This is a genomic window from Streptomyces sp. NPDC048185 (assembly GCF_043202495.1).
Classification (GTDB): Bacteria; Actinomycetota; Actinomycetes; order Streptomycetales; family Streptomycetaceae; genus Streptomyces.
Genome location: NZ_JBIDAN010000016.1, coordinates 150,610 through 199,581, shown reverse-complemented (window position 1 = coordinate 199,581; position 48,972 = coordinate 150,610). Strand labels below are relative to the sequence as shown.

The following is a 48,972-nucleotide window of genomic DNA, read 5'->3' as shown; positions in this document are numbered from 1 at the left end:
TTCCGCCCCCCGGGGTGGGGGGGGGGCGTCCCCCCGCGGGTTTGGCCCCCGCCCCCCCCCCCCCGCCGGGGGGGGGGGGGCCCCGGGGGCGCGGGCCCGGGCGCCCCCCCACCCCTCGGGGAGGTGCGGTACGGACGGCCGTACTACTGCGGTGTCATCCGCCCGACCATGTCCGGGTGCTCCTTCAGCCAGGCCTCCACGGCCTGCTCCTCGTGGCCCTGGCCGCGGTTCTTGATCTCGGCCTCCAGGCTGCCGAGCTCGTCCTCGCTCATGTGGAAGTTCTTGATCCACTTCGTGAGCTGCGGGTACTGCCCGGGGAACTCCTGGCTGGAGATCGTGCGGATCGTGTTGCCCTCGCCGAAGGCCTTCTTGGGGTCCTTCAGCTTGGTCAGCCCGTACTCGCTGTACGCCCAGTGCGGCGACCACAGGACGACGGCGACCGGCTCGTGCTTGGCGTAGGCCCGCTTGAGCTCGGCCAGCATCGCCGGCGTGGAGCCGTCGACGACCTTGTACTCCTTGTCCAGGCCGTAGCCCGGCATGACCTCGTCCTTGAGCAGCTGCATCTCGCCGGTACCGGGCTCGATGCCGATGATCTTCCCGTCGAAGAGGTCGGCCTTGCCCTTGAGGTCCGCGAGGGACTTGACGTCCTTCACGTACGAGGGGACGGCGATCTCCAGGGAGGTCGGCTGGTACCAGGTGCCCAGGTCGGTGAGCTTGTCCTTGTTCTTGTCCCAGTAGTTCTTCTGGGCGTGGGGCAGCCAGGCGTCGAAGTTGAGGTCGAGGTCGCCGGAGGCCAGGCCGGTGTAGACCGGGCCGACGTCCATCTGCTTGAGGTTCAGCTTGTAGCCGCGCCGCTCCAGGACGTTCTTCCACAGGTAGGTGACGGCGACGTCCTCGTCCCAGGGGAACCAGGCGACGTCCACGGCATGCTCGGCCTCGGGCGGGGTGGCGCCCGATGCGGAGGAGACCGGGGCCAGCTTGTCGACGACGCCGGGGTTGGCCTTCAGCCAGGCGCGGACGGCGTCCTGCTGCCCGCCCTTGCCGGCCTTGTTGATCTCGGCCTCGAGGCTGGTGAGCTGCTTCTCGGTCATCGAGAAGTCCTTCAGCCACTTGCCGACGACCGGGTTGTCGTCCGCGAAGCCCTTGCGGGACAGCGTGTGCACGCCGTCGCCCTTGCCCCAGGCGCCCTTCGGGTCCTTGAGCTTCTTCAGGTCGTAGTCGTTGTACGCCCAGTGCGGCGACCAGAGCGTGGTGACGATCGGCTCCTGCTTGGCGTAGGCGCGCTTGAGCTCGGCCAGCATCGCCGGCGTGGAGCTGTCGACGACCTTGTACTCCTTGTCCAGGCCGTACTCCTTGAGGACCTTGCTCTTCAGCAGGGCCATCTCACCGGCGCTGGCCTCGATGCCGGTGATCTTGCCACCGAAGACGTCCGCCTTGCCCTTGAGGTCCTCGAGGGAGTCGACGTCCTTCATGTACGCCGGGACGGCCAGCTCCAGGGAGGTCTGGTCGTACCAGGCCCCGAGGTCGTCGAGCTGCTTGCCGTACTTCTTCCAGTACTGCTCGTGCGTCGTCGGCAGCCAGGAGTCGGTCTCGAAGTCGATGCTGCCCTGGGCCAGCGAGGTGTACAGCGGTCCGGCCTCGAACTGCTTGACGTCGACCTGGAAGCCACGCTGTTCGAGGATCTCCTTCCACAGGAAGGTGGAGGCGACGCCCTCGTCCCAGGGGATGTAGCCGATGCTGACCTTCTTGCCCTGGCCGACGTTCTTGCCGGCGGCCACGGCGGGGGCGTCGTCGCCGCTGCCGCCGAAGACGCCCATGCCGCCGGCCACCAGCGCGAGGATCACGACGCCGACGGCGGCGACCTTCGGGTGGGGCCGGTAGGACCAGATCTTCAGGCCCTGCATGCTGCGGGCCTTGGCGGCGGCGCGGCGGCCCAGCGGCGAGACCTGGGTGCCCAGGGCACTGGTCATGCGGTCGAGGTAGATCGCCAGGATGACGATGGCGACGCCGGCCTCGGAGCCGAGGCCCACGTTGAGCTGGCCGATGGCCTCGTTGACGTCGCCGCCGAGGCCGCCGGTGCCGACCATGCCGGCGATCGCGGCCATGGACAGGCCGAGCATGATGACCTGGTTGACGCCCGCCATCACCGTGGGCAGGGCCAGCGGGAGCTGGACGCGCAGCAGGGTGTTGCGGGGCGTGGTGCCGAAGGCCTCGGCGGCCTCGACCAGCTCCTTGTCGACCTGCCGGATGCCCAGCTCGGTCATGCGCACGCCCGGGGCGAGCGCGAAGATCAGGGTGGCGACGATGCCCGCGGAGGCGCCGGTGCCGAAGAAGAGGATCGCCGGGATGAGGTAGATCATCGCGGGCAGCGTCTGCATGAAGTCCAGCACGGGCCGGACGATGCCGCTGACCCGGTCGGAGCGCGCCGCCCAGATGCCCACGGGCACCGAGACGACCAGGGCGATGATCGTGGCGACGAGGACCAGCGCCAGGGTGGTCATCGCGTTCTCCCACAGCTCCATGGAGACGATGAACGCGAATCCCAGGAAGGTGAGGACACCGGCGACCGTGCCGCGCAGCCAGAAGGCGATGACCGCGAAGATGCCGACGAGCAGCAGCGGTTCGGGGGCCTGGAGGACGGCGTTGATGCCGTCGTAGGTGCCGGTGAAGACCGTCTTGAAGAAGTCGAAGAGCCACGCGACGTGCTCGAGGAGCCAGTCGACGGCGCTGTTGACCCAGTCGCCGAGCGGGATCCTAGGCATGGGACATCACCTTCTTCGGACCCTCTTCGCGCGGCTGGGCGCAGGTGGCGGCCTCGGTCCGCTCCTCGCCGAGGAAGGAGACGAGGCGGCGGGCCGGGACGACCCCGACGAGCCGGTCGTCGGCGTCGAGGACCGCCACGGGGTGGGACACGCGGGCGCTGATCGCGCACAGCTCGGTGAACGGCGTGTCGGGCGTGGCCGTCTCGCAGTCGCAGTCGGCCTCGTCGCCGTTCAGGTCGGTGTCCATGACGGAACCGGCGGTGAGCACGCGGGAGCGGTCGACGTCCTGGGTGAAGGAGGCGACGTAGTCGTTGGCGGGGCGCATGAGGATGTCCTGCGCGGTGCCTGTCTGCACGATGCGGCCGTCACGCATGACGGCGATGCGGTCGCCCAGGCGCATGGCCTCGTTGAGGTCGTGGGTGATGAAGACGATGGTCTTCTTCAGGGTCTTCTGCAGCTCGATCAGCTGGTCCTGCATGTCGCGGCGGATCAGCGGGTCGAGGGCGCTGAACGACTCGTCCATCAGCAGCAGGTCGGCGTCGGTGGCGAGCGCGCGGGCCAGGCCGACGCGCTGCTGCATGCCGCCGGACAGTTCGTCCGGCCACGACTTCTCCCAGCCGGCCAGGCCGCACAGGGCGAGCGCCTCGTCGGCGCGGCGTTCGCGCTCGGCGCGGGGCACGCCCTGCACTTCAAGACCGTAGGCAGCGTTGTCACGGACGCTGCGGTGGGGGAAGAGCGCGAAGTGCTGGAAGACCATGCTGATCTTCTTGGAGCGGACCTCGCGCAGCTGTCGCTCGCTGATCTCGGTGAGATCCTGGCCGCCGAAGCGGACGTGCCCGGCGGTCGGCTCCAGCAGACCGTTGAGCATGCGCAGCAGCGTGGACTTGCCGGACCCGGACAGCCCCATGACCACGAAGATCTCGCCGGGCTCCACGGTGAAGGACGCGTCGATGACGGCGGCTGTGGTGCCGTCGGCGCGCAGTTCCTCCCGGTCGGCCGACTTGCGCAGTCGTTCGACCGCCTGATCCGGTTTTCTGCCGAACACCTTGTACAGGTGCTCGGCCTCTAGCCTCGCTGTCACGCTTACCTCTTGGCTCGGGGGCAGGGACGGGGACACGAAGACTGGCTAACAGTTGAACGTCTCAACCAGCTAGGACCCGGCTGCGCGCCTGCCCTGATCGCCCCGACTCAAACTCAGGAGTGATCCGGCTCACATCGCCTCCACTCCTCGCCCCCATGAGCTGCGGCATGATGCGAGGCGTGACCGGACGACTGATGCTCCTCGACACCGCCTCCCTCTACTTCCGCGCCTACTTCGGCGTACCGGACTCCGTGAAGGCCCCCGACGGCACGCCGGTGAACGCCGTGCGCGGACTCCTCGACTTCATCGACCGCCTCGTGAAGGACCACCGCCCCGACCACCTGGTCGCGTGCATGGACGCCGACTGGCGCCCGCACTGGCGGGTGGAGCTCATCCCCTCCTACAAGGCGCACCGCGTCGCCGAGGAACACCCGGCGGGCCCGGACACCGAGGAGGTGCCCGACACGCTGTCCCCGCAGGTTCCGGTCATCGAGGCCGTCCTCGACGCGCTCGGCATCGCCCGCGTCGGGGTGCCCGAGTACGAGGCGGACGACGTGATCGGCACCTACACCGCCCGCGCGAAGGGACCGGTGGACATCGTCACCGGTGACCGCGACCTCTACCAGCTCGTCGACGACGCCCGTGGCGTGCGCGTGCTCTACCCGATCAAGGGCGTCGGCACGCTCCAGCTCACCGACGAGGCGGTCCTGCGCGAGAAGTACGGCGTCGACGGCCGCGGGTACGCCGATCTGGCGCTGCTGCGCGGCGACCCGAGCGACGGCCTGCCGGGCGTGGCCGGCATCGGGGAGAAGACGGCCGCCAAGCTGCTCGCCGAGTTCGGGGACCTGGCCGGCATCCTCGCGGCGGTCGACGACCCGGCGGCCAAGCTCACGCCCTCGCAGCGCAAGCGGCTGACCGAGGCCCGGCCGTACCTCGCGGTCGCCCCCAAGGTCGTCCGGGTCGCCGACGACGTCCCGCTGCCGGACGTCACCACCGCGCTGCCGCACACCCCGCGCGACGGGGCCGCGCTGGACGGCCTCGCGGCCCGCTGGGGTCTGGGCGGATCCCTGGAACGACTGCTGACCACGCTCACCGCCTGAGCCGTACCGTCGGAGCAAGCAATGTCTGCGCCCGGAAACCGGCAGTCGGAACGAGGGAAGCCGTACCGTGCGCCGGGGGTACTCGTGGGGCTGTGGGCCACGGGGCCCCGACTGGGACGGGGATGCTAACTTAGGTAAACCTAACTCAGGGACTGGGAGGCCGTCATGGCAGAGCGTCCGGGCCGCAGGCCGCGCAAGCCGCACACCGCACAGGTCGTCCGCACCGAGCGGCTGACCCCGCACATGCAGCGCGTGGTCCTCGGCGGTGAGGAACTCGCCGCGCTCTCGGCGGACACCTGCACCGACCACTATGTGAAGCTGCTCTTCCCCGCCGAGGGAGTGACCTATCCGGAGCCCTTCGACATGGAGCGGATCCGCGAGGAGTTCCCGCGCGAGCAGTGGCCGGTGACCCGGACGTACACGGTGCGCCAGTGGGACGCCGAGCACCGCGAGCTGGTGCTGGACTTCGTGATCCACGGTGACGAGGGGCTGGCCGGTCCCTGGGCGCAGCGCGTCCAGCCGGGCGAGACCGTCCGGTTCATGGGTCCCGGCGGCGCCTACGCCCCCGATCCGGCCGCCGACTGGCACCTGCTCGCGGGCGACGAGAGCGCCCTGCCCGCGATCGCCCGGTCCCTGGAGGCGCTGCCCGACGGGGCCCGCGCGTTCGCCTTCGTCGAGGTCGAGGGGCCCGAGGAGGAGCAGAAGATCGACTCCGACGTGGAGGTCGTCTGGCTGCACCGCGGCGACCGTCCGGTGGGCCGGGCCCTGGTCGAGGCCGTGCGCGGCCTGGACTTCCCCGAGGGCCGGGTGCACGCGTTCGTGCACGGCGAGGCGGGCTGCGTGAAGGAGCTGCGCAGGCTGCTGCGGGTGGAGCGCGAGATCCCCCGCGAGGACCTGTCCATCTCCGGCTACTGGCGGCTCGGCCACAACGAGGACGGCTGGCAGGCGTCCAAGCGGGAGTGGAACGCCCGCGTCGAGGCCGAGCAGGAGGGCACGCCGGCCGCCTGACCGACGGCCCCGGACGCCGGCACCCGGACCCGGGCACCCGGCCGACGCCGCCCAGCCGTCCGCGGCGCGTCCGGCCGACGGCCGCGCTCGGCGGCGGACGGCGCAGGGCGGCACACGGGGCACCGCCGGGCACACGCCCGGCCCCGGCCCCGCTCGGCGGCCTCCGAGGCGGCCACCGCACCGGCCCGGGCGCCGCGCGGCGGCCTCACGAGCGCGCGGCCACCGCACCGGTCCGTGCCCCCGCCTCAGTCGCCGCGTACGCGGGCGTGCAGGTGCATGTCGTGCCAGCCGTCGGGGTGCAGGACGGCCTGTCGCTTGGTGCCCTCCAGGACGAATCCGGTCTTCTCCGCGACGCGGCAGGACGCCTCGTTGGCCACGGAGTGCAGCAGCTCCAGCCGCTGGAAGCCGATCTCGTCCAGGGCCCAGCGGGCGAGCGCGTTCGTGGCGCGCGCCGCGACGCCCCGGCCGCGGGCCGCCGCCGTGGTCCAGTAGGCCACCTCGGCGACCCCGTCGAGGAGCACCACCTCGCGGAACGCCACCCGGCCGAGCAGCCGGTCCGTCGACGCGTCGGCGACCGCCCACTGCGGCGACCGCTCCTCCTCCCAGGCCCGCTGCCAGTCCGCGATCCAGCCGCGCACCTCTTCCTCGGAGTCGGCGGCACGAGCGTGCCACTGGTGCATCATCGGGTCCTGGAAGGCCGCGTGGACGGCGGGCGCGTCCTCGGTGCGCCACGGGCGCAGGACCAGCCCGTCACCGGCGGGGATCACGGGCTGCGGGGCGGAGGAGAGGGCACCGGGCGCCAGGACGGGGTTCGTCAGGAAGGGCATGCCCGGCATCCTCCCCAAGGCCCCGGTGCGCGGACCACCCGTTTTCCGCGGCACCCCGCCTCGTACGCTGGCACCCGATGAGACGCCGTACGCCTCCCCCGCCCTCGCCCCTCCCCCAGCGCCACGGGGTGGACCCGGTGCGGGTGCGGCTGCCGCCCGCCGGGCCGTGGGCCACGGTGCGCGAACACCTGGTGGAACGGCTGTCCGGCGCGGGCGCCGGCACGGTCGAGGCCATGTTCGACGCGGGCCGGATCGTCGGGTCCGACGGACGGGCCGTCCGCCCCGACGCGCCGTACGAGCCCGGGATGTACGTCTGGTTCCACCGCGACCTGCCGCCGGAGACGCCGGTGCCGTTCCCCGTCGAGGTGGTCCACCGCGACGAGCACATCGTCGTCGCCGACAAGCCGCACTTCCTGGCCACCACCCCGCGCGGCGGACACGTCACCGAGACCGCGCTCGCCCGGCTCCGCCGCGAGCTGGACCTCCCGGCGCTCGGCGCCGCGCACCGTCTGGACCGGCTCACCGCCGGACTGGTGCTGTTCACGGTCCGACCCGAGGAGCGCGGCGCCTACCAGTCCCTGTTCCGCGACCGGCAGGTGCGCAAGGAGTACGAGGCGATCGCACCGTACGACCCCGCGCTCGCCCTGCCCCGGACCGTGCGCAGCCGGATCGTGAAGGAACGCGGGGTGCTGGCCGCTCGTCAGGTCGAGGGCGAGGCGAACGCCGTGAGCCGCGTCGAGCTGACCGGGCACCGTCGCCCCGGCCCGGGGAACGCCCCGGCGCTGGGGCGGTACCGGCTGGTGCCCGCGACCGGGCAGACCCACCAACTGCGCGTGCACATGAGCGCCCTCGGCGTGCCGATCCTCGGTGATCCCCTCTACCCCGAGGTGACCCCGCCCGTCGCGACCGGAGACTTCCGGCGCCCGCTGCAACTGCTGGCGCGGGAGCTGGCGTTCACCGACCCGGTGACGGGGCGCGAGCACCGGTTCGTGAGCGGGCGGTCCCTCGGGGCGTGGACGGCGTACGAGGAGTGGGCCGGCCGTCAGTAGCCACGCCACCAGAGCAGGAAGCGCTGCCAGACCCCCTTGGGGCGAGCCGGCTCGGACGGCGCGGCCGGCACGGTCGGCTCGATGGGCGCGGGCGACGGAGCGGGCGTGGTGGGCGCGGGCTCCGGCGGCAGGGTGCCGATGTGCCAGGTGGCGCGCTGCTGAGGGACGTCGGTGTGGCTCGGCCGCTGTGTCACCTCCTGCTGCGGCCGCGGTTCGAAGCGCACCGGCAGTTCCACCAGGTGGCGCGAGGCGATCGACGACCGCCAGCTGAGTTCGTCCTCCTCGCAGTCGAGCCGTACGTCGGGCAGCCGCATCAGCAGCGCGTCGATGCCGGCGTCCGCGATGGCTCGCCCGATGTCCTGGCCGGGGCACTCGTGCGGGCCGCCGCCGAAGGCCAGGTGGGAGCGGTTGCCCTGCATGCTCGCGTCCAGGTCGGGGCGGATGCGCGGGTCGACGTTGCCCGGTGCGATGCCGAGCAGCAGTCCGTCGCCCGCGCGGATGCGCTGACCGCCCAGCTCCGTGTCCTGCTTGGCGAAGTAGGCGAAGACCGTGCTGAACGGCGGCTCGTCCCACAGCGACTGCTCGACCGCCTCGGGCACCGTCATCTGACCGCCGCTGAGCTGGGCGCGGAAGCCCGGGTCGGTGAGCACCACGCGCAGCACGTTGCCGATGAGGTTGACGGTCGCTTCGTAGGCGGCGAGCAGGACCAGCCTCAGGTGTTCCCTGACCTCGTCGTCGGTGAGCCCGGCCGGGTGGGTGACGAGGTGACTGGCGATGTCGTTCTGCGGCCGCGTCCTGCGGGCCGCGGTGAGCCGCTCCAGGGCGTCCATGACGTAGGCGTGGCTGGCGATGGCCGTGTCGGTGCCCTTGAGCGTGTCGCGGGCGGCCTCCACCATCCGGTCGTTGTACTCGTCCGGCATGCCGAGGACCTCGCACATCACGCCCATCGGCAGGTGCTCGGCGAACATGCCGACGAGGTCGGCGCGGCCCTCCTCGCAGAACCGGTTGACGAGGCGCTGGGTGTGCCGCGTGATGTGCCGGCGCAGTCCCCGGTAGTCGATCGTGGACATGGCCCCGGTGACCGCGCCGCGCAGCCGCTTGTGCTCGTCGCCCTCGGCGTGCGAGCAGATCGGCTGCCAGGCGATGTGCGGCATGAGCGGGTGGTCCGGCTTGACCATGCCCTCGTTGAGCGGCGTCCAGATCCGGCTGTCCCGGGAGAACTGGGCCGGGGCGCTCACCATGTGCAGGTTCTCGGCGTGCCCGAGGACCACCCACATCGGCACGTCGTCGTGGAGCAGCACGGGCGCCACCGGCCCGTACCGGCTCCTCAGGCGCTCGTAGAGCTCGCCCAGGTCCTCCGTCTCGTTCAGCCGGTGCAGTCCGCCCGGTCCGAGGCCATGCGCGGGGCAGCCGGGCGGTGGTCCGAGCAGGGAGTCGCCCGTTCCGGTCGGGGAATGGCGTTCAGGCGTCACAGTGTCGCTCCGCAGCAGAGGTGAGGGTCGGCAGGGGGGCCGCTCGGGTCAGGTGAGCGCGCCCTTCAGGGCGAGGGAGTGCAGGAAGCGCATCAGCGTCATCAGGACGTCCCGGCTGGAGGCCCGGCGCCGCACGTCGCAGTCGAGGATGGGGATCTCCTCGGGCAGGTCGAGCGCGGTGCGCAGCTCCGCGACGGGGTAACGGGGCGCGTCCGGGAAGGAGTTGACGGCGACGACGAAGGGCACGCCGCGCTCCTCCAGCCGCCCCATGACGTCGAAGCTGACCTCGAGGCGGCGGGTGTCCACCAGCACCACCGCACCGAGCGCGCCCTCGAACAGGCCGTTCCACAGGAACCAGAAGCGCTCCTGGCCCGGTGTCCCGAACAGGTACAGCACCAACTGGTCGGTGATGCTGATGCGGCCGAAGTCCATGGCCACGGTGGTGGCGGTCTTGGAGGCGGAGCCGTAGTTGTCGTCCACGCCGATGCCCGCCTGGGTCATCGTCTCCTCCGTGGTCAGTGGTCTGATCTCGCTGACCGAGCCGACCATGGTGGTCTTGCCGACGCCGAAACCGCCCACGATGACGATCTTCACGGCGGCTTCGGCCGTGTGCGGCAGCCGGTCCTCCGTCCGTGGGCCCGGGACCGTGTCAGAGCTTTTGAAGTCCATGCATCACCGCTTCGAGAAGGGATCGGTCGGCGACCTTCTGGCGGACGACCGGGGCGCGGAACTGGACCAGTTCCGCCGTCAGCAGGTCGGTGAGCAGCGCGGTCACCACACTGAACGGCAGGCTCAGGTAGGCCGACAGCTCGGCTGCGGACAGGGGCGCGGCGCACAGCCGCAGCAGGGCCGCCTGTTCCGGTGTGGCGGACACCGGCGGGTCGGCGCGGGCCACGATCAGGGTGACCAGGTCGATGTCGGCGCGCTCGCCGCCGCCCTCCCCGCCGATGACGAAGAGCCGCTCCGGGTTGGGGAGTTCACCTTCCTCGGGCGGCGGGCCCGCCGCGGACGGATCCTGGCCGGGAGACCGCCTCCGGCGTTGCGGAGGAGTCATACGGTCTGCCCGTTGCGCCGCGCGGGACTGGTCAGATGGGGTCCGATGCGGGCGACCAGGTCGGCCATGCTGAGGCTCATCCGGCCGGGCTCGCAGCGGACGTCGGAGAGCACGGCGAGGAAGGCGTTGGGGCCGGCGGCCATCAGGTAGAAGTAGCCGCCGTTCATCTCGATGATGACCATCTTCATCTCACCGTCGCTGGTGGGGATCTCCTGGGCGACGGCCCCCGCCAGGCTCTGCAGGCCCGCGCAGGCAGCGGCGACCCGGTCGGCGGCGTCCGGGTCACCGGAGTAGCGGGCGATGCGCAGGCCGTCGGCGGAGAGCACCACGATCATCTCGATGCCCGGGACGCCGTCGTAGAGGTCCCTGAGCATCCAGTCGAACTTGCCTTGCTGCTCGATCACTTGAGGTTCCCCTCGTCGTCGGCCGGGGCGCTGGCCGGCTGGTTGCTGGACTGCTGGTGGGCCTGGGTCAGACCCGGGTGCTGCTTGAGGCCCTCCCAGAAGGCCTCGACCCACTGCCCCGGCGGCGTCGCGTCGACCGGCTCGGGCTCGGGAGCCGGCGGGACGCCCCTCCGGGCCCGCTCGGCGGCCTCACGGGCCTCGCGTTCGGCCTCTTCGCGCTCCCAGACCGCCTGCTCGGCGAGCCGCTGGCTGAGCGGCATCTTGACCCGGCTGCGGCGCTGCGGGAGGCCGCCCGCCGTCCACTCGGTGACCTCGGGGACGTCGTCCTCGAGCGACACCGTGGCCGGGATGCGCGGGCTGGTGGGACGGCGCTTCTTGGGCTTGCGCTGGGGACCGGGCAGCGCGTCGGGGCCCGGGGTGGGGATCGAGGTCGCGCCGATGCCGTGGGCGAGGCCGACGCCGGGCTCGGTGGTCATCATCTTGCTGGGCACGATGAGGATGGCGCGGACCCCGCCGTACGCGGAGGCCCGCAGGGAGACGTCCATCCCGTACTGGGTGCACAGCCGGCCGACGACGGACAGGCCCAGGCGGGGGTGGTGGCTGAGGTCCTGCACGTCCGTGCCGCGCTTGGCGTCCTCGAGCAGGCCCTCGATACGGGCGCGGGACTCCTCGCTGAGGCTGACGCCGGCGTCCTCGATCTCGATGCAGACGCCGCTCTGCACCTCGGTCGCGGTGACGTGCACCTTGGACTCGGGCGGCGAGTAGCGGGTCGCGTTGTCGAGGAGTTCCGCGGCGGCGTGGATGACCGGCTCGACCGCGGTGCCCTTGATGTTGACCTTGGCGATGGAGGCCAGGTTGATCCGGCGGTACTGCAGGATGCGGGACATGGCTCCGCGCAGCACGCTGTAGAGGGCGACCGGGGCGGGCCACTGGCGGCCGGGCCGGCCGCCGCCGATGACGGAGATGGAGTCGGCGAGGCGGCCGATCAGTGCGGTGCCGTGGTCGATGCGCAGGAGGTCGTCGAAGACCTCGGGGTTGCGGCCGTGGTCCTCCTCCATCTCGCGCAGCTCCTTGTTCTGCTGGTGGACGATCGCCTGGACGCGGCGGGCGATGTCGACGAAGGAGCGCTCGGCGGACTCGCGCATGGAGTCCTGGTGGTCGATGATCGCGCACACCGTGCGGATGAGGTGGCGCTGCGGCTCGCCGAGGCCGGCGTAGGAGGGGTCGAGTTCGGGCAGGTGCCGGACCACCTCGTCGGGGGTGTTGCCCCGGCGCATGTAGTGCACGGCCGCGGGCAGGACCTCGCCGCCGAGACGGGCCATCTCCTCCTGGTGTCCCGCCACCCGCCGTTCCAGGTACGCGCTGTGACGGGCGTGCTCGGCGCGAAGGGACCGCAGGGTGCGGCCCCGGCGTACCGCTTCGGCCGCCGCCACGACGACGAGCAGCGTGGCGACGGCGCCGCACAGGGCGACGGCGAGCCGGGCCGGTTCCGTCACGAGGGCGACGGCGGCCCCGCTCGCCGCGGCCATCAGTACGACGGGGAGCAACAGCGTGCGCGCGTACGGAAGTTCACGGCGCCCTGGAGGGGAATCAACACTCACCATGTAGGCCCTCTGAAAACGAATCGGCGGGGATGGGGAAGCGTGCAGGGGGTATGTCTGGGAGTTGCCGGGACCTTCGGCGCATTGGGAACAAGCGCGCGAATTCACCTCAACTCGGTGCGCTGCGGGCGAGCTTAGTCCGAGCGGATCATCGCCGTGTCATATTCGGCAAGCACCTGAAACGGGCATGAGGGCTGGAGTACCCTCGGGCCCATTTGCACGCTGGGGAGTCGTTCGAACACCAGGAGTGAGCGCGTACGGGTGTGCGGAGATCACTCACCGTGACGGGGGATCGTGGCGCCGGGACGCTGACGCACGAAGGCCCGGCACGGCGCGGGCCCGCCCCCTGTGCGGGGAGCCGGACCACGCCCTGCCGGGCCGGTGAGCTGCCGGTCAGCCCACGGACGAGTAGGCGACCACTCCGCGCAGCAGCCCCTCGACCGCCTTGCGCGCGTTCTTCGGCACCGTCGAGCCCTCGCGGGGTGCGGCCGCCGCGATCTGGCCGAGGACGTCGATGACCTGCTTGCACCAGCGCACGAAGTCGCCGGCCGGCATCTCCGCCTCGCGCAGCACCTCGTCGAGGCCCTTGCCGGACGCCCACTCGTGGGCGGCCCAGGCGAAGCCCAGGTCCGGCTCGCGCTGGCCGACACCCTCGGTCTGGCTGATCCGGAACTCCTCCTCCAGGGCGTCCAGCCGGCCCCAGATGCGCACCGTCTCGCCGAGCGCCGCCTTGGCCCTGCCGGAGGGCACCTTCGGCGCCATCGCGTCGTCGGCGACCCGCGACTCGTAGACCAACGCCGAGACGCAGGCGGCGAGTTCGGCCGGGGAGAGCCCCTCCCAGACGCCCTCGCGCAGGCACTCGCTGGCGAGCAGGTCGAGTTCCCCGTACAGCCGGGCGAGCCGCTTGCCGTGCTCGGTGACCTCGTCACCGCGCAGGTAGTCCATCTCGGTCAGCAGGGCGACGATCCGGTCGAAGGTACGGGCGATGGTGTTCGTCCGTCCCTCGATCCGGCGCTCCAGCTGGGAGGTGTCACGCAGCAGCCGGTGGTAGCGCTCGGCCCAGCGGGCGTGGTCCTCCCGCTCGTCGCAGCCGTGACAGGGGTGGGCGCGGATGGCCTTGCGCAGCCGCGCGATCTCCCGGTCGTCGGCCGCCTGGGACTTCTTCTTGCGCACCCGCTCCTGCGGAATGTGCCCGGCCTTGGTGCGCAGCGCGGAGGCGAGGTCCCGGCGGGACTGCGGCGAGCGGGGGTTGAAGGACTTCGGGATCCGCATCCGCTCCAGCGGCTCGACGGGCACCGGGAAGTCGATCGACGCCAGCCGCTTCACCTGCCTTTCGGCGGTCAGCACCAGCGGGCGGGGTCCGTCGTGGTGCTCGAAGCCGCGGTGGCCGTTGGAACGCCCGGCGGGCAGGCCCGGGTCCAGCACCAGGGCGAGACCGGCGAACTTACCCGTCGGCACGTGGATGACGTCGCCCGGCTTCAGCTTCTCCAGCGCCGCGGCGGCCTCGGCGCGCCGCTGGCCGGCACTCTGCCGGGCCAGCTCCAGCTCGCGGTCCTTCAGTTCGCGGCGCAGCCGCGCGTACTCGTCGAAGTCGCCGAGGTGGCAGGTCATGGAGGCCTTGTAGCCCTCCAGCCCCTCCTCGTTGCGCTGGACCTGCCGGGAGATCCCGACGACGGACTTGTCGGCCTGGAACTGCGCGAAGGAGGTCTCCAGCAGCTCCCGCGAGCGGTGCCGGCCGAACTGCTCGACCAGGTTGACCGCCATGTTGTACGACGGCCTGAAGCTGGAGCGCAGCGGGTACGTGCGGGTGCCGGCGAGCCCGGCGAGGTGCTCCGGGCTCATGCCGCGCTGCCACAGCACGACGGCGTGCCCCTCGACGTCGATGCCGCGCCGGCCGGCCCGGCCGGTGAGCTGCGTGTACTCGCCGGGAGTGATGTCGGCGTGCTGCTCGCCGTTCCACTTGACCAGCTTCTCCAGCACCACGGAGCGGGCGGGCATGTTGATGCCGAGGGCGAGGGTCTCGGTGGCGAAGACGGCCTTGACCAGGCCGCGCACGAAGAGCTCCTCGACGACCTCCTTGAAGGTCGGCAGCATGCCCGCGTGGTGGGCGGCGATGCCCCGCTCCAGACCCTCCAGCCACTCGTAGTAGCCCAGGACGTGCAGGTCCTCGGTGGGGATGGAGGCGGTGCGCTCCTCGACCAGGGCGCGTACCTTCGCGCGCGCCTCGTCGTCGTTGAGCCGCAGACCGGCGTGCAGGCACTGCTGGACGGCGGACTCGCAGGCGGCGCGGCTGAAGATGAACGTGATCGCGGGCAGCAGGCCCTCGGCGTCGAGCCGCTCGATGACCTCGGGCCGGCCCGGCGTCCAGATGCGGGAGCGCTGCCTGCGTTCGCGCTCGCGGTCGGCCTCACGCATGTGCCGGCCGCGGCGGCGGTCCTGGTAGGAGGGGCGGGTCGCCTCCATGCGGGCCATGCGCATGAGGTCGGGGTTGACGGCCTTCTTGTGGCCCTCGCCCTCCTCGAACAGGTCGTACATGCGGCGTCCGGCCAGCACGTGCTGGAACAGCGGCACCGGGCGGTGTTCGGAGACGATCACCTGGGTGTCGCCGCGCACCGTGTCCAGCCAGTCGCCGAACTCCTCCGCGTTCGACACGGTCGCCGACAGCGACACCAGGGTCACCGACTCGGGGAGGTGGATGATCACTTCCTCCCACACGGCGCCGCGGAAGCGGTCGGAGAGGTAGTGCACCTCGTCCATCACCACGTACCCGAGGCCGAGGAGGGTCTGCGAGCCCGCGTACAGCATGTTCCGCAGGACCTCGGTGGTCATCACGACCACCGGGGCGTCCGAGTTCACGCTGTTGTCGCCGGTGAGCAGGCCCACCTTGTCGGCGCCGTAGCGGCGGCAGAGGTCGGCGTACTTCTGGTTCGACAGGGCCTTGATGGGGGTCGTGTAGAAGCACTTCTTGCCCTGCCGGAGGGCGAGGTGGACGGCGAACTCGCCGACGATCGTCTTGCCGGAGCCGGTGGGGGCGGCGACCAGCACGCCCTTGCCGGCCTCGAGGGCCTGGCAGGCCTCGATCTGGAAGGGGTCGAGGCCGAAGTCGTACATCTCGCGGAAGGACGCGAGTGCGGTGGCCTGCTCGGCAGCGCGCTGACGGGCTGCCGCGTACCGCTCGGCCGGTGAGAGATCCTCTGTCATCGTACTTTCGAGCGTACCGGGCCCCACTGACAACAGGACGATCTTTATCCGACCCGGGCCCGGATGCTGCCGCCTCGCCCGGGATGTGACCTTCGTCCCGCAGGCCCCACGCGTGAGGGGCCGGACGGCGTCCGCCCCGGCCCCTCACGTCTGCCGCTGTCCCGGCCGGGTCAGGTCACGTCGTCGTAGCCGTTGTACCTGGCCGACGGAGTGCCGTCGACGGCCCCGCTCGCCTGCTGGGGCAGGGCCCGCGACGTCGTCACGGGTTCGACGGCGTCGACCGGTTCCGGCGTGAGATCGAGCTGCGACGCCTCGTCGTCGTCGAGCTCCGCGTCGGGGTCGGCGCGGTGCCGGCGCTTGTCGTTGAGCACGGCGAACCCGACCGCCAGGAAGTACAGGACGACGATCGGCCCGGCGAGCGCGATCATGCCGACGGGGTCGGTGGTGGGCGTCGCCACCGCGCCGAAGACGAAGACGCCCATCACGATGCCGCGCCACCAGCCGGCCATCCTGCGTCCGGTGACGACACCGGCGACATTGAGCATCACGAGCACCAGGGGCAGCTCGAAGGCGCCGCCGAAGATCAGGATCATCCGGACGATGAAGTCAAGGATCTTGTCCATCGGCAGGATGTTCGCCGAACCGTCCGGCGTGATCCCCAGCAGCACGCGCATGCTGACCGGCATGATCGTGTACGCGAGCCAGCCACCGCCCAGGAAGAGGGGTACGGCCGCCGCCACGAACCAGTACGTGTACTTCCGCTCGTGCTTGTGCAGACCCGGCGCCACGAACGCCCAGAGCTGGAAGAGCCAGACCGGGCTGGAGAGAACGATGCCCGCCATGAGGCACACCTTCACCGTGGTGGTGAAGGGCGACAGCAGGTCGGTGTAGGCGATGACGGCGCAGGCGCCGCCGGTCGACTCACCCAGTCCGTCGGTGCAGCGCGGCACGGGGTCCATGAGGAAGGTCATCAGCTGCTGGCTGTAGAAGACCGCCACCACGGTGACGACCGTGATCGCCAGCATGCCTTTCGCGAGCCGGTTGCGCAGCTCGCGCAGGTGCTCCACGAGGGGCATCCGCCCCTCGGGATCCTTCTCTCTCTTGCGGGCAGGCTTGAGCAACCCACATCCTCATCTCGTGCGGCGGGCCGGTCGCCACCGGCCCTGCGTCAGCGCTTGGTCGTGTCCGTCGGCTCGGTGACCGGGCGCGAGCTGGTCACGTCACCGGGGGCGGCCTGGATGGTGCGCTGCGTCGCGGCCTGCTCGGGGTTCGGCGGGTCGGCGGGGGCGGCGGACTTGTTCTCGTCCTTCATCGCCTTCGCCTCGGACTTGAGGATGCGCGCGGACTTGCCGAGCGAACGTGCCATGTCCGGGAGCTTCTTCGCGCCGAACAACAGGATGATGACGACGAGAATAAGAATGATCTCGGTAGGTCCGAGCCTTCCCATAAGTCTTTACCTTCTCACCGAGGCGGCTGGGTGGGGTGCTGTCCGACCCGTCGGACAGGTGTCCGACCGATCGTGTTGTGCAGCGATCGTAACGCTCAGGGGTAAACGTGAGGCAATCCCCGTGCGTACTCCCGTCCGCGTCCGGGCCTCGTTTTCCGGACCGCGATCAGCAGCGTACCTTCCGGAACCTGCGCGGTGACAGGGCGAAGCCCTCCCGGAATGCGACGGAGGGCACCCGTCGGGTCACTCCCGGAATGCGGCCGGGCTCACAGGGCGTCCACGGAGCGGGCGGCGCTCTCCGCGGCGCGCTCCAGGTCCGCGGCGGCCCGGTTGATGCGGGACGCCGAGTCCGCCACCTGCCGGCCCAGCCGCTGCGCCTCCACGAACACCCTTACAGCGAACACCGCGAGGACGGCGAGACCCAGAAAACCCACGGCAACCGCGAACATCGGCCAGAACATGACGCCGAGCCTAGACCGTCCCCTGGGCCGGCCGTGCACCCCGGCCGGTCACACGGTGGAGTGCAGCCGCAGGGTCCTGACCCCACCGCCCGTGAGCAGCTCCACGATCCGCTCCCCCGCGGGCTTGCGGACGGCGGACCCGCACTCCGGGCACGTGAAGGAGTAGAACGTGGTGCGGCTCGTGGCGCCGATGGCCAGGCGCAGGGCGCCGGCGGCGAGTTCGAAGCGGCCCCGGCAGTCCGGGCAGCCGGCCCTGAAGACGACCGGGGAGACGCGTCTCATGCCGGCGAACGCCGACGCCGCCGTCACACCCTGCAGACCCGGCCCTGTCGTCTCGCTCACAGTCCCCGCTCCTGCCTGTCGCACCCGGTGCCCGGCCCGTCGGGCACCGTCTGCCCCGCCTCGGTCTCCGGTGCCGGCCGCGCGCCGTGCGCCGCGACGGCCTCGATCCCGTCGTACGCCGCGAGCGCCTCACGGGCGGCCTGCCGGGCGCTGCCGGCGAGTTCGGGCGGGGACACGATCCGGCCGTCGCGCCCGAGCCGGAGCGCCAGCCGCCGCAGGGACGCCGGGTCGGGCGTGCGCAGGGTGATGCGCAGGCCGCCGTCGGGCAGCTCCTGTGCGCTGTCGTGCGGGTAGTACTCGGCGACCCAGCGTCCGCCCGGGCCGACCTCCACGACGACCTCGGGGTCCTCGGCGGCGGGCTGCACCAGCGCCTCGGACAGGTCCCGCAGCTCCACCTCCGGCGGCGCGGCGGGCTCGTCGAGGATGCGGATCTCGGCGACCCGGTCGAGCCGGAAGGTGCGCCGGGCCTCGGAGCGGCGGCACCAGGCCTCCACGTACGTGTGCCCCACGCTGACGAGGCGGATGGGGTCGATCTCGCGCTCGGTGAGCTCGTCGCGGGCCGGCGAGTAGTAGCGGATCCACAGGCGCCGGCGCTCGGAGATCGCCCGGTCGACGTCGGCGAAGACACCGCCCTCGGACTCGAAGGTGACGGACAGGCGCGAACTGGCGCCCGCGGCCTCGCCGGCCGCCGTCTCCACCTTGGCGGTCGCCCGCAGCAGCGCCTGCCGGTCGCTCTCCCGCAGACCGGGCAGGGTCGCCACCGCGCGGGCGGCGACGAGCAGTGCGGTGGCCTCGTCGGCGGCGAGCCGCAGCGGCTCGGCGGCGTCCGCGCCGAGGGCCGCGGGGTTGTGCCACCAGATGCGCTCGCCGTCGGTGTCGATGTCGAGGAGATCGCCGCCGCGGAAGCTGGTGCCGCACATGGGCAGCACGTCGAGGTCGGAGACCAGCTCGTCCTCGGTGATGCCGAAGGCACGCGCGACGTCCTCCACACGGGCGCCGGGGCGCTCGCGCAGATACGTCACCAGGGACAGCATCCGTCGGGTCTGGTCGATGGCGTTCACGGGCCTGACCGGTTTGCCTGCCACTGTGTTGTCCGCTCCCCCTCAGCCCTTGGCCACGGCACGCAGCCGGTCCACCACGTCCGCGCGCAGCTCCGCGGGCTCCAGAACCACCACGTCCGGCCCGAACTCCACCAGCCAGGCGTCCAGGCCGTGCCCGTACGGAACCTGCAACTCGTCCCAGCCGTCGCCGAGTTCCCGCACGGCGGTGGCCTTCGCCCGAAGGGGGTAGCCCGCGCCGGCGCGCAGCCGGATCAGCGCGGAACGGTCGGCGGTCTCCCCCGCCCAGCTCGCGACCGTCTCACGGACGGTGACGACGTCGGGCACGGGGGCGGTGAACCGCGCCCCGCGCGAGCGCACCTTGCCGGTGATCCGCGACAGCCGGAACACCCGCTCGGCGCCGCGGTCGCGGTCGAAGCCCGCCAGGTACCAGTGGCCGCGCCAGCACTCCAGGGCCCACGGCTCGACGTGCCGGGGCTCGGGCTGTGCGGCGTTGGCCTTGCGGTACTCGAAGAGCACGGGCCGGCGGTCGCGGCAGGCGAGCATCAGCGGCTCGAAGGCGGCCTCGTGCACCGGGATGCGCGGCTCGAGAGCGCTGTGCGCCTCGTACGGGTCGACGTCCTCGGGCAGCCCGGCCGCCCGCAGCTTCTGCAGCGCGCCGCTGGCCGCCCCGGCGAGCCTGGCCTGCTGCCAGACCTTGGCGGCGAGCCCGAGGGCGGCGGCCTCCTCGGCGTCGAGGGTGATGGGCGGCAGTCGGTTGCTGTCGCGGCGCGCCAGGTAGCCGATCTCGCCGTCGAGGCCCTCGACGGTCTCGATGACCAGGCCGAGCTCCCGCAGGTCGTCCTTGTCCCGCTCGAACATGCGGTTGAAGGAGTCGTCGGATCCCGCCTCGAGGTAGGCCTCGATGGAGTCACGCAGCTCGCGCTTGCTGAGTGGCCGCCGCGTCCCGAGCAGACACAGCGCCAGGTTCATCAGCCGCTCGGCCTTGGCAATGGCCATCGACGCCCTTCTCCCTATGGTGCTTACGACGGATGACCGTACCGCCCCGCGGTGGCGCGGCAAAAGCCGAGGGCCCATGCCCGACCAGGCATGGGCCCCGAATGACCGGCTCCGATCGGACGTCGGTCAGACTCCGAGCAGATCCACCACGAAGATCAGCGTCTCACCGGGCTGGATCGCCGGGGTCGGGCTCTGGTTGCCGTAGGCGAGGTGGGCGGGAATGGTCAGCTGCCGGCGGCCGCCGACCTTCATGCCCTGCACGCCCTGGTCCCAGCCCTGGATGACACGGCCGCCGCCGAGCGGGAAGCGGAAGGGGGCACCGCGGTTCCAGCTGGCGTCGAACTCCTCGCCCGTGCTGAAGGCCACGCCCACGTAGTGGACGGTCACGGTCTGACCGGCCTCGGCGACCGGGCCGTCACCCTCCCAGATGTCCTTGATCTCGAGGTCCGCCGGGGGCTCGCCGCCGGGGAAGTCGATCTCGGGCTTGTCGATGCTCACGTCTCTGGCTCCTGCTTGTCTGTCTTGTCTGTCGGAAGGCAACGCCCAAGTCTTACATCCCCGCGGATCACATCGCCGCGAGGATGTCGACCGAGAAGACCAGCGTCGAGCCCTTCTCGATGCCGCTGCCCTCCGGCGGGTTGTCGCCGTAGCCCAGGTCCGGCGGGATGACGATCAGGACGCGGCTGCCGACCTTCTTGCCGGTCAGGCCCTGCGACCAGCCCTTGACGACCTGCTGGAGCGAGAAGGACGTCAGCTGCTTCCGGCTGTACGTGGAGTCGAACTCCTTGCCGCCGTCCCACACGACGCCCTTGTACTGCACGAGCACGGTGTTCTGCGCGCCGACCTCGGGCCCGTCGCCCTCGATGACGTAGTTCGCCACGAGCTTCTTCGGCGCGGCGGTGTCGGGCACCTCGATGGAGGGTGCCGTGCCGTCGGTGTTGGTGCCGACCTGGGGCAGCGCCTCGTCGTCCTGCGGGACCTTCTCGCCCTTGGCGGAGCTCTTGGCGTTGAAGGTGTCCTTGATGTCGACCACGAACACCAGGGTGTCGGTGCCCTTGATGCCCGCCTGCTCGCTGCCCTGATCGCCGTACCCGTAGGCCGGCGGGACGGAGAACTCCACGCGGCTGCCGGTCTTCTTGCCGGCGAGCGCGTACCGCCAGCCGTCGATGATGGTGCCCTGCGCCAGCTGGATGACGATCGGCGTCTTGCGGTCGTAGGAGTTGTCGAAGACCTTGGCGCTGTCCCAGATCTGGCCCAGGTAGTCGGCCACCAGGAAGTCGTTCTCCGCGACGGCCTTGCCGCCGCCGGCGATCACCGTCTTCACCGCGAGGTCCTTGGACGGCTCGCCGCTGCCCTTGGCGACCGTCGGCTTCTGACCGAACTCCTTGCCCGCCGTGATCGCCGGCAGCGGGCCGTCGACGATCTTCGGGCGCGGCGGCGCGGACGTGTCCGACGCCTTGGGCGACGCGCTGTCGCTGGCCTTGCTCGAGCCGGCGTCCTCGTCGCCGCATGCGGCGAGCGTGACCAGTCCGGCGGGAACGGCGATGAGGAGGGAGCGTCGGCGCACGGTGGGGGCCTCGTAATCGGTATCGGTCGATCTTGTCTGCTGGCGTGCGCGCAACTCTACGGCGTGAGAAGGGCACCGTACGGATAACGTACGGTGCCCGTGTGGCGTTCCGGGTGCTTCGGGCGCGGACGCCTTCTCGGTTCCTTCCGGTCACATTCCGGCGATCAGCTTCTCCACCCGGTCGTCCACCGAACGGAACGGGTCCTTGCACAACACGGTGCGCTGCGCCTGGTCGTTGAGCTTGAGGTGGACCCAGTCGACGGTGAAGTCCCGGCGCTGTTCCTGGGCCCGCCGGATGAAGTCGCCGCGCAGCCGGGCCCGAGTGGTCTGCGGCGGTACGGACTTGCCCTCGAAGATCTTCAAGTCGTTGGCGACCCGGGCTGCCTGGCCCTTCTTCTCGAGCAGGTAGTACAGGCCACGACGACGGTGGATGTCGTGGTAGGCGAGGTCTATCTGGGCGACCCGCGGGTGGGACATGGTCATGTTGTGCTTGGCCCGGTACCGCTCGAGGAGCTTGTACTTCATGACCCAGTCGATCTCGGTGCCGATCCGGTCGAGGTCCTCGGCCTCGATCGCGTCCAGCGTGCGGCCCCACAGCTCGAGCACCCGCTCGACGGTGCCGGTGCGGATGCCGCGGCGCTCGCAGAAGTCCACGGCCTTCTCGTAGTACTCCCGCTGCACCTCCAGCGCGGACGCCTCCCGGCCGCTGGCCAGGCGCACCTTGCGCCGCCCGGTGATGTCGTGGCTGACCTCGCGGATGGCCCGGATCGGGTTCTCCAGGGTGAGGTCGCGCATCACCGTGCCCGCCTCGATCATGCGCAGCACCAGGTCGGTGGCGCCGACCTTGAGCAGCATGGTCGTCTCGGACATGTTGGAGTCGCCCACGATGACGTGCAGGCGCCGGTAGCGCTCGGCGTCGGCGTGCGGCTCGTCGCGGGTGTTGATGATCGGCCGGGACCGGGTCGTCGCCGAGGAGACGCCCTCCCAGATGTGCTCGGCCCGCTGGCTCACGCAGTACACGGCGCCGCGCGGCGTCTGCAGCACCTTGCCGGCCCCGCAGAGCAGCTGCCTCGTCACCAGGAACGGAATGAGGATGTCCGCGAGCCGGGAGAACTCCCCGTGCCGGGCGACCAGATAGTTCTCGTGGCAGCCGTAGGAGTTTCCCGCGGAGTCGGTGTTGTTCTTGAAGAGGTAGACGTCGCCCGCGATTCCCTCCTCGTGCAGGCGTCGTTCGGCGTCCACCAGGAGTCCTTCGAGAATGCGCTCGCCCGCCTTGTCGTGGGTGACGAGTTCGGTCACGTTGTCACATTCGGGTGTCGCGTATTCCGGATGTGATCCCACGTCGAGATAGAGGCGGGCGCCGTTGCGCAGAAAGACATTGCTGCTGCGGCCCCATGACACGACACGGCGGAAGAGGTACCGCGCCACCTCGTCAGGCGACAGGCGGCGCTGTCCCCTGAACGTGCACGTGACGCCGTACTCGTTCTCCAGCCCGAAAATGCGGCGGTCCATGACTGAACATTACGCCTGATGACCCGAACTGAAACGGGGTTCGACGGCACGGTTTGGATCATTTTCCGGTGAAGCCGCAACCACCGCTGTCCGGGCGGGAGCTGCGAGGACCCGTCCCGTGCAGGCCAGGACGAGCAGCGACACGGCGCCGGCCGCCCCGGGCACGGCGAAGCCCCACAGCGCCCCGCCCGCCTCGACGACCGGCCCGGCGAGGCCCGTGCCCACCGAGGCACCCACGGTGAACGTCGTCACCAGCCACGAGAACGCCTCCGTCACCGTGCCCCGCGGCGCGTGCAGGTCCACCAGGACGAACGCGCAGGCGATGCACGGCGCGAGGAAGACCCCCGCGACCGCGGTCAGCAGCACCATGGCGAACGCGCCCGGCATCAGCATCAGCGGCAGGTAACACACCGCCAGGAGGGCCACCAGGTACCTCAGTCGCCGCGCCGGGTCACCGGCCCACTGCCGGGCCCCGTAGACGGTCCCGCCGACCAGCGCACCGAGCCCCAGCGCGGCCATCAGCCAGCCGTAGACGGCGTCACCGCCGTGCTCGTCCGCGTAGGGCACCGAGGCCACGGTGATGGACCCGAGCGCCATCCCGATGAACAGGAAGGCCCCCAGCAGTGCCAGCAGTCCGGACGAACGCAGCGCACCCAGCCAGTGCGCCTCGCGCGGAGCCGACCGCCACGCGCGCGAGGGGGGCGACACGACCACGGACAGGGCACCGAGCACGCCCACCGCGTTCAGCACGAGCAGCGCCACCAGCGGCGACCACAGCGACACGCACACCGTCACCAGCAGCGGCCCGACGGTGAACATGACCTCCTGGGCCACGGCGTCCATGGCGTACGCCGAGTGCACCTGGCCCTCCTCGCGGAGCACACTCGGCCACAGAGCGCGCAGCCCGCCCTCCAGCGGGGGCGTGAACAGTCCCGAGGCGCCCACGGCCACGTACGCGAGGGCCGCCTGCCCGGTACCGGCGAAGGCGAAGACGGCCATGGCCAGCCCCGACAGCACCGCGGCCGGCAGCTGCACCCGGGGCTGTCCGTGCAGATCGACGAGCCGTCCCAGCACGGGCTGTCCGACGGCGTTGGCGACCCCGTAGACGGCGGCCAGGGCCCCCGCGAGGCTGTACGAGCCGCCCTCGGCCCGCACGAACAGCACGATCGCGATCGCCGCGGTGGCGTTGGGCAGCCGCCCCACGAGCGTGCCGACGAGCAGCCGTACGGCGTGCCGCGCCCGGAGGATGTCCAGGTATCCGGCGACCACGCCCCACCCCCTTCGCATGAGACCTCGACGAGGTTTTACGTATAACGTCCAGGGCCATACGTACCATGTCGGCTGTTCACGAGTCCAGACGAAAGCGCAGGCGAACGGTGGCACGAGGCAGCACCCGCCCCACGAGCCGGGACGTCGCCCAGGCCGCCGGTGTCTCCCAGGCGGCGGTCTCCCTGGTCCTCGGCGACAAGTGGCGCGGCCGGGTGTCGGAGCCCACGGCGCAGCGCGTCCGCGACGCCGCCCACGCGCTCGGCTACCGCCCGAACCTCGCCGCCCGCAACCTCCGCCTGGGCAGCACCCGCACGGTCCTTCTGGTCGTCCCCGCGCTGACCACCGAGTTCTTCGCCGGCGTCTACACCGGTGCCGCGCGCGTCGCCGCCGAGCACGGCTTCGGAGTGGTCCTCTATCCCTCCCCCGAGGGCGTCGGGCCCGCCCGGGACCCCTTCGCCTCGGCGCAGGCCGCCCTGGACGGCGTCATCGCCTCCTCCATGGCCGCCGACGCGCTCTCCGCCATCCGCGGCGATCAGCTTCCGCTGGTCATGCTGGACAGCGACCCGGAGGGCAGCCTGGGGGCGGCGACGGTCAACCTGGACATCGCGGACGCCATCCGCCAGATCGCGGAGCACCTGCTGCGGCTGGGCCACCGCCGCTTCCTGCACCTCGCGGCGGACGTCCCGTCCTGGACGTTCGAGGTCCGCGCGCGGGAGCTCGCGGCGCGGCTGGACGCCGTCCCCGGCACCACGCTGCGTACCGCCAGGGCCCCGATCTCGATCGAGGACGCCCTGACGGCCACCGAGGCCGCGCTCGCGGGGCCCGGCCCCCGTCCGACGGCGCTGGTCTGCGACGACGACAAGCTGGCGGCCGGGGCTTACAAGGCGGCCCGCCGGGCGGGGCTCCGCGTCCCCGACGACCTGTCGGTCACCGGCCTGGACGACCTCGGCCTGGCCACCGCCATCGATCCCGAGCTGACGACGGTCCGCCTGGACGCGGAGCTCTTCGGCGAACGCGGGATGCGTGCCCTGCTGGCCGTCCTGGAGGGCCAGGTCCCCGAGGCCGGGGACATCCCGGTGAACCTGGTCGTACGGGGCTCCACGGCACCACCGCGATGAGCGGTGGGTGGACATGCGGAGGCCGCCGCGGGCGTCCCGCGGCGGCCGACGGCGAGGGGGCGGCGGACTACTCCTCCGCCCCGTCCTCCTCCTCGGGCGTGGCCTTGGACCCGGCCCCGCCCGCGCTCGCTCCCCCGTCCAGGAGCCGCGACAGCTGGCCCCCCACGATCCGCTTGAACTTCCGCTGCTGCGGCCGCGTACGGTCCAGCACGGCGACCTCCAGCCGCTCCGCCGGGATCTCCCGCTCGCTGCCGTTCGTGTCGCGGGACAGCGCCTGCACCGCCAGCTTCAGCGCCTCGGCCAGCGTCATGCCGTCGCGGTGCCGCTGGTCCAGGTAGCCGCTGATCTGCTCCGCGTTGCCCCCGACCGCGACCGAGCCGTGCTCGTCCACGATCGAGCCGTCGTGCGGCAGCCGGTAGATCTGGTCGCCCTCGGGGCTGTCCCCGACCTCGGCGACGACCAGCTCCACCTCGTACGGCTTCTCGGCCGAGCTGGAGAAGATCGTGCCCAGCGTCTGGGCGTACACGTTGGCGAGTCCCCGGGCCGTCACGTCGTCCCGGTCGTAGGTGTAACCCCGCAGGTCGGCGTAGCGCACACCGCCGATGCGCAGGTTCTCGTACTCGTTGTACTTGCCGGCGGCCGCGAAGCCGATCCGGTCGTAGATCTCGCTGAACTTGTGCAGCGCACGGGACGGGTTCTCGCCGACGAACACGATGCCGTCGGCGTACTGCAGCACGACCAGGCTGCGGCCACGGGCGATGCCCTTGCGGGCGTACTCCGCCCGGTCGGCCATCGCCTGCTGGGGTGAGACATAGAACGGCGTCGACACCGGTTATCCGTCCCTTTCTGTCGAAGTCACTGGACCACCTGTCATCAGCACGGCGCGGCCCGGCCGCTACAGCAGGGCGGCCCGCGGGCCGTCGGGCTGCTCCAGCCTCCGGTCGAGGACCGAGCGGGCGAGCCGCGAGCTCTCGTCCTCGGTCAGCCGGCGGAAGCCGTCCTCGGTGATCACAGTGATGATCGGATAGATCCGGCGCGCGACGTCGGGACCGCCGGTCGCCGAGTCGTCGTCCGCCGCGTCGTACAGCGCCTGGACCACGAGCGTCGTGGCCTCTTCCTCGCTCAGGTCCTCACGGAAGAGCTTCTTCATCGCCCCGCGCGCGAAGATCGAGCCGGACCCCGTCGTCGCGTAGTGGTGCTCCTCGGAGCGCCCGCCCGTCACGTCGTACGAGAAGATGCGGCCCTTGCCGCGGTCCACGTCGTACCCCGCGAACAGCGGCACCACGGCCAGCCCCTGCATCGCCATGCCCAGGTTGGAGCGGATCATCGTCGACAGACGGTTCGCCTTGCCCTCCAGGGACAGCTGCGCGCCCTCGACCTTCTCGAAGTGCTCGAGCTCCAGCTGGAAGAGCTTCACCATCTCCACGGCCAGGCCCGCCGTGCCGGCGATGCCCACCGCCGAGTACTCGTCGGCCGGGAACACCTTCTCGATGTCCCGCTGCGCGATCATGTTGCCCATGGTCGCGCGCCGGTCACCGGCGAGCACGACGCCGCCGGGGAAGGTCACGGCCACGATCGTGGTGCCGTGCGGCGCCTCGACGACGCCCTGGACCGGCGGCAGCTGCCGGTTGCCCGGGAGCAGCTCCGGCTGGTGCTCCCCCAGGAAGTCCATGAACGAAGAGGACCCAGGCGTCAGGAAGGCAGCTGGCAGACGCCCGGTGCTACGAGTGTTGGCTTCCACGCGATTCCTTCCACGTATGCGTCAGCTAGTCAGCTATGCCACGGACCCTACCCGCCCTGCGGCGGTGATCCACATACTCGGCGGGAACCACGGAACGAACGCCTTGGCCCCCCGTTGCGGGCCGCGCGCGGCACGGGCGTGACCCGCACCGCGCGCGACATCTCACGTACTGCTCGTCCGTCCCCGGGCCTGGGCCACGAGGGGGAACAGGCCTACTGGCCGCCCTTCTGCACGAAGGAGCGCACGAAGTCCTCTGCGTTCTCCTCGAGGACGTCGTCGATCTCGTCCAGGACGGAGTCCACGTCGTCGCTGAGCTTCTCCTGGCGCTCCTTGAGGTCCTCGGAGGCCTGCGCGTCCTGCGCCTGCTCCTCGACCTCCTCGGTGGAACGCGTGGCCTTCTGCTGCCCGCCGCCGGTGTCCTTGGTCGCCATAACCCTCACCCCGCTCGGTTCGCCCGACACAGTTGCTCGGTCAAGATCAGACCCTACAAGCCGGGTCCGACATCGGCCCCGCAGTTTCTCCAACGTACGGGGGCCATCTCGATGGTTCCCGGACCCGGTGACTTTCACCCTGTCCGGCGGTCTTCTCCCGTGTACCCGCTCGGCGCCGTCACCCGCCTGACAGGACCCTGACCAGGTCGTCCGCGGTGCGGCAGCGGTCCAGGAGCTCCTTGACGTGATTACGCGTTCCGCGAAGCGGTTCCAGGGTCGGGACCCGCTGGAGGGAGTCCCGTCCCGGCAGATCGAAGATCACCGAGTCCCAGGAGGCCGCCGCGACGTCGTCCGCGTACTGCTCCAGACAGCGCCCGCGGAAGTACGCCCGGGTGTCCTCCGGGGGCTTCGTACGGGCCCGCTCGACCTCCGTCTCGTCCAGCAGCCGCTTGATGCGGCCACGGTCCACCAGCCGGTTGTACAGGCCCTTGTCGGGCCGCACGTCGGCGTACTGGAGGTCGACGAGGTGGAGGCGGGCGGCGTCCCAGTCGAGGTCGTCCCGGCGCCGGTAGCCCTCCATGAGCTCCCGCTTGGCGACCCAGTCCAGCTCGCCGGCGAGGCTCATCGGATCGTTCTCGAGCCGGTTGAGGGTGTCCTCCCAGCGGCCCAGGACGTCCTTGGTCTGTTCGTCGGCGTCCGCTCCGTACCGCTCCTCGACGTACTTGCGCGCCAGCTCGAAGTACTCCATCTGGAGCTGCACCGCCGTGAGGGTGCGCCCGCTGCGGAGGGTGATCAGGTGCTGGAGGGACGGGTCGTGCGAGACCTGGTGCAGGGTGCGTACGGGCTGGTCCACGGCCAGGTCGACGGCGATGAAGCCGTCCTCGATCATGGACAGGACCAGGGCCGTCGTGCCCAGCTTCAGGTAGGTCGAGATCTCGGACAGGTTCGCGTCGCCGATGATCACGTGCAGGCGGCGCCACTTCTCCGCGTCCGCGTGCGGTTCGTCGCGCGTGTTGATGATGGGCCGCTTGAGCGTCGTCTCCAGGCCGACCTCGACCTCGAAGTAGTCGGCGCGCTGGCTGAGCTGGAAGCCGTGCTCGTGCCCGTCCTGGCCGATGCCGACGCGGCCGGCGCCGGTGACGACCTGGCGGGAGACGAAGAAGGGCGTCAGGTGGCGCACGATGTCCGAGAAGGCGGTCTCCCGCTTCATCAGGTAGTTCTCGTGCGTGCCGTAGGAGGCGCCCTTGTTGTCGGTGTTGTTCTTGTACAGGTGGATCGGCTGGGCGCCGGGGAGCTGGGCCGCCCGCTCGGCCGCCTCGGCCATGATGCGCTCGCCGGCCTTGTCCCACAGCACGGCGTCCCGCGGGTTGGTGACCTCCGGAGCGCTGTACTCGGGGTGGGCGTGGTCGACGTAGAGCCGTGCTCCGTTGGTGAGGATCACGTTGGCCAGGCCGATGTCCTCGTCCGTGAGCTGGCTGTTGTCGGCGGCCTCCCGGGCGAGGTCGAAGCCTCGCGCGTCCCGCAGCGGATTCTCCTCCTCGAAGTCCCAGCGAGCCCGGCGGGCCCGGTGCATCGCCGCCGCGTAGGCGTTGACGATCTGGGACGAGGTGAGCATGGCATTGGCGTTGGGGTGACCGGGGACGGAGATCCCGTACTCCGTCTCGATGCCCATTACTCGCCGTACGGTCATGCGGCCCTCCTTGCCCGGCGGCGCCCTCGGTCGTGGGCGCCGCTCACGTGGCGCTCCGGTGCGTGTGCGGTGCCCGTCCCCGCACTGCGCGACTCGGCGGTACGGAAGAGCCTAGAACGCCTTTGCGCTGGTGGGGAGATCATTTGCGTCATTGCCTTGCTCCAGCCGTGGCCCCCGAAAAACAGTCGGCTGCGGGTACCCACCGAGGGCACCCGCAGCCGCCCTGCCTTTTACAGGTACTGACCGGTGTTCGCCACCGTGTCGATGGAGCGTCCGGTGTCCGCACCCTGCTTTCCGGTGACGAGCGTACGGATGTACACGATCCGCTCGCCCTTCTTTCCGGAGATGCGGGCCCAGTCGTCCGGATTGGTGGTGTTGGGCAGGTCCTCGTTCTCCTTGAACTCGTCCACGCACGCCTGGAGGAGGTGGGAGACGCGAAGGCCCTTCTGGTTCTTCTCCAGGAAGTCCTTGATCGCCATCTTCTTGGCGCGGCCGACGATGTTCTCGATCATGGCGCCGGAATTGAAGTCCTTGAAGTAGAGGACTTCCTTGTCTCCGTTGGCGTAGGTGACTTCCAGGAAGCGGTTCTCCTCGGACTCGGCGTACATCTGTTCCACCGCCGTCTGGATCATGCTCTGGACGGTGGCCGCCTTGTCCTTCTCGTGCTCCATGAGGTCGTCCTCGTGGAGCGGGAGGCGCTCGGTGAGGTACTTGCCGAAGATGTCCTTGGCCGCTTCGGCGTCCGGACGCTCGATCTTGATCTTCACGTCGAGCCGGCCGGGCCGCAGGATGGCGGGGTCGATCATGTCCTCACGGTTGGAGGCGCCGATCACGACCACGTTCTGCAGGCCCTCCACACCGTCGATCTCGGCGAGCAGCTGCGGGACGATGGTGTTCTCCACGTCCGAGCTGACACCGGAGCCGCGGGTGCGGAAGAGGGACTCCATCTCGTCGAAGAAGACGATGACGGGGGTGCCCTCGCTGGCCTTCTCCCGTGCACGCTGGAAGACGAGGCGGATCTGCCGCTCGGTCTCGCCGACGTACTTGTTGAGGAGCTCGGGTCCCTTGATGTTGAGGAAGAAGCTCTTGCCGGCGGCCTGGCCGGTCACCTCGGCGACCTTCTTGGCCAGCGAGTTGGCCACGGCCTTGGCGATGAGCGTCTTGCCGCATCCGGGGGGCCCGTAGAGCAGGACGCCCTTGGGCGGACGCAGCTCGTGCTCCCGGAACAGGTCGGGGTAGAGATAGGGGAGCTCGACCGCGTCCCGGATGGCCTCGATCTGTCCGCCGAGGCCACCGATCTGCTCGTAGCCGATGTCGGGGACCTCTTCGAGGACGAGTTCCTCGACCTCGCTCTTGGGAACGACCTCGTAGACGTATCCGGAGCGGGGTTCGAGCAGGAGGGCGTCGCCGGGGCGGATGGTGATGCCCCGCAGCGGCTCGGCGAGCCGGACCACGCGCTCCTCGTCGGTGTGCCCGAGTACGAGGGCGCGCTCGCCGTCCTCCAGGATCTCCTTGAGGGTGACGATGTCGCCGACGCTCTCGTACTCCATGGCCTCGACCACGTTGAGGGCTTCGTTGAGCATCACTTCCTGGCCGCGCCGGAGCTCGTCGAGCTCGACGCTCGGGCTGACGTTCACCCGGAGTTTGCGGCCGCCGGTGAAGATGTCGGCGGTGCCGTCCTCGTTGGCCTGCAGGAACACACCGAAGCCTGCCGGTGGCTGGGCCAGCCGGTCGACCTCCTCCTTGAGGGCCACGATCTGGTCGCGGGCCTCGCGGAGTGTGCCGGCGAGTCGCTCGTTCTGAGCGGACACGCCGGCCAGGTTGGTCTGCAGCTCGACGATCCGCTCTTCGAGAATTCTCGTGTGCCGCGGAGAGTCGGCGAGCTTGCGTCGCAGGACGGCGATCTCCTGCTCAAGGTAGGCCACCTGCCCGGCCGGGTCCTCGGACCCGCGTCCCGGGCGGATGCCGCGGTTCATGTCGTCGTCGTGGGCTGCCACGGTCCTCACCTCCTCCAAGGGGAGCTGGACGCTTCCAGACCCTACCTGGGTGGGTGTCGATTGAAACCCCTAGATCACAAAGACTGTCGGGGTGTGTCCGATCTTCACCCTTGCGCTCTCCCTCACGCCAGGGGAATACCCACGGAACGTGACGGGAACCCAGGCGGGGGTAGGGTCGAAGCGTTCAACACCCGTCAGAGCTGGCCGGATTCCCGACCGGCTCGACGCAGGAAACGGCAGGAAGCAATGAGTGTGCAGCAGGAGGCCGGAGTCGACGGCGAGGCCCTCGAGGTCTGGATCGACCAGGACCTGTGTACCGGCGACGGCATCTGCGCGCAGTACGCGCCCGAGGTGTTCGAGCTGGACATCGACGGTCTGGCCTACGTGAAGGGCGCGGACGACGAGCTCCTGCAGGCCAAGGGCGCGACAACGCCCGTGCCGTTGCCGCTCCTGACGGACGTGGTCGACTCGGCGAAGGAGTGTCCGGGCGAGTGCATCCATGTACGTCGCGTTTCGGACAGGACAGAGATCTACGGCCCGGACGCAGAGTGACCGAACTGTGACGTAATCGGCACGCACAGTGACCGCTGTGCGTCGGGTCACACCCCCAGGCGCCTCCTCAGGAGAGCTCTGTCGTTCAGACGGCCCGCGCCTGGGACGGCGTCTCGCGGACGAACGCGCCGTTCTTCCACTGCCACTTCACGTGGTCGGTGACGTCCGGGCAGCAACTGGGCACGTCGGCCGACGAGTAGCCGAGGAGCGTCGCGAGGACGGCACCGCCGCGCACCGAGAAGTCCGTGACCGTCCGGCGCTCCTCGGGATCCACCAGGGTGGCGACCACACGGGACTTGCCACCGTCGGCGCCGCGGGTGACGACGTAGACGCCGTCGGGCGGGGTGCCCATGGGCGCGTCGCAGTGCACGACGGCCACCGTCTCGGGCCGGCCGTCGCCGTCGAGGTCGCCGGACGCCTTCTTCTGCACCAGGGCCCTGACCGGACCGCAGTCCAGGGGAAAGGCGACGGCCGCCGCGTCGGGCGCCGTGCCGTGCGCCGGGGCGGTCTTCGATTCCGGCCCGGCGGCCTGGGCCGCCGTCGCGGCGTCGGGCTGCAGGACCGAGGACAGGGCCACGACTCCGGCGAGGGCCGTGGCGGTGGCGACCCAGTGGATCGGCCGGGTGTGCGTGTGCGACAGGTCCGGAACGGCGGGGTGCTGCACGAGGAGTGTCTCCTGTGAGGGCTGTACCGGTGGGGGTGGCCAGCATCGTGCCACACGTCACAGTGCGGGGGAACGGCGGGGTGGGTACTCGCTCGCGTTTCGCCCGGTGCCGGGCCCGGGATGCGGGGCACGGCGCCGCACGGTGGCCGCGGCCGGCGGCACCTCCGGCGGTCCGGCCGGCCGCCAACGCGGCGGCGCCGTGGTGGAGTTCCCGGACACCCCCGGAAACTCCACCACGGCGCATGGACGTTGTGTGCGGCAGGGGCCGCCTCAGCGGCCGGAGCCTCCGCCGGCGTTGGGGCCGTCGTAGTCCTCGCCGTAGGCGCCCTTGGCGGGGCGGCGGCGGCGCATGGGCGGCTCGACGCCGTCGGCGAGACGGCGGGCGGTGAGCAGGAAGCCGGTGTGGCCGATCATCCGGTGGTCCGGGCGTACGGCCAGGCCCTCGACGTGCCAGTTGCGGATCATCGTCTCCCAGGAGGTCGGCTCGTTGAAGCAGCCGATCTCGCGGATGGACTCGACGGTCCGCGCGAGCTGGGTGGTGGTCGCGACGTAGCAGCACAGGATGCCGCCGGGGACGAGCGCCTTGGAGACGGCGTCCAGGCACTCCCACGGGGCGAGCATGTCGAGGATGACCCGGTCGACGTCGGTGTCGGACAGGTTGTCCTGGAGGTCGCCCACGGTGAGCTGCCAGGCGGGGTGCGGGCCGCCGAAGTAGCGCTCCACGTTCTGCCGGGCGATCTCGGCGAAGTCCTCGCGGCGCTCGTAGGAGTGCAGCATTCCCTGGTCGCCGATGGCGCGGAGGAGGAAGCTGCTGAGCGAGCCGGAGCCCACACCGGCCTCCACCACGCGCGCGCCGGGGAAGATGTCGGCGAAGGCGAGGATCTGCCCCGCGTCCTTCGGGTAGACGACGGCTGCCCCGCGGGGCATGGACAGGACGTAGTCGGGGAGCAGGGGGCGCAGCGCGAGATAGGCGACGTTACCGGTGGTGCGGACAACGCTGCCCTCGGGAGCACCGATCAGTTCGTCGTGGGGGAAGGAACCCTTGTGGGTGTGGAAGTTCTTCCCGGCCTCGAGCGTGAACGTGTAGTGGCGGCCCTTGGGGTCGGTCAGCTGAACCTGGTCCCCGACCTTGAAGGGCCCGCGCCTGCGGGCGGCACCGGTCGGTTCGGACATGTGACCAGCCTACCGGTTCCCCGCGGGGCGCTTGACCGGCGGAGGGGACGGGGCGACGGCGCGTTCAGCTGGGGCGGGCCATGGCCTTGACGAAGGCGCGCTCGACGTCGGCCGCGGACAGGACGCCGTAGATCTCCCCGGTGTCCTCGACCACCAGGTACTCGGTGGCCGGGGCGGCCCGCAGCGCGTCGAGGAGTTCCTCGCCCGTCAGCTCGGCCGAGACGCGCATGCCGTCGGTGATGTCCTGCGCGAGCGTGCTCACCATGACCCAGGGGCGGCGGTGCTCGGGTACGCCGACGATGGCGGCCTCGCGGACCAGGGAGAGCGGCCTGCCCTCGGCGTCGACGACGACCAGGGCGCGGGCTCCTGAGGCGTTGGCGCGGCGCAGCGCCTCGGAGAGCGAGGTGTCGGCGGGGACGGGGACCGCGCGCCTGGTGAGGGCGCGGGCGCGCAGCTCGGGCAGGTGCTCGCGCAGGCGGGCCATGCGGAGGCTGTTGCCGGCGCCGGTCCAGATGATCGCGGCCAGGATGGCGGCGAGCAGGGCGTCCATCAGCGTGTCCATGCCGACGTTGTCCACGGCTCCGGAGCCGAGCGCTCCGGACTGGGTGAGCAGCGGCAGCCCGATCAGGACGGAGACGGCGAGTGCCCGGCCGACCCAGGCGGCGGCGACCGTGCCGCTCATCGGCTTGCCGGTGATCTTCCAGACGACGGCGCGGAGCATCCGGCCGCCGTCGAGGGGGAGCCCCGGGAGCAGGTTGAAGACGGCCACGATGAGGTTGGAGACCATCAGGCCGGCGAGCAGGACGCCGGGGACGGTGCCCGGCTCGACGGCCAGCAGTGCGAGGTAGAAGACGCCGGCGAGGACGAGGGAGAGCAGGGGGCCGACGAAGGCCAGCACGAACTCGCGGCCGGGGGTCTCGGCCTCCTTCTCGATCTCCGAGACGCCGCCGAAGAACTGGAGCTGGATGCGACGCACGGGGAGCTTGAAGCGGAGGGCGGCGACGGTGTGGGCCAGTTCGTGGACGAGGACGGAGGCGTAGAAGGCCACCGCGAAGAAGAGGGAGACCAGGTAGCGTGCGGCGCCGAGCTCGGGCAGGACCCGGTCGAGCTGGCCGCCGAACACCCAGGTGATCAGGGCGGCCACCAGGAACCAGCTCGGCGCGACGTAGACAGGCACGCCGAAGGGCCGCCCCATCAGCAGTCCGCCTCCGGGCTCGGGGCGGCGCTGCGGGGGCCGCCCCGGGCCGCCGCCGGTGCGGGCCTCGGCACGTGCCTGGTGGCCGGGGTCCGGTCCGGCCGGCGGGACACCGGCGCCCGCGGCCCGGCCGGCCCCGTCGTCCCGCGCTGCCGGGGGCTGCGGGGTGGGCTCGTGCGGGGCGGGTCCGCCCGTTCTGTTCGACGCGGGGGCGTCCCCGGCGGGGGGTGGGGGCTCCAGCGGTTCGGCCGCCGGGGAGTCCGCCCGTCCCCCGGTGCCCTCGCCTACTGTCGGTGACCGGCCCGAGGGATCCCCTGCGGTGCCGCGGGGCTGTGGCGCGGGGTGTTCCCCGGGCGTGTCGGCAGCCGTGGGCTCCGGGTGTGCGGGGCCCGGGGCCGTCGACCCCGCGTGGGGGTCGGTCGGCTCGTCGCTGCCGGACCGCGGGTGCCCGTTCCCGCCGCTCACGTCCACGGTGTCCCCTCGTTCGAAGCGTTTCCCGCGCCTGCCGTGCGGGAGGGTCTGGTGTCGATGGTATGCGGCCCTCGCGGCCCGTTCCGCCTCGGCACCCGGTGCCCGTCCGTCCGTCGCACGGGTGACGGGCGCGGCTGGGTCACTGTCAGTGTCGGGCCGTAAGGTCTGTGGGCATGGAGACGAGCATCGAGGATGTCGCGGAGGACGCCGGCGGCTCCGCCCCGGCGGCAGCGGCACAGGCAGCGGAAGCGGCCGGGGGCGCGCCGGTCGCCGCCGGCCCACGGCCACCGGCACCCGTGCCCGTCGCCCAGGCTCCCGCCTCGCTCTCGCCGTCGCGGGCCGGCGACTTCATGCAGTGCCCCCTGCTGTACCGGTTCCGGGTGATCGACCGGCTGCCGGAGAAGCCCAGCGAGGCCGCGACCCGAGGCACCCTCGTGCACGCGGTGCTCGAACGGCTCTTCGACGCGCCGGCGGCCGAGCGCACGCCGCCGCGGGCCAAGGCGCTGATCCCCGGGCAGTGGGACCGGCTGCGCGAGACCAGGCCCGAGGTGGGAGAGCTGTTCGCGGACGACCCGGAGGGCGAGCGGATGGCACGCTGGCTCGCCGAGGCGGAGGGACTCGTCGAGCGCTGGTTCACCCTGGAGGACCCGAGCCGGCTGGAGCCCGCCGAGCGGGAGCTCTTCGTCGAGGCCGAGCTGGACTCCGGGCTGCGGCTGCGCGGCATCATCGACCGGGTCGACGTGGCCCCCACCGGCGAGGTGCGGATCGTCGACTACAAGACGGGCAAGGCACCCCGGCCGCAGTACGCCGAGGGCGCGCTGTTCCAGATGAAGTTCTACGCGCTGGTGGTGTGGCGGCTGAAGGGGGTCGTGCCGCGACGGCTGCAGCTCGTCTATCTCGGCAGCGGCGACGTGCTCACCTACGACCCGGTCCTCGCCGACCTGGAGCGTGTCGAGCGCAAGCTGCTGGCCCTGTGGGAGGCCATCCGGCTGGCGACCGAGACCGGTGACTGGCGGCCGCGCCCCACCAAGCTGTGCGGCTGGTGCGACCACCAGGCGCACTGCCCCGAGTTCGGCGGCACTCCCCCGCCCTATCCGCTGCCGGTGAGGGCGGCCGAGTCGGGCGCCGCCGAACAGGGCAGAATGGGGCCGGACTAGGGCCTGGCGAGAAGGAGACTCACGTGGCCATCCGCGTCCTATTGGTCGACGACCAGCCGCTGCTGCGCACGGGCTTCCGGATGATTCTGGAGGCGGAGCAGGACCTCGCGGTCGTCGGCGAGGCCGGCGACGGCCTCCAGGCCCTCGACCAGGTGCGGGCGTTGCAGCCCGATGTGGTCCTCATGGACATCCGCATGCCGCGGATGGACGGTGTGGAGGCGACCCGGCAGATCACCGGTCCGGAGCGGGACGGCCCGGCCAAGGTACTGGTGCTGACCACCTTCGACCTCGACGAGTACGTGGTGGAGGCGCTGAAGGCGGGTGCCAGCGGGTTCCTGCTGAAGGACGCCCCGGCCAACGAACTGGTGCAGGCGATCCGCGTGGTGGCGAACGGCGAGGCGATGCTCGCGCCGAGCATCACCAGGCGGCTGCTCGACAAGTACGCCACGCACCTGCCCTCCGGTGACGAGCCGGTGCCGGACACCCTGCACACGCTGACCGACCGTGAGGTGGAGGTCCTGAAGCTGGTGGCACGCGGTCTGTCCAACGCGGAGATCGCCGCCGACCTGTTCGTCAGCGAGACCACCGTCAAGACGCACGTCGGGCACGTGCTGACCAAGCTCGGGCTGCGCGACCGGGTGCAGGCCGCGGTGTACGCGTACGAGAGCGGGCTGGTGCGTCCCGGCGCGCAGTAGCCGGGAAGCCCGAAGGGCGCCCTCTTCCGTCCGGGAGGAGGGCGCCCTTCGGCTTGTCGGGGTGCGTCAGCCGCTCACACCACGGGACAGCTCCCACAGCTGCAGCGAGGAGGCGGAGTTGAGCGCGTAGGCGGTGCCGGTGACGTCGTCCCGGGCGGCGACGTACTGCTTGCCCTGCCACAGCGGGATCATCGGGACGTCGGTGGCTACGGCGTCCTGGATGGCGGTCAGGCTGTCCACGGCGGACAGCCGGTCGGCCTCGCGCCGGGACGCCGGGATCAGCTCGTTGTTGATCTCGGAGTTCACGTACGGCGAGTTGAGGAAGTTCTCCTTGTCGAGGAACGGCGCCAGGAAGTTGTCGGCGTCCGGGAAGTCCGGGAACCAGCCCATGCCGAAGACGTCGTACTGGCCCTTCAGCTCGGCCGGGCGGAACTTGTCCCAGGGCGTGCCCTGGATGTCGACCTGGAACAGACCGCTGTCGTTGAGCTGCTTCTGGAGCTGCTCGAACTCCTGCTTGGTGGCCGCGCCGTAGTGGTCGGTGGTGTAGTTCAGGGTCAGCTTCACCGGCGTGGAGACGTCGGCGGACTCCAGCAGGGACTTGGCCTTGGCGACGCTCGGGTCGCCGTACTGGTTGAAGAACGAGTTCGAGTGGCCGGTGATGGTGGCGGGCACCAGCGAGTACAGCGGTTCGGCCTGCGAGCCGTAGACATTCGAGATCAGTTCGCTGCGGTTGATGAGCTGGGCCATCGCCTGCCGGACCGCCCTCGTCTTCACCGTCTGCGCCTTGGTGTTGAAGGCCAGGTAGCGGATCTCGAGACCGGCCATCTCGATCAGGTCGACGTCGCCGCCCGTGTCGTTGGAGAGCTTCCGGATCTGGTCCGGCGTCATCGCACGGGACATGAGGTCGATGTCGCCCTTCTCGAGCGCCGCGCCCATGGCATCGGCGTCGGCGAAGGAGACGACCTCGGCCTTGTCGTTGTTCACCTCGAGGGCCCCCTTGTAGTTGGGGTTCTTGGTGAACACCGCCTTGGCCAGCGCGCCGTCCTTCACCTCGGCCTTCATGGTGTACGGACCGGAGCCGTCCATCTCGAAGCCCTCGCGCAGCTTGCCCTTGTCGTAGTCGTCGGAGTCGACGATGCCGGCGACCGGGGTCGACAGCTTGAACGGGAAGGTCGCGTCGGCGGTGTTGAGGTGGAAGATGACCTCGCGGTCGCCCTGGGTCTCCACGGTGTCGACGGTGGACAGCAGGCCGGACACACCGCTGTCGGCCTTGAGGGACAGGGCGCGTTCGATGGAGAACTTCACGTCGGCCGCCGTGACGGCGTCGCCGTTGGCGAACTTCAGTCCGTCGCGCAGGGTGCAGGCGTAGCGCTCGTTGCCGGTGTCGGTGAAGCCGCACTTCTCGGCCGCCTCGGGCACCGGTTCGCCGTCGCCGCGGGGCTGGATCATCAGCGTCTGCACGGTCTGGCGCAGCAGGTTCCAGGAGCCGACGTCATAGGCGTACGCCGGGTCGAGGGGCGCGGGAGCCTCCTTCGAGGCGGTGAACCGGTCCGTGGTGCCGACGACGATCGCGTCCCCGCCGCCGCTGCCGCCGTCGGACCCGCCGCAGGCGGCGAGTACCGGGGCGAGCAGGCCGACGACGGCCGGCAGCACCAAAGTCTTGCGGTTCATGCTCGAAAATCTCCAGAGCTGTCGGTCCGTGTATGCGGCATGCAGGGGTGTCGCTGGCCGATCACGGGGGTAGTGGCTGAGGTTCTCGCGACGAGATTAGTCCGCGCCCGCACGAGGGCCCGCAGCCCCCGGAGTTGAGGGCTCATCACAGAGCGAAACCGGGCGTGGACACACCGAAAACCCGACAGCGGAAGGATTAGTGCAGCGCTTCACCAATCGGGACACATGGGCGCTCCGACAACGTTCTCCCGGGTCGTTTCGGCACAGCCGCACCGGCCTGTCGACCCCTGCCGGGGTGGCGAACCTCACATATGGACGCCACCGAGGCCCGCGGGGGAGGCGTTCGCTCCGGGTGCCGGGTACGGCCGTGCCGCACGCTGTGTGAACGCTCAGCCCACGTGGGTGATGAGACCGCGCAGGAAGGCGAGGTCGACCTCTTCCAGCGACCCGACCACGGTGCGCCGGGCGGCCGGGGTGATGGGGGCGACCGAGGGGACGGCCACGACGTGGCAGCCCGCGGCCTCCGCGGCGGCGACTCCGGTCGCGGTGTCCTCGACGACGGCGCAGCGGGCCGGGTCCACGGCGAGTCCGGCGGCGGCGGCCAGATAGGGGTCGGGGTGGGGCTTGGTGCGCGGCACCTCGTCGCCCGCGACGGTGAGCGCGAAGTGGTCGCGGCCGAGCGAGGCCAGGACACGGTCGATGATGCGCCGGTGCGAGGCGGAGACCAGGGCGGTCGGGATCTCGTGCCGGGACAGCTCCGCGAGCAGCCGGGCCGCGCCCGGCATGAGGGGCAGGTCGCGTCCGATGCGCTCCTCGAAGCCGTCGTTGAGCAGCACGCTGAGTTCGGCGAGCGAGATGTCGGCGCCGGTGGCCTCGATAAGGAAGCCCGCGCTGCGGGTCATGGGGCCGCCCACCACCACGTGGCGCCAGGAGTCGTCGAGGGTGTGGCCGAGGGAGGCGAAGACCTCCTTCTCGACGTCCCACCAGAAGCCCTCGGTGTCCACCAAAGTGCCGTCCATGTCGAGGAGCACGGCTTGCAGGGCTGAGCCTTCGGCCGTACGGATTCCGAGCGCGGGGACCGTACTGGTCATCCACGTACCTCCTTGAGGGACGATCAGGCCGGTTCCCACGAGGGGAACCGGCCTGCAGTGGACCGACCAGTGTACGTCGTGCGGGACCAGAACGCCTGGTGTGGCGCCTGGAGCGGTGCGGAGCGGGTCCGTACGGGCCTCAGCGGGCGTTGAAGTACTTGGCCTCCGGGTGGTGGATCACGATGGCGTCGGTGGACTGCTCGGGGTGGAGCTGGAACTCCTCGGACAGGTGGACGCCGATGCGCTCCGGCTGGAGCAGGTCGGCGATCTTTGCGCGGTCCTCCAGGTCGGGGCAGGCGCCGTAGCCGAGGGAGAAGCGGGCGCCCCGGTACTTCAGGGCGAACATGTCCTCCATCTCGGCCGGGTCCTCCCCGGCGAAGCCGAGCTCGGAGCGCACGCGTGCGTGCCAGTACTCGGCGAGGGCCTCGGCGAGCTGGACGGACAGCCCGTGCAGCTCCAGGTAGTCGCGGTAGGCGTTGGCCTGGAACATCCGGGCCGTCTCCTCGCCGATCCGGGAGCCGACGGTGACGACCTGGAAGCCGACGACGTCGGTCTCACCGGACTCCTCCGGGCGGAAGAAGTCGGCCAGGCACAGCCGCCGGCCGCGCCGCTGCCGGGGGAAGGTGAAGCGGGTGCGCTCGTTGCCGGCGTCGTCCAGGACGATCAGGTCGTCGTCCTTGGAGACGCAGGGGAAGTAGCCGTAGACCACGGCCGCCTCCAGCAGGTTCTCCGTCTGGAGCCGGTCCAGCAGCCCGCGCAGCCGGGGCCGGCCCTCGCTCTCGACGAGCTCCTCGTACGAGGGTCCCTCGCCGGTGCGGGCCTGCTTCAGACCCCACTGGCCCTTGAAGAGGGCGCCCTCGTCGAGCCAGGAGGCGTACTCCTTGAGCTGGATGCCCTTGACGACGCGGGTGCCCTGGAAGGGCGGGGTGGGGACGGGGTTGTCGGTGGCGACGTCGGAGCGGACGTGGCCCTCCTCGGGGCGCTCCTCGACCTCGACTGTGGCCGCCCGCACCCGGCGCTGGCGCAGCTCGGGCAGCTTGGCCCCGGGCACGCCCCGCTTGATGCCGATCAGGGCGTCCATCAGGCGCAGGCCCTCGAAGGCGTCGCGGGCGTAGCGGACCTCGCCGTCGTAGATCTCGTGGAGGTCCTGTTCGACGTACGCCCTGGTGAGGGCGGCGCCGCCGAGGATGACGGGGTAGTCGGCGGACAGGCCCCGCTGGTTGAGCTCCTCCAGGTTCTCCTTCATGATCACCGTGGACTTGACCAGGAGCCCGGACATGCCGATGACGTCGGCCTTGTGCTCGTCGGCGGCCTCCAGGATGGCGGAGACCGGCTGCTTGATGCCGAGGTTGACGACGGTGTAGCCGTTGTTGGACAGGATGATGTCGACGAGGTTCTTGCCGATGTCGTGCACGTCCCCGCGCACGGTGGCCAGCACGATCGTGCCCTTGCCCTCGTCGTCGGTCTTCTCCATGTGCGGCTCGAGGTGGGCCACCGCGGTCTTCATGACCTCGGCGGACTGGAGCACGAACGGCAGCTGCATCTGGCCGGAGCCGAAGAGCTCGCCGACGACCTTCATGCCGTCCAGGAGGGTCTCGTTGACGATGTCGAGGGCCGGGCGCTCCCGGAGGGCGTCGTCCAGGTCCTGTTCGAGGCCGTTCTTCTCGCCGTCGATGATGCGGCGCTTGAGGCGCTCCTCCAGCGGGAGGGCGGCCAGTTCCTCGGCCTTGGACGCCTTCAGCGACTTGGCGGTGGCGCCCTCGAAGAGCTGCATCAGCTTCTGCAGCGGGTCGTAGCCCTCGCGGCGGCGGTCGTAGATCAGGTCGAGGGCGGTGGTGACCTGCTCCTCGTCGAAGCGGGCGATCGGCAGGATCTTGGAGGCGTGCACGATCGCCGAGTCCAGGCCCGCCTTGACGCACTCGTCCAGAAAGACGGAGTTGAGCAGGATGCGGGCGGCGGGGTTGAGGCCGAAGGAGATGTTGGACAGGCCGAGCGTGGTCTGCACGTCCGGGTGGCGCCTCTTGAGCTCGCGGATGCCCTCGATGGTCGCCAGGCCGTCCTTGCGGGACTCCTCCTGGCCGGTGCAGATGGTGAAGGTCAGACAGTCGACGAGGATGTCCGACTCGTGGATGCCCCAGTTGCCGGTGAGGTCCTCGATCAGCCGCTCGGCGATCTCGACCTTCTTCTCGGCGGTGCGGGCCTGGCCCTCCTCGTCGATGGTCAGCGCGATCAGCGCGGCGCCGTGCTCCCGCGCCAGCTTCGTGACGCGCGCGAACCGGGACTCGGGGCCGGCGCCGTCCTCGTAGTTGACCGAGTTGATCACCGCGCGGCCGCCGAGCTTCTCCAGGCCGGCCTGGATGACGTCGACCTCGGTGGAGTCCAGCACGATCGGCAGCGTCGAGGCGGTCGCGAACCGTCCGGCCAGCTCCGCCATGTCGGCGACGCCGTCCCGGCCGACGTAGTCCACGCACAGGTCCAGCATGTGGGCGCCCTCGCGGATCTGGTCGCGGGCCATCTCCACGCAGTCGTCCCAGCGGCCGTCCAGCATGGCCTCGCGGAACTTCTTCGAGCCGTTGGCGTTGGTGCGCTCGCCGATCGCCAGGTAGGAGGTGTCCTGGCGGAAGGGCACGGTCTGGTAGAGGGAGGCGGCGCCCGGCTCGGGTCGCGGGTCCCGGGTGCCGGGCGTGATGTCGCGGACGCGCTCCACGACCTGCCGCAGGTGCTCGGGGGTGGTGCCGCAGCACCCGCCGACCAGGGACAGGCCGTACTCGCGGACGAAGGTCTCCTGGGCGTCGGCCAGCTCGGGCGCGCCCAGCGGGTAGTGGGCGCCGTCCTTGCCGAGGACGGGCAGGCCGGCGTTGGGCATGCAGGACAGCGGGATGCGGGAGTGCCGGGCCAGGTAGCGCAGGTGCTCGCTCATCTCGGCCGGGCCGGTGGCGCAGTTCAGGCCGATCATGTCGATGCCGAGCGGCTCGAGCGCGGTGAGCGCGGCGCCGATCTCCGAGCCGAGCAGCATGGTGCCGGTGGTCTCGACGGTCACCGACACGATCACGGGCAGGTCGAGGCCGAGGGCGTCCAGCGCGCGCCGGGCGCCGAGCACGGAGGCCTTGGTCTGCAGCAAGTCCTGGGTGGTCTCCACCAGGAGGGCGTCGGCGCCACCGGCGACCAGGCCCTCGGCGTTGCGCTGGTAGGCGTCGCGCAGGGTGGTGTACGGGGCGTGGCCGAGCGTGGGGAGCTTGGTGCCGGGGCCCATGGAGCCGAGCACCCAGCGCTGCCTGCCGTCCCGGGCGGCGAACTCGTCGGCGACCTCGCGGGCGACCCGTGCGCCGGCCTCGGACAGCTCGTGGACGCGCTCGGGGATGTCGTACTCGCCGAGCGCGGAGTGGTTGGCGCCGAAGGTGTTGGTCTCCACGCAGTCGACGCCGGCGGCGAAGTACTCCTCGTGCACCGAGCGGACGATGTCGGGCCGGGTCAGGTTCAGAACCTCGTTGCACCCTTCCAGCTGCTGGAAGTCGTCGAGCGTGGGGTTCTGCGCCTGGAGCATGGTGCCCATCGCCCCGTCGGCGACCACCACACGGGTGGCGAGCGCCTCGCGGAGGGCGGACACACGGGTCCGGGTGTCGGCGGACGGGGTGGACGGCGACGAGGCCATGAAGGGGCTCCCTAGGATGCGACGGCTGTCGGCTTTGCGTTCCCCGGGTCCCGTCCGTCCGGGACGTCCCGGGGAAGAACGCACGTCGCCAGGGTAGCCGGGAGCCGGGGCCGGTGGCCGGGGCGTCCACGTGACGGACGAGGATGGAGGCCCGGAGCCCTCCCCCAAGGGGTGACGCGAGCGCCCGAAAGGGCGAATCCCGCGGCCCGTCCGCGACCGGGAGACGGCCGGGCGGCGGGCGCCCGGACCCCTGCGGAACGCGGTCCGAGTGCAACAGTTGCCCGCCGACCGTTAGCGGGAGGTCGGCATGGACCGGTAGTGTTCGGCATTGCCGAACGACGTCAGCGACGCCGAGGTCGGCAGTCGAAGGGGACGGAGGCAGTACGTCGATGGCACGGAACATCCAGTCGCTCGAGCGGGCGGCCGCGATGCTGCGCCTGCTCGCGGGCGGCGAGCGGCGGCTCGGCCTGTCGGACATCGCCTCGTCGCTGGGTCTGGCCAAGGGCACCGCCCACGGCATCCTGCGCACCCTCCAGCAGGAGGGCTTCGTGGAGCAGGACGAGGCCTCGGGGCGCTACCAGCTGGGCGCCGAACTGCTGCGCCTGGGCACCACCTACCTCGACGTGCACGAACTGCGGGCGCGGGCCCTGGTGTGGACCGACGACCTCGCCCGGTCGAGCGGCGAGAGCGTCCACCTCGGCGTCCTGCACCAGCAGGGCGTGCTGATCGTCCACCATGTGTTCCGGCCCGACGACAGCCGGCAGGTCCTGGAGATCGGGGCCATGCAGCCGCTGCACTCCACCGCCCTGGGCAAGGTGCTGTCGGCGTACGACCCGGTGGCGCACAGCGAGGCGCTGGAGGTCGAGCGCAAGGCGTTCACCGACCGGACCGTCTGCGAGCCGGACGGGTTCGAGCACATCCTCGACATCACGCGCGCGCGTGGCTACGCGGCCGACGTGGAGGAGACCTGGGAGGGCGTGGCGTCCATCGCCGCCCCCATCCACGACCGGCGCCGGATGCCGGTCGGCGCGGTCGGCATCACCGGCGCCGTGGAGCGGCTGTGCCGGTCCGACGAAGAGGGAGCGCTGCGGCCCGAGCTGATCGCGGCGGTACGGGACTGCGCCCGCGCGGTGTCGCGGGACCTGGGCGCCGGGCGGTTCTGAGGCGCGGACACGCGGACGGGCCGGGACGCCGGGGGGCGTTCCGGCCCGTCCGCGTACCCGGGCGCGGACACCCGGCGGCAAGGCGCCGGGAGCCGGTCCACGCCACCGATAACCCGCGGCGATCAATAACGATCGTGCTTTCGATAACAGAACCCTTGACGCACATGTGAAGGCGAAGCAAGACTCCCGTCCATCGGTCGGCATTGTCGAACACCTACCGGCAATACGCGTTAGAGTGTGACAACGCCAAGGGCCGCCATCGCTCTCACACCGAGGGCGCCGGAACACCCGGAGGGACCCGGGGTTCGGCTTCCCCTGGACGAAGGACAAAGGAGTCGCGGGTGTCCAGCTCCGACATCTTCATCGGCGAGACCATCGGTACCGCCATACTCATCCTGCTCGGCGGCGGCGTCTGCGCCGCCGTGACGCTCAAGGCCTCCAAGGCCCGCAACGCCGGCTGGCTCGCCATCACCTTCGGGTGGGGCTTCGCCGTCATGACGGCGGCGTACATCTCCGGCCCGCTCTCCGGTGCGCACCTCAACCCGGCCGTGACGGTCGGCATCGCGATCAAGGACGGCGACTGGAGCAACGTCCCGACCTACCTCGCGGGCCAGCTGCTCGGCGCCATGATCGGCGCGGTCCTGGTCTGGGTCGCCTACTACGGCCAGTTCCAGGCCCACCTCACCGACCGCGAGATCGTCGGCGGCCCGGGTGCGCAGGACACGACGGCCAAGGCCGTCGAGGCCCAGGAGACCGGAGCCGGACCCGTGCTGGGCGTCTTCTCGACCGGCCCCGAGATCCGCAACGCGGTGCAGAACCTCGCCACGGAGATCATCGGCACCTTCGTCCTGCTGCTCGCCATCCTCACCCAGGGCCTCAACGACGAGGGCAACGGCCTCGGCACCCTGGGCGCCCTGATCACCGCGTTCGTGGTGGTGTCCATCGGTCTGTCCCTCGGCGGCCCGACGGGCTACGCGATCAACCCGGTCCGTGACCTCGGCCCGCGCATCGTGCACGCACTGCTGCCCCTTCCCAACAAGGGCGGTTCCGACTGGGGCTACGCCTGGATCCCGGTCGTCGGCCCGCTGATCGGCGGAGCGATCGCGGGAGGTGTCTACAACGTCGCGTTCGCCTGAGCGGGCATCCGCTCGGCCATCATCGAGCCGCAGCACACGCGCCGCAGCACCGGCCGTCCCACCACGGAAACCCAGGAGCACACAGTGACCGACGCCCACACCGCAGGCCCCTTCATCGCCGCCATCGACCAGGGCACCACCTCCTCCCGCTGCATCGTCTTCGACCGCGACGGACGCATCGTCGCCGTCGACCAGAAGGAGCACGAGCAGATCTTCCCCAAGCCGGGCTGGGTCGAGCACAACGCCACCGAGATCTGGACCAACGTCCAGGAGGTCGTCGCCGGGGCGGTCGAGAAGGCCGGCATCACCCGCGACGACATCAAGGCCATCGGCATCACCAACCAGCGCGAGACCACGCTGGTGTGGGACAGGAACACCGGTGAGCCCGTCCACAACGCCATCGTCTGGCAGGACACCCGCACCGACGCCCTCTGCCGCGAGCTCGGCCGCAACGTGGGCCAGGACCGCTTCCGCCGCGAGACCGGCCTGCCCCTCGCCTCCTACTTCGCCGGCCCCAAGGCCCGCTGGCTGCTCGACAACGTCGACGGCCTGCTCGAGCGCGCCGAGGCGGGCGACCTGCTCTTCGGCACCATGGACACCTGGGTCATCTGGAACCTGACCGGCGGTGTGAACGGCGGCCGGCACGTCACCGACGTCACCAACGCCTCCCGCACGATGCTGATGAACCTGCACACCATGGAGTGGGACCCGCGCATCTGCGAGTCCATCGGCGTGCCGATGCAGATGCTCCCCGAGATCCGCTCCTCCGCCGAGGTCTACGGCGAGATCACGGGCGGCAGGCTGGGCGACCTGCTCGGCGGCATCCCCGTCGCCTCCGCGCTCGGCGACCAGCAGGCGGCCCTGTTCGGCCAGACCTGCTTCTCCGAGGGCGAGACGAAGTCGACGTACGGCACCGGCACCTTCATGGTGATGAACACCGGTGACAAGATCATCAACTCGTACTCGGGCCTGCTGACCACGGTCGGCTACAAGATCGGCGACCAGGACACGGTCTACGCCCTGGAGGGCTCGATCGCCGTCACCGGTTCGCTGGTGCAGTGGATGCGCGACCAGATGGGCCTGATCTCCACCGCCGCCGAGATCGAGACCCTGGCCCTGTCGGTCGAGGACAACGGCGGCGCCTACTTCGTGCCGGCCTTCTCCGGCCTGTTCGCCCCGTACTGGCGCTCCGACGCCCGCGGTGTCATCGCCGGCCTGACCCGGTACGTCACCAAGGCGCACCTCGCGCGCGCCGTCCTGGAGGCCACCGCCTGGCAGACCCGCGAGATCGCCGACGCCATGACGAAGGACTCGGGCGTCGAGCTCTCGGCCCTCAAGGTCGACGGCGGCATGACCTCCAACAACCTGCTGATGCAGACCCTCGCCGACTTCGTGGACGCCCCCGTGGTGCGCCCGATGGTCGCCGAGACCACCTGCCTCGGCGCCGCCTACGCCGCCGGCCTCGCCGTCGGCTTCTGGAACAGCACCGACGACCTGCGCGCCAACTGGCGGCGGGCCGCCGAGTGGACCCCCCGCATGGACGCGGAGACCCGCGACCGTGAGTACAAGAGCTGGCTCAAGGCCGTCGAGCGGACCATGGGCTGGCTCGAGGACGAGGAGTAAGAAGCGCAATGACCACTCAGTCCACCCTGCAGTCCGTGCCTGCCCTGGGGACGCACCCGGCCTCCGGCTCCAACCCGAGCCGGGCCGAGACCCGGGAGCAGCTCTCCAAGGCGTCGTACGACCTTCTCGTGATCGGCGGCGGCATCCTGGGCATCTCGACCGCCTGGCACGCCGCGCAGTCCGGCCTCAGGGTGGCCGTGGTCGACGCCGGCGACTTCGCCGGCGCCACCTCCTCCGCCTCCTCCAAGCTGCTCCACGGCGGACTGCGCTACCTGCAGACCGGCGCGGTGAAGCTCGTGGCGGAGAACCACTTCGAGCGCCGTGCGGTCTCCCGCCAGGTGGCTCCCCACCTGGCGAACCCGCTCACGTTCTACCTCCCCGTGTACAAGGGCGGGCCGCACGGCGCGGCGAAGCTGGGTGCCGGTGTCTTCGCGTACTCGGCGCTGTCCGCCTTCGGCGACGGCGTCGGCCACCTGCTCTCCCCGGCCAAGGCCGCGCAGGACGTGCCGGAGCTGCGCACCGACAACCTCAAGGCCGTCGCCGTGTACGGCGACGGCCAGATGAACGACGCCCGCATGGCGCTGATGACCGTCCGCGCGGCGGTCGACTCGGGCGCGGTCGTCCTCAACCACGCCGAGGTCACCGGCCTGCGCTTCACCAAGGGCCGGGTGACCGGCGCCGAGCTGAAGGACCGGCTCTCCGGCGACGAGTTCGGCGTGAACGCGCGCCTGGTGCTCAACGCCACCGGCCCCTGGGTCGACCACCTGCGTCGCATGGAGGACCCGAACGCGGCGCCGTCGATCCGCCTGTCCAAGGGCGCGCACCTGGTGCTCAAGCGCACCGCGCCCTGGAAGGCCGCGCTCGCCACCCCGATCGACAAGTACCGGATCACCTTCGCCCTCCCCTGGGAGGACATGCTGCTGCTCGGCACCACCGACGAGGAGTACGAGGGCGACCCGGGCGACGTGGCGGTCAACGACAGGGACATAGCCCAGATCCTGGACGAGGCCGCGTTCTCCATCCGCGACCAGCAGCTCGACCGGGACCTGATCACGTACTCGTTCGCGGGTCTGCGCGTACTGCCGGGCGGACCCGGTGACACGGCGAAGGCCAAGCGCGAGACGGTCGTCACCGAGGGCCGGGGCGGCATGCTGTCCGTCGCGGGCGGCAAGTGGACCACCTTCCGCCACATCGGCCGCACGGTGATGAAGAAGCTGGAGGCGCTGCCGGACCACCCGCTCGGCGACGACTTCGAGCCGATCGCCTCGCTGCCGAAGAAGCTGCCGCTGCCCGGCGTCGCCAACCCGCGCGCGGTCGCCCACCGGCTGCTGGTGGACCGCCCGGCACCCGGCCCGCGCATGGCGGCCGACACCGCCCGGCACCTGGCCACCCACTACGGTTCGCTGGCCTTCGACATCGCCCGGATCGCCAACGAGAACCCGGAGCTGGCCGAGCGCGTCCACCCCGACGCGCCGGAGATCTGGGCGCAGGTCGTGTGGGCCCGCGACCACGAGTGGGCCGAGACGCCGGACGACGTG

41 protein-coding genes and 1 pseudogene (1 of these 42 only partly in view) are annotated in these 48,972 nt (G+C 71.0%); 11 read left to right on the top strand and 31 right to left on the bottom strand.

Features of this window, described 5'->3' with window-relative positions; translation table 11 throughout:
• Positions 1–143: 143 nt before the first annotated feature.
• Together ACGF3H_RS34095 and ACGF3H_RS34090 are read right to left on the bottom strand one after the other, a co-directional pair.
• Positions 144–2,762 (bottom strand): ABC transporter permease/substrate binding protein, encoded by a 2,619-nt coding sequence (locus ACGF3H_RS34095; protein WP_362499985.1) that lies wholly within the window; start codon positions 2,760–2,762, stop codon positions 144–146.
• Positions 2,755–3,843 carry a glycine betaine/L-proline ABC transporter ATP-binding protein gene (locus ACGF3H_RS34090; RefSeq protein WP_362499984.1) on the bottom strand — a complete coding sequence of 363 codons (1,089 nt, stop codon included), beginning with the start codon at positions 3,841–3,843 and terminating at the stop codon, positions 2,755–2,757. Before ACGF3H_RS34090 ends, ACGF3H_RS34095 begins: the two co-directional genes overlap by 8 nt.
• A 194-nt stretch (positions 3,844–4,037) precedes the next feature.
• Between ACGF3H_RS34090 and ACGF3H_RS34085 the strand changes: the two genes are divergently transcribed.
• Together ACGF3H_RS34085 and ACGF3H_RS34080 are read left to right on the top strand one after the other, a co-directional pair.
• The gene (locus ACGF3H_RS34085; RefSeq protein ID WP_362500015.1) at positions 4,038–4,943 is read left to right on the top strand and encodes a 5'-3' exonuclease; all 906 of its coding nucleotides are present in this window, start codon (positions 4,038–4,040) and stop codon (positions 4,941–4,943) included.
• Positions 4,944–5,108: 165 nt separating this feature from the next.
• Positions 5,109–5,951 carry a siderophore-interacting protein gene (locus ACGF3H_RS34080; protein ID WP_362499983.1) on the top strand — a complete coding sequence of 281 codons (843 nt, stop codon included), beginning with the start codon at positions 5,109–5,111 and terminating at the stop codon, positions 5,949–5,951.
• Between the two features lie 245 nt (positions 5,952–6,196).
• On the opposite strand, the gene ACGF3H_RS34075 is transcribed toward ACGF3H_RS34080, so the two are convergent.
• A complete protein-coding gene (locus ACGF3H_RS34075; protein ID WP_362499982.1) occupies positions 6,197–6,778 on the bottom strand; it encodes a GNAT family N-acetyltransferase in 582 nt (193 codons plus the stop codon).
• A gap of 77 nt (positions 6,779–6,855) precedes the next feature.
• Between ACGF3H_RS34075 and ACGF3H_RS34070 the strand changes: the two genes are divergently transcribed.
• Positions 6,856–7,827, top strand: coding sequence for an RluA family pseudouridine synthase (locus ACGF3H_RS34070; protein ID WP_362499981.1), 972 nt, complete (start codon positions 6,856–6,858; stop codon positions 7,825–7,827).
• Here ACGF3H_RS34070 and ACGF3H_RS34065 read toward each other — a convergent pair.
• From ACGF3H_RS34065 to ACGF3H_RS33990, 16 genes are all read right to left on the bottom strand, one after another.
• Positions 7,821–9,299, bottom strand: a complete 1,479-nt coding sequence (locus ACGF3H_RS34065) for a cytochrome P450 (protein WP_362499980.1) — start codon at positions 9,297–9,299, stop codon at positions 7,821–7,823. The genes ACGF3H_RS34070 and ACGF3H_RS34065 overlap by 7 nt on opposite strands.
• A gap of 48 nt (positions 9,300–9,347) precedes the next feature.
• Positions 9,348–9,968, bottom strand: coding sequence for an ATP/GTP-binding protein (locus ACGF3H_RS34060; protein WP_362499979.1), 621 nt, complete (start codon positions 9,966–9,968; stop codon positions 9,348–9,350).
• Positions 9,949–10,353 (bottom strand): DUF742 domain-containing protein, encoded by a 405-nt coding sequence (locus tag ACGF3H_RS34055; RefSeq protein ID WP_362499978.1) that lies wholly within the window; start codon positions 10,351–10,353, stop codon positions 9,949–9,951. The genes ACGF3H_RS34060 and ACGF3H_RS34055 overlap by 20 nt, the downstream gene beginning before the upstream one ends.
• Positions 10,350–10,727, bottom strand: a complete 378-nt coding sequence (locus ACGF3H_RS34050) for a roadblock/LC7 domain-containing protein (RefSeq protein ID WP_202436838.1) — start codon at positions 10,725–10,727, stop codon at positions 10,350–10,352. The genes ACGF3H_RS34055 and ACGF3H_RS34050 overlap by 4 nt, the downstream gene beginning before the upstream one ends.
• Positions 10,728–10,753: 26 nt before the next feature.
• Positions 10,754–12,361: an ATP-binding protein gene (locus ACGF3H_RS34045; RefSeq protein ID WP_362499977.1), complete on the bottom strand. Its 1,608-nt coding sequence runs from the start codon at positions 12,359–12,361 to the stop codon at positions 10,754–10,756.
• A 390-nt stretch (positions 12,362–12,751) separates the two neighbouring features.
• Positions 12,752–15,559 carry a DEAD/DEAH box helicase gene (locus ACGF3H_RS34040; protein WP_362499976.1) on the bottom strand — a complete coding sequence of 936 codons (2,808 nt, stop codon included), beginning with the start codon at positions 15,557–15,559 and terminating at the stop codon, positions 12,752–12,754.
• Positions 15,560–15,729: 170 nt separating this feature from the next.
• A complete protein-coding gene (gene tatC, locus ACGF3H_RS34035) occupies positions 15,730–16,635 on the bottom strand; it encodes a twin-arginine translocase subunit TatC (protein ID WP_362499975.1) in 906 nt (301 codons plus the stop codon).
• Between the two features lie 92 nt (positions 16,636–16,727).
• Entirely contained in the window at positions 16,728–17,006 is a 279-nt protein-coding gene (gene tatA / locus ACGF3H_RS34030; RefSeq protein ID WP_225636670.1) for a Sec-independent protein translocase subunit TatA, read from the bottom strand.
• A 266-nt stretch (positions 17,007–17,272) separates the two neighbouring features.
• Complete coding sequence (locus ACGF3H_RS34025) at positions 17,273–17,467, bottom strand: hypothetical protein (RefSeq protein WP_362499974.1); 195 nt, start codon at positions 17,465–17,467, stop codon at positions 17,273–17,275.
• A gap of 48 nt (positions 17,468–17,515) precedes the next feature.
• A complete protein-coding gene (locus ACGF3H_RS34020; RefSeq protein WP_228754024.1) occupies positions 17,516–17,749 on the bottom strand; it encodes a phage terminase large subunit family protein in 234 nt (77 codons plus the stop codon).
• Between the two features lie 56 nt (positions 17,750–17,805).
• Complete coding sequence (locus ACGF3H_RS34015) at positions 17,806–18,894, bottom strand: WYL domain-containing protein (RefSeq protein WP_362499972.1); 1,089 nt, start codon at positions 18,892–18,894, stop codon at positions 17,806–17,808.
• A gap of 18 nt (positions 18,895–18,912) precedes the next feature.
• Entirely contained in the window at positions 18,913–19,866 is a 954-nt protein-coding gene (locus ACGF3H_RS34010; protein ID WP_362499971.1) for a WYL domain-containing protein, read from the bottom strand.
• A gap of 126 nt (positions 19,867–19,992) precedes the next feature.
• Entirely contained in the window at positions 19,993–20,364 is a 372-nt protein-coding gene (locus ACGF3H_RS34005) for an FKBP-type peptidyl-prolyl cis-trans isomerase (protein WP_362499970.1), read from the bottom strand.
• Positions 20,365–20,431: 67 nt separating this feature from the next.
• Positions 20,432–21,433, bottom strand: coding sequence for an FKBP-type peptidyl-prolyl cis-trans isomerase (locus ACGF3H_RS34000; protein WP_362499969.1), 1,002 nt, complete (start codon positions 21,431–21,433; stop codon positions 20,432–20,434).
• Between the two features lie 150 nt (positions 21,434–21,583).
• Complete coding sequence (gene pafA / locus ACGF3H_RS33995; RefSeq protein ID WP_003977186.1) at positions 21,584–22,945, bottom strand: Pup--protein ligase; 1,362 nt, start codon at positions 22,943–22,945, stop codon at positions 21,584–21,586.
• 9 nt (positions 22,946–22,954) lie between these two features.
• Positions 22,955–24,214, bottom strand: coding sequence for an MFS transporter (locus tag ACGF3H_RS33990; protein WP_362499968.1), 1,260 nt, complete (start codon positions 24,212–24,214; stop codon positions 22,955–22,957).
• Between the two features lie 107 nt (positions 24,215–24,321).
• Between ACGF3H_RS33990 and ACGF3H_RS33985 the strand changes: the two genes are divergently transcribed.
• Complete coding sequence (locus ACGF3H_RS33985; protein WP_362499967.1) at positions 24,322–25,332, top strand: LacI family DNA-binding transcriptional regulator; 1,011 nt, start codon at positions 24,322–24,324, stop codon at positions 25,330–25,332.
• 67 nt (positions 25,333–25,399) lie between these two features.
• On the opposite strand, the gene prcA is transcribed toward ACGF3H_RS33985, so the two are convergent.
• From prcA to arc, 6 genes and pseudogenes are all read right to left on the bottom strand, one after another.
• Positions 25,400–26,161, bottom strand: coding sequence for a proteasome subunit alpha (prcA, locus tag ACGF3H_RS33980; RefSeq protein WP_362494337.1), 762 nt, complete (start codon positions 26,159–26,161; stop codon positions 25,400–25,402).
• A gap of 66 nt (positions 26,162–26,227) precedes the next feature.
• Positions 26,228–27,073, bottom strand: a complete 846-nt coding sequence (gene prcB / locus ACGF3H_RS33975) for a proteasome subunit beta (RefSeq protein ID WP_362494334.1) — start codon at positions 27,071–27,073, stop codon at positions 26,228–26,230.
• A pseudogene (locus ACGF3H_RS33970) lies at positions 27,025–27,158 on the bottom strand (recombination endonuclease VII); the annotation flags it as partial. The gene prcB and the pseudogene ACGF3H_RS33970, both read right to left, overlap by 49 nt.
• 127 nt (positions 27,159–27,285) lie before the next feature.
• Positions 27,286–27,504, bottom strand: a complete 219-nt coding sequence (locus ACGF3H_RS33965; RefSeq protein ID WP_016325855.1) for a ubiquitin-like protein Pup — start codon at positions 27,502–27,504, stop codon at positions 27,286–27,288.
• Between the two features lie 178 nt (positions 27,505–27,682).
• Positions 27,683–29,194 carry a depupylase/deamidase Dop gene (gene dop, locus ACGF3H_RS33960; protein ID WP_362494332.1) on the bottom strand — a complete coding sequence of 504 codons (1,512 nt, stop codon included), beginning with the start codon at positions 29,192–29,194 and terminating at the stop codon, positions 27,683–27,685.
• Positions 29,195–29,424: 230 nt separating this feature from the next.
• The gene (gene arc, locus ACGF3H_RS33955) at positions 29,425–31,191 is read right to left on the bottom strand and encodes a proteasome ATPase (RefSeq protein WP_362494330.1); all 1,767 of its coding nucleotides are present in this window, start codon (positions 31,189–31,191) and stop codon (positions 29,425–29,427) included.
• A 246-nt stretch (positions 31,192–31,437) separates the two neighbouring features.
• On the opposite strand from arc, the gene ACGF3H_RS33950 reads away from it, so the two are divergent.
• Positions 31,438–31,743, top strand: coding sequence for a ferredoxin (locus tag ACGF3H_RS33950; protein WP_362494328.1), 306 nt, complete (start codon positions 31,438–31,440; stop codon positions 31,741–31,743).
• An 85-nt stretch (positions 31,744–31,828) separates the two neighbouring features.
• Here ACGF3H_RS33950 and ACGF3H_RS33945 read toward each other — a convergent pair whose 3' ends face one another.
• From ACGF3H_RS33945 to ACGF3H_RS33935, 3 genes are all read right to left on the bottom strand, one after another.
• Entirely contained in the window at positions 31,829–32,407 is a 579-nt protein-coding gene (locus ACGF3H_RS33945) for a hypothetical protein (RefSeq protein ID WP_362494326.1), read from the bottom strand.
• A gap of 270 nt (positions 32,408–32,677) precedes the next feature.
• Positions 32,678–33,580, bottom strand: coding sequence for a tRNA (adenine-N1)-methyltransferase (locus ACGF3H_RS33940; RefSeq protein ID WP_362494323.1), 903 nt, complete (start codon positions 33,578–33,580; stop codon positions 32,678–32,680).
• 64 nt (positions 33,581–33,644) lie between these two features.
• A complete protein-coding gene (locus tag ACGF3H_RS33935; RefSeq protein ID WP_362494320.1) occupies positions 33,645–35,246 on the bottom strand; it encodes a site-2 protease family protein in 1,602 nt (533 codons plus the stop codon).
• Between the two features lie 173 nt (positions 35,247–35,419).
• Here ACGF3H_RS33935 and ACGF3H_RS33930 point away from each other — a divergent pair, with 173 nt between their 5' ends.
• Together ACGF3H_RS33930 and ACGF3H_RS33925 are read left to right on the top strand one after the other, a co-directional pair.
• The gene (locus ACGF3H_RS33930; RefSeq protein WP_362494317.1) at positions 35,420–36,403 is read left to right on the top strand and encodes a RecB family exonuclease; all 984 of its coding nucleotides are present in this window, start codon (positions 35,420–35,422) and stop codon (positions 36,401–36,403) included.
• A 23-nt stretch (positions 36,404–36,426) separates the two neighbouring features.
• Positions 36,427–37,098, top strand: a complete 672-nt coding sequence (locus tag ACGF3H_RS33925; protein ID WP_003977171.1) for a response regulator transcription factor — start codon at positions 36,427–36,429, stop codon at positions 37,096–37,098.
• Between the two features lie 66 nt (positions 37,099–37,164).
• Here the strand turns inward: ACGF3H_RS33925 and ACGF3H_RS33920 are convergent, their stop codons facing one another.
• The 3 genes from ACGF3H_RS33920 to metH all read right to left on the bottom strand — a co-directional run bounded on the left by ACGF3H_RS33920 (position 37,165) and on the right by metH (position 43,512).
• Complete coding sequence (locus tag ACGF3H_RS33920; protein WP_362494315.1) at positions 37,165–38,769, bottom strand: ABC transporter substrate-binding protein; 1,605 nt, start codon at positions 38,767–38,769, stop codon at positions 37,165–37,167.
• A gap of 389 nt (positions 38,770–39,158) precedes the next feature.
• Positions 39,159–39,860, bottom strand: a complete 702-nt coding sequence (locus ACGF3H_RS33915; protein WP_362494312.1) for an HAD family phosphatase — start codon at positions 39,858–39,860, stop codon at positions 39,159–39,161.
• A gap of 139 nt (positions 39,861–39,999) precedes the next feature.
• On the bottom strand, positions 40,000–43,512 hold the full coding sequence (gene metH, locus ACGF3H_RS33910; protein WP_362494309.1) for a methionine synthase: 3,513 nt from the start codon (positions 43,510–43,512) through the stop codon (positions 40,000–40,002).
• Positions 43,513–43,901: 389 nt separating this feature from the next.
• On the opposite strand from metH, the gene ACGF3H_RS33905 reads away from it, so the two are divergent.
• The 4 genes from ACGF3H_RS33905 to ACGF3H_RS33890 all read left to right on the top strand — a co-directional run.
• A complete protein-coding gene (locus ACGF3H_RS33905) occupies positions 43,902–44,675 on the top strand; it encodes an IclR family transcriptional regulator (protein WP_362494306.1) in 774 nt (257 codons plus the stop codon).
• A 341-nt stretch (positions 44,676–45,016) separates the two neighbouring features.
• Positions 45,017–45,811 carry an MIP/aquaporin family protein gene (locus tag ACGF3H_RS33900; RefSeq protein WP_362494303.1) on the top strand — a complete coding sequence of 265 codons (795 nt, stop codon included), beginning with the start codon at positions 45,017–45,019 and terminating at the stop codon, positions 45,809–45,811.
• Positions 45,812–45,895: 84 nt separating this feature from the next.
• Positions 45,896–47,434, top strand: a complete 1,539-nt coding sequence (gene glpK / locus ACGF3H_RS33895) for a glycerol kinase GlpK (protein ID WP_362494300.1) — start codon at positions 45,896–45,898, stop codon at positions 47,432–47,434.
• Positions 47,435–47,442: 8 nt separating this feature from the next.
• Positions 47,443–48,972 carry the 5' portion of a glycerol-3-phosphate dehydrogenase/oxidase gene (locus tag ACGF3H_RS33890; protein WP_362494298.1) on the top strand. Its footprint extends 87 nt past the window's final position, so only the first 1,530 of its 1,617 coding nucleotides appear in the window; it begins with the start codon at positions 47,443–47,445; its stop codon lies beyond the right edge, outside the window.

What these genes read in the sequence shown, in the direction of transcription:
- ACGF3H_RS34095 (WP_362499985.1), bottom strand. Translation starts at nt 2,762, where the DNA reads ATGCCTAGGATCCCGCTCGGCGACTGGGTCAACAGCGCCGTCGACTGG.
- ACGF3H_RS34085 (WP_362500015.1), top strand. Translation starts at nt 4,038, where the DNA reads ATGCTCCTCGACACCGCCTCCCTCTACTTCCGCGCCTACTTCGGCGTA.
- ACGF3H_RS34080 (WP_362499983.1), top strand. Translation starts at nt 5,109, where the DNA reads ATGGCAGAGCGTCCGGGCCGCAGGCCGCGCAAGCCGCACACCGCACAG.
- ACGF3H_RS34075 (WP_362499982.1), bottom strand. Translation starts at nt 6,778, where the DNA reads ATGCCCTTCCTGACGAACCCCGTCCTGGCGCCCGGTGCCCTCTCCTCC.
- ACGF3H_RS34070 (WP_362499981.1), top strand. Translation starts at nt 6,856, where the DNA reads ATGAGACGCCGTACGCCTCCCCCGCCCTCGCCCCTCCCCCAGCGCCAC.
- ACGF3H_RS34060 (WP_362499979.1), bottom strand. Translation starts at nt 9,968, where the DNA reads ATGGACTTCAAAAGCTCTGACACGGTCCCGGGCCCACGGACGGAGGAC.
- ACGF3H_RS34055 (WP_362499978.1), bottom strand. Translation starts at nt 10,353, where the DNA reads ATGACTCCTCCGCAACGCCGGAGGCGGTCTCCCGGCCAGGATCCGTCC.
- ACGF3H_RS34050 (WP_202436838.1), bottom strand. Translation starts at nt 10,727, where the DNA reads ATGCTCAGGGACCTCTACGACGGCGTCCCGGGCATCGAGATGATCGTG.
- ACGF3H_RS34045 (WP_362499977.1), bottom strand. Translation starts at nt 12,361, where the DNA reads ATGGTGAGTGTTGATTCCCCTCCAGGGCGCCGTGAACTTCCGTACGCG.
- ACGF3H_RS34040 (WP_362499976.1), bottom strand. Translation starts at nt 15,559, where the DNA reads ATGACAGAGGATCTCTCACCGGCCGAGCGGTACGCGGCAGCCCGTCAG.
- tatC (WP_362499975.1), bottom strand. Translation starts at nt 16,635, where the DNA reads ATGCCCCTCGTGGAGCACCTGCGCGAGCTGCGCAACCGGCTCGCGAAA.
- tatA (WP_225636670.1), bottom strand. Translation starts at nt 17,006, where the DNA reads ATGGGAAGGCTCGGACCTACCGAGATCATTCTTATTCTCGTCGTCATC.
- ACGF3H_RS34025 (WP_362499974.1), bottom strand. Translation starts at nt 17,467, where the DNA reads ATGTTCTGGCCGATGTTCGCGGTTGCCGTGGGTTTTCTGGGTCTCGCC.
- ACGF3H_RS34020 (WP_228754024.1), bottom strand. Translation starts at nt 17,749, where the DNA reads ATGAGACGCGTCTCCCCGGTCGTCTTCAGGGCCGGCTGCCCGGACTGC.
- ACGF3H_RS34010 (WP_362499971.1), bottom strand. Translation starts at nt 19,866, where the DNA reads ATGGCCATTGCCAAGGCCGAGCGGCTGATGAACCTGGCGCTGTGTCTG.
- pafA (WP_003977186.1), bottom strand. Translation starts at nt 22,945, where the DNA reads ATGGACCGCCGCATTTTCGGGCTGGAGAACGAGTACGGCGTCACGTGC.
- ACGF3H_RS33965 (WP_016325855.1), bottom strand. Translation starts at nt 27,504, where the DNA reads ATGGCGACCAAGGACACCGGCGGCGGGCAGCAGAAGGCCACGCGTTCC.
- dop (WP_362494332.1), bottom strand. Translation starts at nt 29,194, where the DNA reads ATGACCGTACGGCGAGTAATGGGCATCGAGACGGAGTACGGGATCTCC.
- ACGF3H_RS33950 (WP_362494328.1), top strand. Translation starts at nt 31,438, where the DNA reads ATGAGTGTGCAGCAGGAGGCCGGAGTCGACGGCGAGGCCCTCGAGGTC.
- ACGF3H_RS33940 (WP_362494323.1), bottom strand. Translation starts at nt 33,580, where the DNA reads ATGTCCGAACCGACCGGTGCCGCCCGCAGGCGCGGGCCCTTCAAGGTC.
- ACGF3H_RS33930 (WP_362494317.1), top strand. Translation starts at nt 35,420, where the DNA reads ATGGAGACGAGCATCGAGGATGTCGCGGAGGACGCCGGCGGCTCCGCC.
- ACGF3H_RS33920 (WP_362494315.1), bottom strand. Translation starts at nt 38,769, where the DNA reads ATGAACCGCAAGACTTTGGTGCTGCCGGCCGTCGTCGGCCTGCTCGCC.
- ACGF3H_RS33915 (WP_362494312.1), bottom strand. Translation starts at nt 39,860, where the DNA reads ATGACCAGTACGGTCCCCGCGCTCGGAATCCGTACGGCCGAAGGCTCA.
- metH (WP_362494309.1), bottom strand. Translation starts at nt 43,512, where the DNA reads ATGGCCTCGTCGCCGTCCACCCCGTCCGCCGACACCCGGACCCGTGTG.
- ACGF3H_RS33905 (WP_362494306.1), top strand. Translation starts at nt 43,902, where the DNA reads ATGGCACGGAACATCCAGTCGCTCGAGCGGGCGGCCGCGATGCTGCGC.